Genomic DNA, 54,199 nt, shown 5'->3' with positions numbered 1-54,199 from the left:
TCCATTTGGTGATGAATCACCAACATGTGATAACTTCGTACTCACAACGCCTAACCCTAAAAAAATCAAACCATTAAGTTGTTTAGAAGCTACATGACATTTTTTGACCACGACATTGATGACTATATTTTTTCATCTTTATATAATCAGAAAAATATAGGCATCTCCGAGTAAAAAAAATGTCTTGTATGGCTTCAATACAAAAACATTGAGCCACACTTCCCTCAAAAGATTACCCTAGCTATTTTATCAATTTTTTGAACTCTAATCACAAAATAGGACTTTCCCATTAAACAAAATCGATGCCTCAAAATACATTTTGAGACATCCCATTCTTTAAACCAATCTACTTATTTCTTTTTTTAATTTTTTCACAATTCTTTTTTCTAATCTAGAAATATATGATTGAGATATACTTAAAATATCTGCAACTTCTTTTTGAGTTTTCGTAACTCCTCCATTTAATCCAAACCTAAGTTCCATGATTCTTTGCTCTCTAGATGAAAGTTTTTTTACTGCGTCATATAATAACTGTCTATCAACTTCTTCTTCTAAATATTTAAATATTACATCTCTATCAGTTCCTAATATATCAGATAATAATAACTCATTCCCATCCCAATCTGTATTTAATGGCTCATCTAACGATAGTTCTGCTTTAATTCTACTATTACGTCTTAGAAACATTAAAATTTCATTTTCAATACATTTTGAAGCATATGTAGCTAATTTAATTTGCTTATCAGGTTTAAAAGTATTAACAGCTTTTATTAACCCAATAGTACCAATAGAAATTAAATCTTCAACACCAACACCTGTATTTTCAAACTTTCTAGCTATATATACAACTAATCTTAAATTCCTTTCTATTAGTATAGATCTAACTGAAATATCATTTTTAAGTTTAGATAGTAAATATAGCTCTTCTTTTTGATTTAAAGGTGGTGGTAATATTTCACTTCCACCGATGTAAAATAATTCATTTGTATCTAATCTAAACAGTTTTTTAATCTTTATGAAATTCAATACAAACCAAAACCTAGTTTTCATCAAAATATTATCCAAAATATCTCCCCCAACCTATTTCAATACTTCTGGATGCAATAGTGCACAATAATCATCCTCTATTGATAAAACATTATTATAAATACCAATTATAGCTTCAGCACAAATTTCATCTTCTGCATGAATAACAAGCAAATCAGGTTTAAATCCAATTAATAATCCATTGTTTTTTCCTAATGATTTAAAAGGAATAAGCCTAAATTTAACTTTATCAGTAGACTTTTGCATTACGCTAGACAATAGCTCCAAATTATCGTTTGTATAAGCACTAAAAACCCCTTGAATATCTAAAGGAAGCAATTCTTTAATAGCTGAAAATTCAACAATTATAACAGGAGTATTTGTTATTGGATCTTTTAGTGAGTTGCCTGTATCAAGTAACGCTATAACATCTTTTTGCATACCATTTAATATTATACTAACTACAATATATTCTCTCTTTCTCCTCTTAGATATATACGACCATACTATCCAAAACAATAAACAAGACAATAAAATAGCTAAAGGCAAAATTATAATTATAGAATCTTTTATGTAAAAAATTCCATTTCCTATATATACCTTATCCTCTGTTAAGTAAAATAAAGCTAGTGAAGCACCTGCAAATGCAAAAGTTATTATATAAAATAAAGCTATCAATTTTATGAATTTTAAAAACTTTTCTGGATTAAAAGCTACTATAATCATAAGAATAGATATGCAAATTTTCATAATGAAAGTAGCAAATATCCTAAGTTTAGGAAAGAAAACAACAAGTGTATACACTGCACCAATAAGTGCTGATACTATCAACCTGGATTTTCTAACTTTTGATTTAGTCAAAACCTTCAATAAATATAAAATCATAAGATTTATTAAGAAGTTTTCTGCTATTAAATATTCAGCATAGATATACAAATTAAAACCTCCCTTTGAACATAAATATTACATCTATGCAAATAAATCTTATCCCTGATTATTTTTATAACTTTTTTCTATAAATAATCTGGGCTTATATTAAAACAATATTCAGTTGTCCTCCTTTTATGAATATTATACGCTAAATAATTTCAAAATTATGTCATAAACTGAAGTCGAAATGGTTTATCGCACTTCAAAGTTTCGATTATTTCTACACTTATTGATGCTTTTATTTTAATTAATATCTAAAAATATAAAATTAGATATTATATGCATAAAGTTTGTGAACAGTAAATAATACGATATTTTCCTTCAAAAATAATAAAAACTCCTACTCAATTTATCTGTAGGAGTAAATGATACACTCTATATTAAATTTAAGGTTCTATACTAATAATGATAAAATAATGGAATTTTTTCCAATTTTTTTCCAATAAGTAAGCACTTAACATAAAATCAAAGAATTAATTTTATGATTAAAACCATCTAAACAAATATTATCACATTATTCATAGAAAATTAAACAGTCTACTTCAACCTTCTGAATTATAAGATGTCCATTATATTCTCGATATACCAAACTCGGTATACCCTCAATTCACTGGAGTCTTCTAATTCAAAATTATATTAGTAATAGGGAATTATTATTCATTCTTTTTTCTTATAAGAAATGTTGGAATATCCAAATCATCAACATCTACCTTTTTTTCTTCTGAAACTGCAACATTTTCTCTTGCTTCTTTTGTTTCTTTTATTATATCATTAGTAGGACGTAGATTTGGAATTTCAGAGTTATTATTACTATCAAATCCTGTTGCAATAACTGTTATCTTTATTTCATCTTTTAGATTTTCATCAACAACTGCACCAAAAATAATATTTGCATCTGGGTCAACCGATTCCTTTATAATATCAGCTGCCTCATTTACTTCAAATATACCTAAATTTAAACCACCGGTTATATTTAACAAAACTCCTTTTGCACCATTTATTGATGTCTCAAGTAATGGACTATGGATAGCTTGTTTAGCTGCTTCAGTAGCTCTATTTTCACCACTAAATTTACCAACACCCATATGAGCCAACCCTTGATTTAACATAATAGTTTTAACATCAGCAAAATCTAAGTTTACTAAACCTGGCACAGCTATCAAGTCTGATATACCCTGTATACCTTGTCTTAATACATCATCTGCAATTTTAAATGCATCCATTAATGTTGTTTTCTTATCTGCAACTTGAAAAAGCCTATCATTTGGTATAGTAACTAATGTATCAACTCTGTCTTTAAGCTCTTTAATACCTTTCTCAGCATGAATCATTCTCTTTTTACCTTCAAACATAAACGGCTTTGTTATTACACCTACTGTTAAAACACCTAGTTCTTTAGCTATTTCAGCTATTATAGGAGCAGCACCAGTACCTGTTCCTCCTCCCATTCCTGCTGTAATAAAAATCATGTCAGAATCTTTCAATGCTTCATGTATCTCATTTCTGCTTTCTTCAGCAGCTTTTCTCCCTATTTCAGGATTTGCTCCTGCACCTAAACCTCTTGTGAGCTTTTCTCCTATTTGAATTTTTATCTCTGCTTTAGAAGAATGCAATGCTTGCTTGTCTGTATTGATAGCGACAAATTCTATTCCTTTTACTTCAGCATCTATCATTCTATTTACGGCATTATTTCCTCCACCGCCTACCCCAACTACTTTTATTCGTGCAAACTGTTCCATATCTACATCAAACTCAAACATTATATACCCTCCTTAATGAAACTTCAATAACAACTACATCATTTTATATATAAACCAATTAAATTTCATGCTTCATTTCTATATTTATATTCTATATACTTACTCATTTTCCTTCTATTTTACGATAGAGTAATTCATAAATTTTTAAATTTTATCTAATACCTTTCTTATTTATCAAGCATCTTCTAATAATGGCAAAATTTTGGAACAATCTACTTCCAAAAGCAAATATTGCTGCATAGTACAACGGTAATCCTAGTCGATCACCTATATATGCTAATAATGCTGCTAATATAGCATTTCCAAAAAAACCAGATACAAAAATCTCTATATCAAATTTTTGGTCAAACATTGCTCTGATTCCGCCAAATACAGAATCTAGACAAGCTAATATTGCTACAGAAATATAAGTAGAATAGCTTGCAGAATAAGTAATTGGTAAAAATTTACCAATCAAAACTCCTAGTAGTATACCAATAATTGCATAAATCATATTATTAATCATCACCTTCTTTTATAGGTTTTGCATATATAAAGTCAATATCTTCATAAAACCTAGGTATAAATATATTGTCACTTATTTTTGTATCTATATTAATATATTTTTTTAGTAAATCACCATTCGTACCAGGTGCATTTATAGCTGCGTATAATTGTTTAGGATTTCCAATCACATTTATAACAAAAGGATTTGAAACAGACCTTTTGTTTATCCATATAACAGGACCACCACAGTGTATTTCAGAAGTTGATAAAACCCTTTGCCCTTTAATACTTATAGCTTCTGCTCCAGCTGCCTTTAAGTCATTAATAATATTTAATATATCTGAATCATGTACTACATAATTACTTATATCTTCATCTTTATCATGCCTAGTACCATCAGATATTCTTATCATTATTCCTGAACCCCTCAAATTTGTCATTCCTGCTACATTTTTAACATTTCCTATTTCTTCTTTTAAAATTTTAACAACATTACCATCATTAACAGCATCTTGAACCCTTAAAAGTTCTTTTTGTTTTTCAGATATGAGATTTCTTAAGTTAGCAATTTCATCATTTGTACTAATTATACTATCTTGAATTTCTTGTACTGCATTCAACGAAACAAAGTAATATTTAAAACCATCATGTCTATACTGAGTTATTAAAAACGAACCTATCAACAACCCAGCAAAAAATAAAATAATCTTATAATAATTATTCCTTTTCATAAACTTCTCCATTCTATTAATTGCCATTAACAGGTTTAGCATACCTGAAATTCATTATTTTTTTATATCCCTGAATAGTTATTAAATCACTTTGTTTTAAATCTACTTTTAATTCGTTTCTCTTTAGTTGATCAATTATACCTCCTTTAAAAACAAGTGCCGATTCCAATTTATCAGGTGGTCCTATAGCTTTTATTTCTATAGGAGCCCCAATCGATACTCCATTAATATTTAGGTGATTACCTACTGGTAAAATTTCAGTATAATTTGTATATCTTAATCCGTTTATTGAAATCGCCTCTGCTTCCGCAGTATTTAAAAAACTTATTATAGTCATTATTGTATCATAATTATAGACAAAATAGCTTGTATTATCACCAATTAGGACTTCTATATCAGGGTCATCTATAATAAGTTCAATTCCTGGTCCTTCAACATTCTCATATCCTGCTATCATTTTGTATTTTTGTTTTTCTTTGGTTAATTCTTCAACATATACATTTTCTTTTGAGGCACTATCTTCATATTTTTTTATTTTTTCATTGAGATCATCTAATTGTTTAGTAAGTTCTTCTTTATCAGTCTGCAGCTTTTGATATTCTATAGTATACTCTTTAGCTCTATTACTTATCAATTGTCCTTTTCCAACAACTCTATTGACTGTTTTAAATTGCAAAGACATTATTAAGCCTAAAAAAACACACACTATACCAAGCGCAAGCTTATTTTTTGCATTGTTCATATTCTCCTCCTAATTACCCACTGGTACAAAAACAGGATTTTTACCTTTATTAAAACATATTTTCCCTTTATTTATACCCTTCAATTTTAAATCCTCTAATATACTCTTTATGAAAGCTAATTTATGTTCAATTTCTTTAAGATTTCCAAATTCAATATTTATTCCATTTTTTAATGTAATAACTAATTCATCTTCCTTATCTTTTTTTATTATACTTATTTGATTTAGTATTGAAGCTTTACTACATCTATCAATAAAATTTAAAATCTCGCTTGTGGAAATTTCATCTTCTAATTTAAGATTATTTCCAATTATAATATTGTTAATACTAAAGCCATTTAATTCTGAAATATCTAGATTGTTTTTTTCAGATAATACGTTTAAAATAATTCCTTCTTCATCTACATATACAAAAGTATTCATAGCCTTAACAATAAAAGCTTCTTTTCTTTCAACAATATCTATTACAATCTTATCAGGTAATTTTCTAAAGACACGTACCTCTTTTACATATGGATGCATCTTAATATTCTCTATAACTGCACTCTTATTAAGCTTAAATATATTAATACCCTTTTCTATACCTGAGGCAAGTATAACTTTTTCTGTTTCAATTTGCTCATTACCTTTTACTATTACCTCATTAATATTAAATATACTTGTCCTAAATATGAAATAGACACAAGTTGCTACTAGAACCAAGAAAACTAAAAACATAAATCTTCTTTTTCTTTTTCTAATTTTTTTATTTACCGCCTTAGATGCCATTTATATCCTCCACCAATTTTTATATTATACAGCTTGACCCACTCTTTTTGAAAAAAAGACTAAAGCAGTATATTCCGCTATAGAACTTTTTTTATTATATTTATACTTTTTTTATAATAGCACCTAAATTTCTAAGATTTTCATCAAGCTTCTCATAGCCTCTTTCGGTATGAAAAATATTATCTATTTCTGTAGTACCCTCAGCTGCTAAACCTGCAAGTACCAAGCTTGCTCCTCCCCTTAGATCCTTAGCTGTAACTTTAGCACCTGTTAGCTTTTTTACTCCCTTTATAACAGCAACTCTATCTATTGTTGTTATATTGGCACCCATTCTAGTTAGTTCTGGTACATGCTTAAATCTGTTCTCAAAAACTGTTTCAGATATAAGGCTTGTGCCATTTGAAATGGTCAATAAAGCCATCATTTGTGCTTGCATATCAGTTGGATATCCAGGGTATGGAGAGGTTTTTATTGATTCTATTGCTTGAATTTCTTTTGGACCAACAATTTTTAGTGCTGTACAGTTACTATATATTTTGCAGCCTGCTTCTCTTAATTTTGATATTATAGACTGTATATGCTCAGTTTCTATATTTTTTAGCACTATTTCCCCATTTGTTATAGCTGCCGCAGTCATATAAGTGCCCGCAACTATTCTATCAGGAATTATAGTATACTCAACACTCTTCAATTCATTGACTCCTTCTATTTTTATTACACTTGTTCCAGCACCATAAATTTTACCGCCAGCCTTATTAAGATAATTTTGTAAATCTACTATTTCTGGTTCTTTTGCTGCATTTCTAATTACTGTAATCCCTTCTGCTTTTACACCAGCTAACATAATATTCTCTGTTGCACCAACACTAGGATAATCAAGCAATATATCATTACCTTTTAATTTACTTGCTTTACATTCGATAAATCCATAAGATTCTTTAATTTCAACTCCTAGCTGTTTTAATGCTTTCAGATGCAAGTCTATAGGTCTAGGTCCAATTTCACAACCACCAGGATAAGATATCTTCACCTGTCCACACCTGCTTAACATTGCACCCATTAAAATTATTGATGACCTCATTTCTCTGACTAAATCCTCAGGAATGTTAATAGTGTCTACAGTTTTTGAATTTATAGTTACAATATCACCAACTCTACTTATTTTGCATCCAATCATGGTTAGTATTTTCATCATTATTTTAAAATCATTAATAAATGGAACATTCATAATAGTGCTAAAACCATTATTAATAATAGTAGCAGCTAGGATTGGAAGAACAGAATTTTTTGCTCCACTAATTGAAATTTCACCTACTAATCTTCTTCCACCTTCTACTATATATCGAGTCATTATCACACCTCCAGAATATGCAAAGCTATGTAAACAATATATAATTATTGTATGCATATTGAATAAAGGTGTTACTATTTGCTTTATAAATGCTTTAGTATTAAATTGTATATCTCATCAATTGAATCTTTTTTTCCCAGTTTTTTTGAAGCCTCTGACATTTCTTTTAATCTAACCTCATCCTTCAACAAAGCATCTATCTTTTTATACAAAACTTCTCCTGTAAGTTCTTTTTCTAATAATACAACACTAGCTTTTTTTTGCTCCAAAGCTCTTGCATTATACTCTTGGTGATTCTCTGTAGTATAACCTTTAGGTATAAGTAATGTTGGGGCACCTACTGCTGTAACTTCGGCAATAGTTATTGCTCCAGAACTAGTTATTACTAAATCAGCTAAAGACGTTGCTTCTGGCATATCAAATAAATACGGCATAATTCTAATTGATTTATTTATATTATTTATTCCTTCGTCTTTCAATAGTTTAATAAAATTATCATAATGCCTTTTTCCAGTTACATGAATTAACTGAATATCTGAATGTTTATTAAATCGTTTTATAACATAAACCATTGCTTGATTTAAACTTTTTTGTCCCCCACTGCCACCAATACTCAAAACAAATTTTTTATTAGGGTTTATATTAAGTTTTTTATATGCTTTTTCCTTATCTATATCGAAAAAACTTTCTCTAACTGGATTTCCTGTAACAACTATTTTCTCTTTGTTTTTGAAAAATTTACTGCTTTCCTCAAAACTACAAGCAATGCTTTTAACAAATCTAGATAAAATTCTATTTGTTACACCAGGAAAAGCATTCTGTTCATGTATTACTGTTGGTATTTTTTTTAAAGCAGCTGTCATCACTATTGGTCCGCAAACATATCCACCTGTACCAATAACTATATCTGGTTTAAAATTATTTACGATTTTTCTAGCATCGTTCATACCAACAAACAACTTATTAATAGTTTTGATAGTACCTAATGATAACTTCCTTCTAAAACCTTCAACTCTTATAGTCTTAAATTTGAACCCTTCTCGTGGTATTATATCAGCTTCCATACCATGCTCTGTACCTACATATAATAAATCTATATCATTTATCTCTTTTTTCATCTTTTTAGCAATGGCTAAAGCAGGATATATGTGTCCACCTGTCCCTCCACCTGTAATTAATACTCGCATTTTTTCAACTCCTATTTATATTATCATATCTGGATATGTTAAGTAAAATGCCTGCTGCAGACATAAATACTAATATAGATGTTCCTCCTTCACTAACAAGTGGAAGAGGTATTCCTGTTGGAGGCATAGAAGATGTTACAACTGCAATATGAACTAATGATTGTACTGTAAATAATCCTACAATACCAGCAGATAATAAACATCCAAACATATCCTTACTACTAAGCGATATTCTAATTCCTCTCCATATAATTATTAATATTAATATAATAATTAAAACACATCCTATAAAACCTAATTCTTCGCCTATAATAGAAAATATAAAATCATTATATGGTTCAGGAATATAGAAGAACTTCTGTCTACTTTGCCCAAGTCCTAATCCAAATAAACCTCCAGAACCCAAAGCATACAATGACTGTACTGCTTGCCATCCAATGCCTGATTTATATGCAAAAGGATTCAAAAATGAAGTAACTCTATCTACTCTAAAACCTTCAGCAAGAATAGCACCAGCAATACCCGCAATTCCAAAAATCCCCAATGTAAATAATTGAGAAAGTTTCATTCCTGCTAAAAATAGTATAATAACCAATGCCATACCTAAGACAACACTAGTACTTAAGTCTTTCTGTATAATTATTGATCCACAGGCAATCCCAATAATAAGTAGTGCAGGTATTACACCACCAGTAAAATCTTTAATTATATCCTTCTTTTTAGATAGAAACGCACAAAGAAAAATAATTGATCCTAGCTTCATGGCTTCAGATGGCATAAAAGTAGTAAAACCTAAAGTAATCCATCTTCTTCCTCCTTTTAGTACTAAACCCATAGGTGTAAATAGCAATCCGGTTAAAACTAAACAACTTAAAAAAATCACTTTAGATAATTTGTTTAATAGTTTATAATTTAAATTCATAAAAAATATCATTGCTACTAATCCTACAGTACTATGTAGTAATTGTTTTTTTAAAAAATGATAAGGATCATTAAATTTTCCATAAGCATCTGGATAACTTGAACTAAAAACCATAACAATACCAATGAATACTAAAAATATAACAGCTATCATTAGTGTAAAATCACTAGCCTTCCTTTTGGCCATCCTCAAGCCTCCTTAAATCTTCAACACATTTTTTGAAATGTGTGCCTCTTATTTCGAAATTGTCATACATATCCCAACTAGCACATGCTGGAGACAACAAAACATTAGAACCTTCTCTACTTAATGTATAAGCAGTATTAACTGCTTCACACATATCCCTTACTTTATATATATTATCAAAACCTAAATTTATTGCAGTATTTTGTATTTGTTTTGCAGTTTCACCTAATAATATTAGTGCTTCTACTTTTCCATCAAACGCTTTAATAAAAGCTTCAAAATCAGAACCCTTATCATAACCCCCTGCAATAAGAATTATAGGCTTATTTAAAGCTTCCAAAGCGCTAATAGATGAATCAGGATTTGTTCCTTTTGAATCATTATAATATTTTGCTCCATTTATACATGCAACTTCTTCGAATCTATGTTCAATCCCTTTAAATTCCCTTAAAGTCTCTGCAATAATCTCAAAGTCTACACCTATTGCCCAAGCTACACAAATTGCAGCTAATGAATTTTCAAGATTATGCTTACCAATCATTCGAATGTCTTTATATTTCATAACTCTTTGATAGTTTCCATTCATATTAATTACAATATATTCTCCATCAATATATACACCTTCATCAAGTTTTTCTGTAGAACTAAAAAATATAATATTAGATTTTATTTCTTCTTTAGCTTTATTAAGAATAGCATCATTATAATTTAAAACTGTATAGTCATCTGAATCTTGATTTTTATATATCTTCTTTTTTGCCTTTACATAATTGTCAAAACTTTTATGCCAATTAATATGATCAGGAGTAATATTAGTCAATACACTTACTTTTGGCTTAAAGCTTTTAGTATTTTCAAGTTGAAAACTACTTGCTTCTATGACAAAAATATCATCATCATTTGAGTTAACAATTTCCCACAATATGCCCACTCCAATATTTCCTGTTACATGCACATTCATATTATTATTCTTTAATATTTTTCCAAGCAAAGCCGTAGTCGTTGTTTTTCCATTTGTACCACTTATTGCTATAAATTTATTATTGCAAAGTCTATAAGCAAGCTCTATATCGGTAACTACTTCTATGCCTTTTTCATAAGCTTTTTTTAATACCTCTACATCTAATGGAACTCCTGGACTTTTTACAATCAAATCTATATCCTCTAGCTCTATATCCATTCCACCTAGTTTGTAACATATTTCATAATCTTTTAATTCATCTATATATTTTGTTAACTGATCTTTAGTTTTATTGTCACATACTACTACTTTTGCTTTTAAACTACTTAATGCTTTAGCACTTGAAACACCTGTTATCCCCAAACCTAAAACAAGTACTGTTTTATTTTTCAACACCATAATCACCTCTACTTAGCTATTAAATTAAATATCCTAACCCATAGACACCAATAATACACAAAATTGCTGTCACAGACCAAAAAACAACTACAACTTTAATCTCTGACCAACCCTTTAATTCATAATGATGATGTAAGGGACTCATCCTAAATACTCTTTTACCTGTTGTTTTAAAAGAAATAACTTGTATAATTACAGATAATGCTTCTGCAAAATATATACCTCCAACTATTGGTAAAATAAGCGATAAATTAAGTATAACTGCTATTCCTGCAACAGCTCCACCTAAAGAAAGACTTCCTAAATCACCCATAAATACTTTTGCTGGATACCCGTTATATCTTAAAAATCCTAAACATGCACCCGTCAATGCTGAAGCAAAAATTGCTAAACTATAATAACCTAATTTTAAAGATATTAAGCTAAAGAACGACATAACAATTAATGTGACTCCAGAGGCCAAACCATCTAAGCCATCTGTAAGATTAACACTATTAACAGTTCCTACTACAACAAATACAATAAATGGTACATATAACGGTCCTAAATCGATCAGATAATTGTCTGTAAAAGGTATAAATATTTTTGTACCTATTATAGAATTATGTGATTGATAAATAGCTAACGCTACAGCAATAAGTATTTGCCCTAAAAGTTTTTGATAAGCTTTTAAGCCTAAATTTCTTTTTAAAACTACCTTTATAAAATCATCAATAAAACCCAAAAAACCATTTGCTAATGTAAATATTAATACTACCATTAAATCTTTGTTATGTATTCCGGAAGATAATGTCGTAGCAATCAAAGCTATAAGGATCATTATTCCACCCATAGTAGGTGTCCCACTTTTTGCAAGATGCCTCTTTGGTCCTTCCTCTCTGATACTCTGTCCAACCTTTAATCGTCTTAAAAGTGGTATAATCAAAGGTCCTAATATTAGCATTATAGCAAAAGATATAATTACTGTTCTTATTATATCTTTGTATTCTATCATAGTTTAATCTCCTCTCATGTTAAATATGTCTAATAATACTTTTCTGATTTTTTATTAAATATGTCAATTCTATATTATCATATATATTATATATATAAATCCCAATTTTTTAAATAATTATAATAAAGAAAATATTAATTCAGGGTAAATAATTCTATAAAAAATCGCAACATCTAAAGTTTGTTTTGAACATAAAATATTCTAAATGCAAGATGTAACATTTCTTTATCTATTTTTATAATATATACCTTTGCATGTAATTATTGACATTATCATTGATTTTTAAAAGGCAACTTTATCAATACAATCACAAAGCTGCCGACATATTAAATTCTATATACAAACAAATTCATTATAACATAAATACATATAAAATTTAATCATTATGTTTTTTATTAACATATAATTCAATCATATATCCCTTCTTAACTGTAGTACCTGGTAATGGATATTGATCCAAAACCAAATCATCTTTTTGTACATCATAAGCATCAGTACTATAATCAAGACCTTTTGTTCCTAGTGTTTTACCAGCTTCTGTGATAGACTTGTTCCTAACATCCGGAACAACAACGTTATTTTTATTAACTTCTTCTCTTTCTTTTTCATTATACTCAGGTTTAATATCAAGATATTTTAAAGTATCCTCTACAATAGCACCCGCTACAGGTGCAGCTATTTGACCTCCATAATAAATACCATTTGTTGGTTCGTCAATAATTACCAAGACACATATTTGAGGATCATATGAAGGAGCAATAGCCATAAATGATGCTATATATTTACCAGAAGCGTATCTTCCATCTATTACTTTTTGCGCTGTTCCAGTTTTACCTCCTACATGATACCCTTTAACATATGCTTTCTTACCAGTACCATTAGAAACAACACTTTCTAATATTTCTAGCATTGTTTCAGAGGTTTCTTTAGATAAAACTTTTCTAACAACTTCTGTTTTATTTTCTTTTATAACATTCCCTTCATCATCAACCATTTGCTTTACTATCCTTGGCTTCATAAGATTACCGCCATTAGCTACAGCACTAACAGCTGTTACAAGCTGTATAGGAGTAACAGCAATACCCTGACCAAAAGAAATAGTAGCCAAATTAACTTCTTTAATATTTTTGGCACTAGATGGTGCTATACCATATTGCTCACCTGTCAGCTCTATTCCTGTTTTTTTGCCAAAACCAAATGCTTTTAAATAATCATACATTTTCTCAGCACCAACTCTAAGGCCAACCTCTACAAAAACTTCATTGCACGAATTTTGAGCACCTTCGACAAAATTTTGACTACCATGCGGGTTGTAATATCTCCAACATTTTATTGGTTTATAGCTTTTAACCTGTCTGACATAACCATCACAATAGAATTTACTATCCTTATTTACAACGTTCTCTTCTAACCCAGCAGCAGCTGTAATTATTTTAAAAGTAGAACCCGGTTCATAGTTATCATTTATAGGAAAATTTCTCCAAGAATCGAAGATTTGTTGACTTTTTTCACTCCACGGTTTTTCATTCCAAATCTTCTGCTCTTCATCAGATAAAATTTCCCACGGTCTATCCGGATTGTATAATAAAGTATTTTTATCATTTGGATTATAATCAGGTTTAGTAGCCATAGCTAATATATCACCTGTTTTAGGTTGCATAACAATAATTGATGCATGTTTTGCTTTGTTTTTTACCAAAGCTTCATATGCAGCTTTTTCAGCGAAATGTTGAATAGTTTCGTCAACCGTTAATACTAAATTTTTGCCATTTTGGGCTTCAAATAATCTTTCATTTCCATATGGTAATTCTTTTTGTCTAGCATCAACAGTTTTAATCCATCTACCAGCAATTCCTTCTAGTTGTTCGTTATATGTTCTTTCAATACCATATTGACCCTTATTATCTCTATCTGTATGACCTATTATATGACAAGCAATTTCTCCATATGGATAAAATCTCTTATTATCATCAACTATTTCAATTCCCTTCAATAATTCTTTTCTTAGTGCATTAGATATTTCTTTATCTACCCATCTTTTTATTTCAACCAAACTTTGTTTTTTAGTTATTAAGCTATAAACCTTATTTTCATCCATTTCTAATATTTCTGATAATTTTTTAGCAGTTTTCTTTGGATTTTCTACATCAGCAGGTCTACACCAAATAGTGTCAACACTCATATTTGTAGCCATAATTTTACCATTTCTATCGTAAATAATTCCTCTTTTAGGTCTTACAGGTATATCTCTAGTCCACTGTTCCAAGGCTTCTTTTCGAAGCTTATCTCCTTTAATTATCTGTATTTGCCCTAATCGAGCTATTAGTAATAAAAATAACAGCATGATTCCAATTAACATTATAAGAATTCGTTTTTTTGTAGTAACATTAGGCATATTCAAATTGTATACCCCCTTTTAATTTCGATTAATACTTCGCTCCAAATTATTCATAAAGTAAATCATATAATAATACGAATAATATGGTACAAAATATAATTCTAAACAGCAAATTTCAATGAAATATCATCATTGAAATTTTAGAATTAATTTATATTTTGTCATTATAGCTAATATATAACAGCTACTAGTACTTTTATTGCTCCAATAAGAGGATTATCACCTTGTTATTTTACCAACCCTATTAATTTGTTTAAAGTAGATTTGAAAAAAGTTGTTTTCCCAACTTGTAATTCATTCTTTACCCCATTGTTAATATTATCTAAACTAACATATATTATTTGATCCCGAGTTGGATAACTCATACCTAATTGACTTATAGCCGCTTCTTCTATCCAATCTGATTGCTTTATTTTATCAATTTTAATTTCTAATAAACTCTTCTCTTCAAATAACTCTTCTTTGCTTTTATTTAAGCTTAACAATTCGTACTTTAATTGAGACACATATGCATTTAGCAATAAAATTCCTAAACATACACCTAAAACTACAACTGATAATGCAACAAGTTTAACTTTACTTTTAGTAGCTATTGTAGTATTTTTTTCTTTATGTTTTGTTTTTTTTCTAAATCTAGGTTCTTCAATATTTATGTCATATTCTTGTATTTGTTTTTTTGCTACTAACAATTTATTCAACCCCCGTATCTTTTAGAACTTTAAACTTTTTCGCCAACTCTTAATTTTGCACTTCTTGATCTAACGTTATAGTTGATTTCTTCTTTGCTAGGTGTTAGTGGTTTTTTTGTTATAATTTTAAGTTCTCTTTTTTTATCACACCTACATATTGGAAGTTCTTTAGGACATATACAATCCTTATATAAATATTTAAAAGTTTCTTTTACTATTCTGTCTTCCAAAGAATGAAAAGTAATTATACACAATCTACCACCCTCATTTAAACAACTACACATATCAATGATAGCTTGTTTTAATATTTCTAGTTCTTTGTTAACTTCTATTCTTATAGCTTGAAAAGTTTTTCTACCAGGATGTGGACCTTCCATTCTAACTTTTTTTGGAATGGCTTTTTTTATAACTTCAACTAATTCTAATGTAGTATTAATCTCTTTATTTACTCTTTCATTTACTATGAATTCAGCTATTCTATTTGCCCATCGTTCCTCTCCATATTCTTTAATGATTCTAGTTAAATCTGCTTTAGAATATTCATTTACAACATTCCAAGCTGACAAAGGACTATTTTCATTCATTCTCATATCTAATTTAGCATCTTGGTGGAATGAAAAACCTCTATCTCCATCATCTAATTGAAATGAAGATACTCCCAAATCAAGTAAAATACCATCCACTTTTAATATACCTAAATTATTTAATATGCTTTTAATATTTCTAAAATTATCATGAACAAATTCCACTTTACCCTCATAATCTTTAAGTCTTTCTTTTGCTCTTTTTAATGCATATTTATCTTGATCTATTCCTATAAGTTTCCCGTTATCAAGCTTTGATACTATCTCTTTAGAATGTCCAGCTCCACCTAAAGTACCATCAACGTATATTCCATCACTCTTTATATTCAAATTTTCAATACATTCATCTAACAAAACAGATACATGCTTTAATTCCATGTTATTCACCTCATCTGACTTCTATTATAATATTATCTACATATATTATTATCCCAGTTTCTATATTCCTAATTCAGCCATTTTTTCTGCTATACTTTCATAACTTAAATCATCATCATTATTATATGCATACCAAAGTTGTTTATCCCATACTTCAACTCTATTAGAAACTCCAATAACAACGGATTCTTTTTCAAGCTTTGCATGCTGCCGTAAGTTTGATGGTACCAAAATCCTACCCTGCTTATCTAGTTCACATTCACAAGCTCCTGAGAAAAAAAATCTTACGAACGCTCTTGCATCTTTTCTAGTGAGTGGTAGTGTTTTTAATTTTTGAACTAATATATCCCATTCACACTGAGGATAAATGAAAAGACAATTATCTAGACCCTTAGTTATAATAAAGCTCTCACCAAGATCATCTCTAAATTTTGAAGGTATTATAAGTCTGCCTTTTTTATCTATAGTATGTAGGTATTCACCAATAAACATCATTACACCCCATCTTGAGGGATTACCCTCCACTCCACACCACTTTTCTCCACTTATTATGTATTTCTATATAAAATTTAAAATTCCTGCAATAGAAATAAATTATTACACAAAAAAAAGACAGTTTTTACCCGTCTTTTTTTGACCAATCAATTATTTATTATTTTAACCCAGATTATTCATAGAAAATTATGAACAGTGAACTAAAATCTATGAGTTTATGTGTGTCGATTACTCCTATGAAAGAGCGCAATTGGAGATTCATTAAAATATATACCTTTTGATTATAAGATATGCATTATAAATGGTGGGCGTACCAACTCGGTATACCTTAGAGGGTTATCCAAATGTACCTCAGACTACATCTGAATAAGCAATTCACACTAAATTAAATTTTAGGTTCTCTACTCATAATTTAGAATTATACAACACACTATTCAAAGTTATATAAATAATCAGAATTTAATTATATTTTTTATAATAATATTCTTTATAATACTGAGTAATTAGCTTGTCCAAGCTCGTACTAATATAATACGTTTTTGAATACTGATCCTGTTGAACAATTGATTTATTTAATTTATCCTTCAATTGTATTATCTTTTGATTTAGCATTTCGAACTCATTATAACTCATATTACCACCTCTCTTACACACAACATGATTACATTTTATTCAAATATTACCAAAGTGTCAACGGGTTTAAATTGTCGAATATCAGAATTAATTATAAAGTATAAGGTATTAATTTATAAAAAAAGAATACACATTACTTATTAATGTGTATTTCACTATTACTGTTTAATTCAAAATTTGTAGATGAAATTTTTAAAAATAGTTAATAAATAAAACTGTTTACATTGTACTCTCTAAAAAATCACTATTCTTTTGAAAATATAGTTATTATTAAACATTTTTAACATTCTTTTTTTTCTTAATAACTAAAATTATTATCGAAACTAATATAATACACAGACTAATTAATTGAGCAACTCTAATATTTCCAAGCATCAAACTATCTATTCGTAATCCTTCTATAAAAAATCTAGCAAATGAATATAATATCAAGTACAATAAAAACACTTCACCCTTAGTGTCAGATTTATTCTTTCTATACCAAATTAAAAATATAAAGACCGCAAAATTCCAAATAGATTCATATAAAAACGTTGGATGAACTTTCTGTCCATTTACAAGTATTCCCCAAGGTAAATCCGTAGGAGTTCCATAAGCTTCTTTATTTATGTAATTCCCCCATCTTCCAATAGCTTGACCTAATATTATACTAGGAGCAGTAATGTCAGTTATTTGCCAAAAGCTTATCTTTTTTATTTTGCAAAATATAACAGCAGTTACTACAGCTCCAATTATAGCACCATGTATAGCTAATCCTCCACCTCTGGTATTTACTATTTTCATTAAATTCCCTCTGTATTCATCCCATTGAAAGATAACATAGTATAATCTTGCCCCTATTACAGCAATAGGAATTGCAAAGATAAGTAAATCTATGAGGGTTTCTTCATTGAAACCTATTCTTCTACATTCCTTAATAGCTAAAATTGTTCCTAAAACTAATCCTGATGATATCAAAATACCATACCATCTTACAGCTATTCCAAACACCTCAAAAGCTACTGGATCCATTAATAAAACCTCCAAACTAGTAATTTAAAAAATGACTATTCTTGTATATATCATAAAAAAACAGTCTTAAGGGACTGTCTCAACATTTTCGAGTAGTCCCTCCTTAGTTATTTTTGTCCTCAAAAATTTACCATTTTGAGCACCCTATAAACAACATTATAGGTTATCGAATACATCTAAGTCAACTACTTATAAAGGATTAATAACTGATAATGTATAATTCTTAGTATTTAAATGCTCATTTAATCTTGAAATAATATCATCATAATCAATATTTTCAAGTATATCTATATAATCAAATAATATAAAATTATTAAAAAAGTAAGATATAAAATTATTTGCTATATATTCAACAGAATTGAAATCCATTATATGGTATCCTATGAATTTCATTTTCGTTCTTTCAAAATCTGCTTTATCTATTGCTTCACTACTTGTTTCATTTATATATTTGATTATTCTATCTGCTAATTCTTTAGGATTTTTAGATTCACCAGATATTAATGAATGACCATAATCCTTTTGTCCAACATATTGAAAACTAAATGGTCCATTTATAAGTTCTAAATCAAATATATCTTGATAAAATTTAGAACTTTTAGAAAATAAAATATCTAACAATATTGTTGTACATATTTCTTTCTTAACTAATTTTTCACCTTCATAACCTATATCAGTATCTTTAAACCCAAGCGTAAATAATGGTTTAGCCACACTTAGTTTTTGCTCAATATAATCTACCTTAACATCTTTAGGCTCATTTGGATAATCCTTTTTAGTTCCTTCATCTAAAATTTTGATATCCTTATTCATACTATCTTCAATTTGTTTTATTGCTTTATCAAAATCTATATCTCCTACTAAAAAAATAACCATATTTCTTGGGTGATAAAAAGTATTATAACATTTATATAAAACTTCTTTATCAATTTTATTTATACTTTTTACGGTACCAGCAATATCTGTTTTAACTGGATGGTTGTAATATAATCCATTTAAACAATTAAAAAATACTCTCCAATTAGCATTATCTTCGTACATTTTGATTTCTTGCTCAATAATTCCTTTTTCTTTGTTTACATTTTCATCTGTAAAATATGGATTTTGAACAAACTTTACCAATAAATCAAGATTTTCAAAAAACTTATCTGTACAAGAAAATAAATATGCAGTTTGGTTAAAATTTGTATATGCATTCAGATATGATCCAAGTTTAGAAAACTTGTTAAAAATGTTGCCTTCTTCTTCTTCAAATAATTTGTGTTCCAAAAAGTGAGCTACTCCTGGAGGTGCATTTATAAACTCATTTTCATTCATAGGAACAAATCTATTATCATTAGAGCCATAATTAGTCGCAAAAATACCATATTTAATTGTATAATGTGGTTTTGGAACATAAAATACGTTTAATCCGTTTTTAAATTGATATGAATATAATTCTTCATTTAGTCTAGCATTCTCTATTTTTTTCAAACTCAATTTCAAGCCTCCTCTTTAGCATTAGATTTTATAGCGTATATTGTATCTAGTTGAATGTTTTTAAATGACTGTGTTATTTGTTCTTTTGTTATAGAATTGATATCAGCTATAATATCATTTATTGTACGATTACTTTTAGTTAACGCCTGACTAAAGAAAAATTCTGATATTGAATAAGGATCATCATACATAGATCTTATTGAGGTTATCATGGAATTTTTAGCAATATTGATATCATGGTCATTAAAATTACCATTTTGTATATGTTCAACTTCTTTATTACTAATATCGATAACACTATCTATTTTATCAGATTCAACACCTGCATTGATAATCATAAGTGATTTGAATTTATATCCTCTCGAATATACATAATACGCTAAACTTTCCTTCTCTCTTACATTTAAAAACAACTTAGATTCTGGTCCACTTCCAAGAATGTTATTACCTAGTAAAAATGCATCATATAGTTTATCTTCATATGGGAGATTTATCCTATATCCCATAGAAAGTTTTGCCTGAACAATATCCATATTGTCTATTACTTTTGTTACTTCTTTAATATCTTTTTTTATTGTTTCCCTTGATATACTAACAGGGTTTTCTACATTAAATTTAAATTCTTCACGTATTTCTTTTTCTATTTCTTTTTTATTGATATCTCCAACAACAAAAATTTCAATTAAGCTAGTTTTAAGTACATTTTGATAATGAAGATAAAGAGATTTACTTGTAATGTCTTTTAAGTCTTCTATGTATCCTAATTTGTAAATACTATAAGGCTCATCTTTACACATTTTCTCTATACATTTTTCAATAGCATAAATTTTTTTATCATTAATCAGATTTTGAATTTTATTAGAAAGTCTTATTTTTTCTTGTTTTACATATTTACTTACAAAACCGTCTTCTTCCATCAACGGATTGTTAATAACTTCATTTAACATTTTGAGCATGTCACTTAACATTTCTTTATTATCTACATATTTAGAGTCAGGACCTTCTATAGAAAATCTCATAATCTGCTTCTCTCCTGCTTTAGAAACCCCTATGCTTATATTACTACCATACATTCCTTCAAGTTTTTTCTCTATTTCTAATAATGTATTATAATTCTTGGTACCTCTTTTTAAAATTATAGGGAATAAAGCATTTTGTGTAACTTCATTCTTATCAAGAGGTCTTATAAAATATATATTAATAAGATTAGATTTAAATTTATTAGTCTTTATAATATTTAAATAAACGCCCTCACTTATTCTTATTCTTTCTCTTTTCAAAGCCAAATTAAAACCTCCATTTCATTTGTCATAAATATAGTATAAATCAAATAAAAATTTTGTCAAAATTTAAGGAATTTATTGTTAATTTGTTTTATAAGAAATCCGGTTATATTTTTTAACCGGATTTCTTTTTATAATTATCTCATTTTATTTCTAATTGTATTCATTATGCTATCCATATCTGTTTTCAAATCAGACATTACATTACCATCTCTAACTTTTTGAGATACATCTCCTATTTTGCCATACAAATCCGTATCAGAAGTTACCATAACTTGAGAAATATTTGGATTTGCATTTTTTACAGCTTCTTCAATTTTAGCCCTTACATCATCTGGTACTGTTCCATTTGCTTGACCTTTACAATTTACACCAACTACGCATTCATTATCATCTGTTACAACACAAACTGCATTATTAACTTCAGGTACATTTACAACATTATTAGCAATTGTTTCTTCAAGTCTGCTACCTTGAATAGTATCTTTGTTGGTGTAATTACCTCCAATGTTAGTACCAGTCTTATTACCAACATTATTGTTAATATTTCCTACATCATCATTAGTGTTATTACCCTCATTGTTACCATTATTGTTACCGTTATTTTCTGTAGGATTATTATTGTTTTCTGTATTATCATCAGTCTCATTCTGACAACCAATAGCAAATGTTGCTAAAAGCATAAACATTAAAGTAAATAAAGCTACTCTTTTAAAAGATATTTTCAAAACTTTCACCTCCTAAATAATATTGTTTCAAATATATTTCTTTTTATTTATTTTTCCTCTAAATTAAATATAATATTATTAAAAATCAAAGTAATATTTATATGAATTTAATAATCCTTTTCGTTTTTGTATTATTTTCCAGGGAAATATTTATTTCGTTTTGTATATTTTGTCTTTTTTAAAAAACAAAAAAAAGCAGTCCTCGCTGCTTTTGATAAATATTAATATTTCACTCTTTCACCATTTATCATATATATAATTCTTTCACAAATATTTGTTATATGATCACCTATTCTTTCTAAATATCTACCAATAAATAATAGCTCAGTAGTTTGTTTTATTATTCTTTTATCATTGCTTAACATATCTAACAACTCAACATATATATAATTATATAATCTATCCATTTCATCGTCCATTAATGCAGTTTCAACAGCTTGTTCTTTACTTTCTTTTATATAGCTATCCAAACAACCTCTTATCATTTTTATTGCTATATTTCCCATTTTAGGTATATCAACTAAAGGCTTTATAAATTCATCACTACCTATTTCCTTAATAATTTTAGCGATATTTACTCCATAATCACCAATTCGTTCTAAATCTGTTATGATTTTTAATGCTGTGCTTATGCATCTTAAATCCTTTGCTCTTGGTTGTTGTAATGCAATTAGATTTAAGCATTTATTTTCAATGTTCATTTCCATAACATCCACTTGATCATCTAACGATATGACTTCATCTGCAAGTTTTATATCCTTGTTTATCAATGCTGTCAAAGATTTAGAAATAATATCCTCCACCATATTGCCCATATCCATTATTAGAGTTCTTAATTCTTCTATCTGATTATCAAACTTTTCTCTCATAATATTCACCTCCCTTTAACCAAATCTACCAGATATATAGTCTTCAGTTCTCTTATCAACAGGATTAGAAAATATTTGATGAGTCGATCCATACTCCATCAAATTACCCATAAGGAAAAATGCAGTATTGTCCGAAATTCTTCCAGCTTGCTGCATAGAATGAGTAACTATTATTATTGTATAATCATTCTTTAATTCGCCTACTAAATCTTCTATTTTTGCAGTAGCTATCGGATCCAACGCTGATGTAGGTTCATCCATTAGCAAAACTTCCGGCTCAACTGCTAAAGCTCTTGCTATGCATAACCTTTGCTGCTGGCCACCTGAAAGACTTAATGCATTTTTTTTCAACCTGTCTTTTACCTCATTAAACAAAGCTGCTGCTTCTAAACTTTTATAAACAATTTCATCAAGTTTTTTCTTTTTCTTTATTCCATGAGCTCTCGGTCCATAAGCAATATTGTCATATATACTCATTGGAAAAGGATTCGGTTTTTGAAAGACCATACCTACCTTTTTCCTAAGCTGTATAACATCTATTTTTTTGTATATATCTACATTATCTAGTGTTACCTTGCCTTTTATTTTTACTCCTTCAACTAAATCATTCATTCTATTAAGTGTCTTTAGAAATGTTGATTTACCACAACCAGATGGACCAATTAAAGCAGTAATCTTTTTTTCTGGTATATTTATATTAATATTATTAAGTGCTTGAAATTCACCATAAAATAAATCTAAGTCTTTTACTATTATCTTATCAGACATCATCTACACCTCCATTTTAGATTTATTTAATCTTTTTGCTATCTTATTTGTTACCAAGTTTATAAATAAAACAATTATTATCAATATAGTAGCTGTTGCGTAAGCCTTTTCAAATGATATTCCCTCTTTAGCTAATAAATATAAATGCACTGACAATGTTCTTCCAGAATCCATTATACTTGATGGTATTCTTGCTACTGTTCCTGCTGTTAAATATACTGCTGCTGTCTCACCAATAATCCTTCCTATACTTAAAATAACAGCTGTCAAAATACCTGGCATTGCACTAGGAAGTATAACCAACATAACTGTTCTGAGTTTACTAGCCCCTAAACCTAAGCTTCCTTCTCTGTATGAATCAGGAACAGATTTTAATGCTTCTTCAGTTGTTCTAATTATTGTAGGTAAAACCATTATGCTTAAAGTAACAGTACCTGCCAAAATAGACCAACCAAAACCTAAAATAACTACAAACAGAATCATTCCAAAAAGTCCAAATATGATAGAAGGTATTGATGCTAAACATTCCGTAGCAAACCTTATTAATCTAACAAATTTGCCTTTCTTTGCATACTCAACCAAATAAATAGCTGACAAAATTCCTATAGGCGCTGAAACAATAATAGTAAGAAATATTATATATAATGTTATTAAAATCTGAGATAACAGCTCCTTTATATTTATTTCTGTAATTCCATTTATTACAACATATCCAATAATCCAAATTAAAATACCAACAGTTACAGCAGCACTTAACCATATTAATGCTTTCATTATCTTTTCATTTAATTGTCTTTTATCCAAGTTAAACACCCGCCTTATTTGTTACCTTATTCAATACTAAATTTAAAATCATAATAAATACTAACAAAACAACACCTGTAGCAAACAACATCTCTTGATGCAATCCATAAGCATATCCCATTTCTATTGCTATGTTTGCTGTCATTGTTCTAACTCTATCCGTAAGAGCATGGGGTATCATAGGTGTATTTCCTGACACAAGAATAACAGCCATTGTTTCTCCTACTGCTCTACCTATACCAAGTACTATTGAAGTAAAAATTCCAGATTTAGCAGCTGGTATTAGAACTTTAAAAATAGTCTGTATATGTGAACTTCCTAAGGCAAGAGAGCCTTCTTTATACTCCTTTGGAAGTGAGCGCAAAGCATTTTCAGATATATTAATTATTGTTGGTAATATCATTATGCCTAAAATAATAATAGTTGCTAACAAACTATTACCTGCTCCTCCTATGTGTTTATGAATTAAAGGTACTATAACAAGAAGACCAAAAAAACCATATATAACAGATGGTATACCAGCTAATAGCTCAACAGCAGGTTTTACTATTTTAGCAATAGACTTAGGAGCTATTTCAGCCAAGAATACTGCAGTTAAAACTCCAATAGGTACACTTATAATTGTAGCTCCTAAAGTAGCATAAACAGACGCTATAAGCATTGGCTTAATACCGTATATATCAGCTTCAGGAATCCACTCTGAACCAGTCAAAAAGTCTCTGACACCCACTTTTAGAATTGCAGGTCCTCCCTTAAGAAATATAAAAAACAATATTGTAAAAACACTTACAATTGAAATACAAGCGCTAATAAAAAAAATCTTTTCAACTATTTTTTCTGTAAATCTCTTAATATTTAACTCAACCTTTTTATTATTATCATAAATAAATGTAGGTTCTAATTTAACTTCTGCTGTTTTCATTTATACCTCCTAGAAAAATTTATTGTATGGCATGAGGGGGAACATGCCATACATATTTATTAATCCCAGATTATTCATAGAAAATTAAATACTATATTGCATTCTTCTGATTATAACAAGGTGCAAGATGTCCCTCACCTCTATAGGTAGCGGTATCGATTATATTTAACAGGCGGTGCGCAATCTTGTACCTTGTTGAAACGGTGTGTTGCAATTACTACGTAATTGCCTTCGTTGTTATAAGAAATCCATTAAATTCTCGACATACCAACTCGGTATGCCTTCGAAATCACTGAAATCTTCTAATTCAGAACTATACAGCATATTATCGGGAGTTATATGAATAATCAGGGTTATTTAATTGGTATCAATTTTTCACCAACTATTTTTTGACCCTCATCACTTAAAACAAAATCTAAATATTCTTTCCCGCCTTCACTAATATCTCCTTTTGTAACAAATAGGAATGGTCTTGATATCTTATATTTATTATCTAAAATGTTTTGAACACTTGCTTCTACTCCATTTATTTTAAGGTCTTTAATGGAATCATTTAAATATGAAAGTGATAAATACCCTATAGCATTTTCTTTCTTAGAAATGTTAGCCATTACCGCACCATTACTATCAGCTATAAGAGCATCTTTTGTAACTATACTAATTTTTTTGCCATCACTATTTTTTTCATAAAGCTTTAATATATCTTCAAATGCACCTCTAGTACCAGAGCCTGATTCTCTACTTACAACTAAGATTTCTTCATCTTTGCCGCCAATTTCTTCCCAATTTTTTATTTCACCACTAAAAATTTTCTTAGCAGTTTCTAAATCTATATCAGTAATACTGTTATTAGGATGAATTGCAATAACTATACCATCATAAGCAATAACATGTTCTGTAAGATTCCATTCTTTTTCACCTGGCTTTAAACTTCTTGAAGCCATACCGATATCAGCTGTGCCATCATTTGCAGCTTTTACACCAGGAGTAGACCCTACACCTTGTACATCTACTTTTATATTTTCATTCTTTTTTGCAAATTCTTCAGCCAGTTTAGTAGCTATTGGTGTAACAGATGTCGATCCTACAACATTAACCGTCGAAGTCTTAGCATCACTATCAGAAGATTTGTCTTGATTACATCCTATTAAGGTAGTTAATGTAATTACTAAAATTAATGCTATTACTATTTTTTTCAAATATAACATCTCCTTTAATCGTAATTTGATTACAGCTAAATTATAACAACCATTTATGTTAATTTTGTTGTGTGAATGTTAACTGTATGTTAAGTATAAGTTAATAGATAAGATAAAGGATTAACTTCATTACAACATACATGAAAAATTTCATCATTGACTACTTGATATACTTTAGAGATTAAGAAAAAAGAAGGTTGATTAATACGAAACTTCTACTTAGTTCCTTTCTTGAAGTAAGCATGTGCACCAAATATATTAGCTTAAAATAACTTGTCATAGTTGATATAATTGGCAGTATAATGTATAATTTAGTCTAGTGTTGGTTATTGATTATAATTGAAAGGAAGATATAAATGAAATTAGGAATAGTAGGACTGCCAAATGTCGGCAAAAGTACTTTATTTAACGCAATAACATCAGCTGGTGCGGAATCTGCAAACTATCCATTTTGTACAATAGAACCAAATGTAGGAGTTGTTTCTGTACCTGATGAAAGATTAGATGTATTAGAAAAAATGTACTCATCTCACAAAAAAGTACCTACAGCTATAGAATTTTTTGATATAGCAGGTTTAGTTAGAGGAGCTAGTAAAGGTGAAGGTTTAGGAAATAAATTCTTATCCCACATTAGAGAAGTTGAAGCTATAGTTCATGTTGTGCGTTGTTTTGAAGATGAAAACATAACACACGTTGAAGGCAATATAGATCCGATTCGTGATATTGAAATAATTGATTTAGAATTGATACTAGCTGATCTTGACATGGTTACAAAGAGAATATCAAGAGTTGAAAAACAAGCAAAATCAGATAAAGTATTATTAAAAGAATTAGAGTATTTAAAAAAAGCTTTAGAAGCTTTAGAAAATAGTAAACCAGTAAGAAGTGTAGAATTTACAGAGGAAGAAATAAAATACAACAAAATATATAACTTCTTGACAAATAAACCTGTACTTTATGCAGCAAATATATCAGAAGAAGATATAGTCAATGAAAAAGAGAATAATCACTTAACTTCATTATTAGAATATGCAAAAAAAGAAGGTTCAGAAGTTATCACAATTTGTGGTAAAGTAGAAGCAGAAATATCAGAACTTGACCAAGAAGAAAAAGAAATGTTCTTAGAAGAGCTTGGCTTAAAAGAATCAGGTTTAGATAAATTGATAAAATCAAGCTATAAGCTTTTAGGCTTAATCTCTTTCTTGACAGCGGGAGAAAAAGAAGTAAGAGCATGGACAATCAAAGAAGGCTGGAAAGCACCACAAGCAGCAGGAAGAATACACACAGACTTTGAAAAAGGCTTTATAAAAGCAGCAATTATCACATATGAAGACTTGGTAGAATGTGGTTCTCTTGCAGTAGCAAAAGATAAAGGATTACTTAGACTTGAGGGTAAGGATTACGTAATGAAAGATGGAGATGTTGTTGAGTTTAGGTTCAATGTGTAAATGTAATCAGCCATTCTACTTTGATGGCTATAAATCTATGTTTTGGCGACATTTTATATGTGATTAACAAAAATACAAATACAACCGCTATTATTATACTAAATAATAGCGGCTTTTTTCTTTTTGTACTAAATAAAAATATGTACGATAATTAATTAATAAATTCTGTAATTTCATTAGCATTACCACCTATTCTAGCTATTCTATTTATAATCTGTTTTCTTTGTGGATGATTATGTTCAGTCATATAAAAACTCCTTTTCAATTCTATGATTCATGCTTTATTTCTTTCCATTTACCTTTCATAAATCTACTAATCAATATTACAAAATATCTTAATAATAAAAAAAACTGCTATAAACAGTTTATAACTGTAATGTAGCAGCTTTTTAATAAAGAAACAATTAACTTAAAAACTATCGTTTGAATGTAATACAACCATTCATTAACGAATTTTACTATAATAATTAAGTCCTTTTGGTGCAACATTAGAGAAAACAGATAACCCAGCTTTAACCCTTTCACCAGTTGTCATCTTTTCTCCTGTCACAATATTCTTTCCTTCAACCACTTCGGTTGCATTTATATATGGACCATATGGTGATAAATCAATAATTGTACGAAATGTATGTAACCATTGATCTATCCAAGCATTTACTGCTATTTCCATAAAATCATCATAATTTCTACATAACCCTAATGGATCAATGTAACAAATTGGATTATCATTGACATAAATATATCTATTAAGCGAAAGTCCTTCATCTATGCTTCCTGCTAACACATCACGATTTATAAATCTTCTTAAATCTGGATTGTAGTAACGTGCTCTCATATAATATAACTCATTATCATCAGTTATAACGCCATACTTACCATTATATAAAAACGGATTATAATCGTCACTATCTTGTGTTATTATTTTTCCATAAGGCAAATAGCTATAACATTGTACAACTTTTCCAGTTTCATCTGTTAATGCTACCGTACTACCTCTTCGATCATAATGATAAGTTTTGTATTCACCCTCTACATTTTCTTGACCAAGTAAACCTAATCCATATACATAATAATTAATTACATTTCCATTATCATCAGTTTCCATTAAAACCTGACTGTAATAAGAATGTGGATTTACAACATAGTATATCGTTTCACCTGTTTTTTGGTTAACAAGCGATGTTCGAATATTTTCTGCATTATAGCCATACGATATATCACCTGTGCTGGTCAATCTATTCTGTGAATCGTATTCAAACTGCTGCATCTGTCCTTGTAATGGCCCTGATATCATATTACCATCAGCATCATAAATAATTTCTTGATTTCCCCAAGCTTCTAATTTATTATCTGCTGTATAAGTCATTATCTTTTCTTGAGTTTTTACTGCACCATTTTCAGTGAGCATGTTTTTTACAGAAGTAATATTACCTCCTATATCATAGTTATATTGTATTTCATTAATTACAGATGATAAAGAAGTATCACTTTGAATATTTAAATTGCTTGCCTTAGTTAATCGTTCCAATTCATCATATGAATACTGTATATTTCCTTCTTTTATCACATTATTGACAGCATCATACTCATTTACATATTCATTAATAGTTTCACCATTTGCAGCAATATTTTTCAATGTTATCAGTTGACCATTAATATTATATGATCTACTCTCGCTAGAACCATCAGAATGAGTAGTCTTAACTAGACGATTATTTTCATCATATTCATATTCTGTTTTTCTAGCATTCCAATCAGTCACACTAATCATATTACCTACAGCATCATAGGTATAGTTAACTTTTTTTCCATCTGGGTAAATAAGCTGTATCAAATTTCCAACCGCATCATACTTGTAAGAAATTGTATATCCACTTTCATCTGTATACTTCACGACACGGTTAAGCTCATCATATTGTCTTTGCAATTTTTGTTGCATTTCATTTGTAACAATAAGCAGATTTCCATTATTATCATAAGTGTAATTAATTTCATGTTCCGTATCAACATGCTTAATAAGACGACCAGTTTCATTATAAGTATATGTTGTTGATTGCTTGCGGGCATTTTGTTTATTAGTAAGTAATCCACGTAAGTCATAGTCATACTCTATAACTCCACCACCTTGAATGTTTTCACTAATTAAATGTCCAGCATCATCATAGCTAAAAGTTGTTTTATTCCCATTTGCATCCGTATATCCAGTAAGTTGTCCATTTGCATCATACGATTGCTTGCTTTCACTACCCAACGCATCTAAAACACTAATAAGCTGCTGTCTAGTATCATACTGTAGATTCATTACTTGATCTAATGGATTAGTTATACTATTTACTTGATCAATTGCATCATAGGACTTTGTAACCTTGTTACCAAGAGCATCTTCAAGCTCGATAGCTCTATTCAAATTATCATAAGAAGTTTTTGCAACTATATTTCCCTTCCCATCAATTTGTGCAATCACATTTCCTACTTCATCATATTGTATTTGTGATGTATTACCATTAGCATCCACAATACCTACTTGTCTGCCTAATTCATCATACAAGTAAGTTGTTTCATTCCCTTTGGCATCAATTAATTTTATAAGATTACTTTCAGCATCATATTCATAATTTGTCACATTTTCAATAGCGTCTGTTACCTTAATTAAGTCCCCATTACCATTATATTCGTAGTTTGTTGTATTACCTAAAGCATCTGTTTTACTTAAAATATCACCATACATATCATAAGTATAAGTTGTTGTATTTCCTAATGAATCTACTACTTTAGTTAGATTACCTAGAGCATCATAAGACATGGATGTTTCTTCGATTGATGATGCTTCTTTGACTAATTGTCCTATAGCATCATAGCTGTATTTAATTATATCCCCATTAGGGTCAGTTTCAGATTTTACTAATCCATTAACTACTTCATATTGAGTTGTATGACCATTAGCATCAGTGTATGATTGCACATAACCATGCTCATCATAGCTATAATTTTCTGTTGTATCATCAGAATAAGTCACTCTAGTCAAGTTATCTAGTTCATTATATTCATATGTTGTTGTCTGATTTAATGCATCAGTAACTGATAATAAATTATTATGTTCATCATAAACCATATTTGTTTCAAAGCCACCATTATTTATTACTTTCACTCTATTACCGAATTGGTCATATTCATACTTTGTAATTTGATTTAAAGCATTTATTTCTTCAATCAAGTTTCCATACTGATCATACTTCATTTTAGTAGAGTTTTCTAGTTCATCTATTAGTTCAATTAACTTAAACTTATAGTTATGAATAAATTTTATAGTTTCACCATTTCGATTAGTAACAGTTGTAATTTGTTTGCCAGGCTTTGTTTTAGTATCATAGCTAAAGGTTGTAATATTGTTTTCATCAACAGCATCATTCTGAGAAATCACACGTCCCTGATCATCGTAAATATTCTCAAACAGCTTCACATCTTCTTCTATACCAGCCAGTATCCTTCCATTACTGTCATAGGTATATTGCATACTTTCTCCTCTTTCATTGATAATAGAAACAAGATTATTATTCTGATCATAACTAAACGATACAGTTCTGCCAATATTATCTGTGACATTGCTTAATAAATTATTACCATCATATTCAAACTGTATATATTGACCTGTTTCTTGTTCAGTAACCTTTGTAAGTTTATTGATGTTTTCATCATACGTATATTGAATAACTCTACCATGCTTATCTGTCTGTGTTGTTACTTTTCCACTTTCATCAAACTGATAAGTAGTTTTATCTTTACACTCTAGCTTAAAAGTTCCATCAGCATTTTCAATCAATTTATCATGGCATGTCACTTCATCTGGTGAAAAATACGTCCCGTCATTTTTCTTAATAAAGATATTTCTCTTATTAGTTGACCAATTAATAAAAACAGAATTTTCTTTATCCTTTGTCACGCATATTTCATGTTGATGATTCCATCCTTTGCCCATTGAACCTTCATTCAATAATAAAGAGTTATATCTAAGCTGTAAATTACGCTTAGTAGGTCCGTTTAAATTTAAATAATCTCTACTTACAATTAGTGCACCTGCTGCTGTATAAATAGGATCAGCATAAAGTGATCTTTTTTGGTAATTATATCCTATTCTTTTTACTACAGGTGGAACTGGTTTGTATTCTATATTAGTATGCATTGATTCAGGTAAATAAAAGCATGGTGCTGAATATTTTACTGGCTCACCATAAGTCATGCCTGCAACATTAACAACAGAAAAATGGACACAATTACTTTGAACACATACTATGGTAATAGAAATAACCGGTTTATCAAAATCTATTGAAGCAAGATCAAATTCGTAAGGCTCATGTCTGTAGTCTCTTAACCTTTTATATATATTTCCAATTTTTTTGAATTCTCCATCATATGAACTTACATAAATATCTGCATTTTCATATTCAATCAATCCACCTCTGATAAAAATATCTGGACCAGGCACATCTATTATTTCTCTATCGAAACTTACAGTAACAAAACTATCAGTAGGTAATGAAAGAAAACCTTCTTCATCATCTCCCAGAATAACATCTGTATCCACATAATCATAAGGAGGATCACCCCCTATAGAATGCTTATCTCCATAAAAATAATAATAGCTTTGATTTGTTCCACTATATTCATTATTTACTATACTAGATGAATAAATTTTATTTGGTTTTATCCACCATTTATCTCCACAATATCCATGTATTTCAAAATAATATGTTCCTTTCCTTTGGGGAGTAAATTCAAATTCCTGTAACTCTCCAAACACTCCATTGTCTTTAAGATAAAAATGCGAAACTTCATCTTCACTATCTTCATAATAAATATTACCATAAAGAGATTTAAGAAGTTGTAAATTACTCTGAAAAGTATAAGTATAATCCTCTTGTAATTCAAGCTTATACCATGCAATATTTGCCTTTGTAATTGATGCTTTAAAGTGTTGAGTATTGTCAAACAATATTGCCTTTTCCTTAGTCATTCCTTCTTTAACAGGAGTTATGCTCCAAGTATCTCCTGAATGACCATTTACCCTTATATAGTATACTCCACTCTCTTTTGGAGTCCACTCAAATATTTTATTTGAATCAAAGATTTCAAATTCAGGCAGCTTTATTATATTGCCATCTTTTAAACTTTCGTTGTGATATATTTCAAATTCAGCATTTCTCGAATGCATAAAGTGCAATTTATAGGTTTGATTGGCATTTACTTCTGTTTTGCACCAATAATTGTACTCATTTGTAAAAGTGCCATTGAAATCCTCATTGAAATCTATACAAGCTGCTGATGGAATTGTCGATCCTTGGTCAGCTAAATTAATATTCCATGTTGCTTCTGGCACTCCATCTATTTTAATATAACATTTTCCAGTTTTACCAGGTGTAAAATCAAATGTAGAATTCGGATCATATCTTCTATTATCTATCTCTATGTATCTACAATTTTCTATTCGTAGACTATATGTTTTACCAGCAATTAACTCGCTTTCATACCAAGAAAAACCCGCTTTTGTTATATTTCCAGAACTATTTTTTGTTAAATCTAAAGGAATAGCTAAATCTTTAGTCATCCCCTCTTTAAGAATAAGAAGTAGCCATGGTGATTCTACCACACCATCTATTCTAATATAATATTTTCCCACTTTATTTGGTGTAAAATGAAATTCTTTACCATTGTATCCATTTACTTCTAATTGCAATTGAAGTTCATTATTGTATATACACAACTTACAATTCTCATATGATTGAATGAAAAATAAGTCATATACAACATTTGGATCTAATTCAGCTTCATACCAAGTATAGCCTAAAGGTGTTATTTTGCCCGAGTAATCTTCTGTAAAATCAATAGGTATTGCCAATGATTCAGTCATTCCTTCTTGTACAGGAGTTAACATCCAATTTTCATTAGAGTTACCCCTTACTTCAATATAATATATACCTGTCATTTCTGGAGTTAAATCAAATACTATACTATTTGAATCTGTACTATATACCACCTCATTATAAATATTGTAAATATTGAGTTTGCTTATATTTCCATTGGTAAAGAGACTATATGTCTCACCTTGATTCAATGTAGTTTTGCACCATGTTTGATTAGCATCTGTGAACATTCCATTATAATCTTGTGCTATATCGATAGTAATTGCTAACGATTTTGTCATTCCTTCTTCCGCTGAAATCAACGTCCATTCATCCATAGAGTTACCAATCACTTCAATGTAATAAATATCTGTCTTTTCTGGTATTAAATCAAATGCTGTTTGACTTAAATTACTATATAGTTTCTTATCATCGCTACTATAGATGTTAAGTTGACATGTTCTACTATTATAATGTAAGCTGTATACCTCTCCTTGATTTAATGAAGTTTTGTACCATGACTGCCCAGCATCTGTAATTGTACCGCTATAATCTTGAGTTATATCAATAGGAATTGCTAAAGATTTAGTCATCCCCTCTGTTGCAACAGATAAACTCCACGCTTTATCATCTGAATAATTCACTACTTCAATATAATACACTCCTGTTGTTTGTGGAATAAAATCCAATGCTATGTTATTTGAATATTGAGAATACCCATATTCTTTAACTTGGCTACTAGAATATATAGAGATATAATTAAAATAAGTATTATGGAAATGTAGCTTATATATCTCATCTTTACTTAATGTAGTTTTATACCATGTCCTATTTGCATCAGTGATTGTTCCATCAAAATCCTTAGTTATATCTATAGGCAGTGCTAAAGACTGTGTCATTCCTTCTTCTGCTTGCCTCAAATTCCATTTTCCTCCAGAGTTACCTTCTGCTTTAATATAATATGTACCTGTAGTTTCTGGTTTGAAGTCAAATGCATCATTATCAGAACGACTGCTGTATTCTAGCTCCTCATCACCAGAATAAATGTATAAGTCAACATAATCTTGAGCCTCATAGTATAAACTGTAAGTTTTATCTGCACTCAATTCAGTACTATACCATGTATATTTTTGATCCGATATAATTCCATTACAATTCTCAATAGAGTCTAATGGCAAAGCATTATCTATTGTCTTTCCATCAGGTCCTGAATGTATGAAAAACCACCTTGAACCTATCTTTCCTGATATTTTAATATAATATATCCCTGTTTTTTTAGGTATAAATTCAAACTCTCTATCATTAGTGTACTCATTATATTCACATTCATTATCATCGCTATAAAATTCTATACCACCATAATTTTCATTTACATAATGTAGGTCATAAGCTTTACCTGCAATCAATTCAGTATTATACCATGTATAACCCTGTTCCATAATACTACCCTCATAAGCTTGGGTCAAATCAATGCGTATTGAGTTAGCTTTAGTTGCTCCAGCTGATGCAACTTTTAGTATCCATTTACTTCCTGGTTCTCCTTCTGCATATATGTAATATATCCCTGTTTTTTGTGGAGTAAAATCAAATGCTTTGTCATTATCATTAACACTTAATTCTTTTACGTTATCACTGTTATAAAAATCAAGTGTTACCCAATTATCATTTTCATAGCTAAAACTATATGTTTGATCTTTATTTAATGAAGTTGCATACCATGTACACTGTACATCTGTAATAGTACCTTCACAATCATTATTTAAATCAATTGGGAGTGCTTTACTTCTAGTCATTCCATCTTCTGGTGAAGTAAGCTTCCATTTACATCCTATTGGTCCATAAGCTTTTATATAATATTTAGTTGTTGAAGTAGTTATATTCGGAATTAAATCCGATGCCGAGTGTTTCGAATCAAGACCAAATTCAAAAACTAGTTCACTATTATAAAAACATATTCCATTTCTTTTTTCATATTTATTATCAACACTGTCACTACTTTGATAATACAGACTGTATATATCATCTGCACTCAACTCAGCACTATACCATGTATAGCCTTCATCACCAATTTCACCATCTATAGTATTACATATATCTATTGATAAACAACTACCAATCTGATTTTCTATATATTCTAAAGCAGTAGTGTGTATGATTTTCCATTCATCTCCTACTTGTCCATGAGCCTCTATATAATATATACCTGTATCTTTCGGAATAAACTCAAATTTTAGCTGTCTAGAATTTATATACAATTCACAATCTTCATCATCAAGACTATTAATAAAGCTAAGCCCTACACTATCACCACTATTAAATAAAAAACTGTATGTCTGGTCTGAACTTAATTCAGTTTTATACCAAGTGACATCAGTCTCATTTATAATTCCTTCAAAATCAGCTGTTATATCTATTTGAAAAGCTGTCTCTTTAGTCATTCCTTCTGTTGCTGGACCAATTTTCCAATTTTCACCCGATTCGCCAGTGAATTTTATGTAATACTTACCCGTTTTCTTAGGAATAAAATCAAATCCTTTTTCATATGCATCAAATTCACGATTTTTCTCATCATCATAAAATTCAATATTACCCCAATCATCATATTCATAATGTAAACTATAAATTTGTCCAGCAATAAAATCTGCTGTACACCATATATAACCATTCTCAATCAATGTCCCATTAGAACTCTCAGTTAAATCAATAGGTATTGCTGTTCCTTGAGTCATTCCTTCTGTTGCAGGACTAAGTTCCCAATTTGATCCTGCTTCTCCATTTATTTTTATATAGTATTTACCTGTTTTTTGAGGAATGAAATCAAATCCTTTCTCATATGCGTAAAACTCTTGATTATTATTACTATCAAAGAATTCAATATTACCCCAACTTGTATGCTCATAGTATAAGCTATATGTCTGTCCAGCATTAAAATCTGCTGTATACCATATATAATTATTTTCATTAAATGTTCCACTGGAATTCAACGTTAAATCAATAGGAGTTGCTGTTCCTTGAGTCATTCCTTCTGAAGCTGGACTTAGTTCCCAATCTGCTCTTGACTCTCCACAAATTTGTATATAATACTTGCCTGACATCTTGGGAATGAAATCAAATCTTTTCTCATATACGTTAAATTCTTGGTTATTAGTACTATCAAAAAATTTAATATTCCCCCAATTAGTAAATTCATAACAAAAACTATACGTTTGTCCAGCATTAAAATCTGCTGTACACCATATATACCTATTCTCAGTTAATTTCCCACTGGAGATTTGAGTTAAATCAATAGGAATTGCATTGTCTTGTGAAGTGCCTTGTTCTAAAGTTTCAGTAGCTTGTACTTCATTTGACATTGATACTAGTAAAACACTAAACAACATTATTATGCTAATAGATAGCAAAATCCATTTTTTCATAATCATCCCCCTTTTTATATTTTCACAAATAAATATAATATATTTGTGAAGTTTTTGGTAACCTTATTCATTATACTCTTTTTATCCCATTTATTCCACAAAACAATATAACAAACAATTATTTTATAGTTTTTTTGCACTCTTTATTTGACTTAAAACTACATAATAACCATTTAATTGCATGTAGGCATATCTTAGGTTGATCAATCAGTGAGAACAATTCACAGCGAAGATATGTATATGTTACAAAATTAATATGTTACATTTTCTTCTATAATACATGACGTATATTTTATATCTAACAAAAAAGTAATGACCTTTTTCAATATATTATTAATAGCATCATCTAATTCCTTTATTGTACAAACTGCTTGGAATATAGGTACAATTACTCTATAATCTTTTTCTAAATCTTATAACAAAAAATATTTCTCCAATGCCCATTCCTCCTGTAATTTTTGCAGTATATTAATAATATTGATTATTATTATCTATATTATTATGGCTTAGTTATTGCATTTTGTAAAATAAGAATTTTCAATTCTTATTTATTAATGTTTTGGGTTAGTATTTGTATTTCATCTCTCTAAATTAGGTTTAATGTAAAATAAAATTATAAGTTTATATATAAAAAAACCACTACAATCCTCTTCGCAATTGGAATGTAGCTATTTATTAATATATGTGTAAATAGTACAAGTTAAATATTCCTATAATATAAATTCTAATGCTTTCTCTACTTTGTCACTTAAATCTTTAGGATACCAATGTCCTATGCCTTTATTAATATAATATTCATAAGGAAAACCAACCTCTTTAAACACATTAACCATCTCTTCCTCATCAGGTACCGGCATATTATATTCCCCTTCCATTAATACACCCTTTGTACCTCTCTTTATAGCATACTGAACATTCTCTTTATTAAAAGATTCTGGTTTCTTAGATGGGCATATGGATATAAAGCCCTTTACGAGGAAATCGTTTGTCATTGTTATATCAATAGCGGTTATAGCTCCACCAGAAAATCCACCAATAATTATGCATTTTTTATCGATTGAATATTGATTTAGTATTAAGTCATACAAATCTCTAATTTCATTTCTAGCTTTAAGTGAATCTTTTAGCCATCCATAACCATTATGATATATAACCTGTGATGATTGAGCATACACAACAATAAAATCTTTTTTAAGAAAAGCATCAGGTTTCCAATACTGGCTATGTACCTTCATATTTTCTCCATCACCATGAAGGTTAAAAAATAATGGATATTGTTTATCTTTATTGTAATTTTCCGGAAGATGTACAGCATATTCAAGTTTTGATTTTTTTTCAGCTTGCTTTATCAATATATCATTCTTCTGTTTAAGATTTGTATATCTCATATCTTCTTTTAAAGGTTCAAAGCATTCCCAATATAATGGACAAGCATACCCTTGTTCAACCAAACATATTAATGTTTTGATAGATTCATCATACATATCACAATTGGTAGAAAAAATAGCTATATTAAAAAAAATAGTAAAATAGTTTTTCTCAAATTCCTTTTGAGGAAGAAGCTCTGATGCTCTTTTTAATAAATCCACTACTTCTCTATAATTTTCTTGTTCCAAAAGTAAATCACAATCTTTATCTAATGACTATAACTAGTGTATTTCATTGTTATTCCCCTTAATATTTTAATCTGGATTAGCGCTTACTAACTGACTAGGTCTTACCACGACGCACGTTAAATAGAATTTTTTGATTCAATTGGTTATGAAACCTATCTTAGTTAAATTTTTAGTTATCTCTTTCTTTAATATTGCATAAAACTCTGACATATTCTTGTCAGGGTTTTTTAATATTTTTGCAATGTCTTATTACATAATTTCTTTATTCTATTTATACATTCCTTAGGCTCAATTATCGTTACTTGATTCCAGTTTTCTATAGCTAATGAAACGAAATAATCAATATTGTTGGTATTAATACTTAATTCTATTTTATCTCCAAGATTTTTTGTTTGTCCATCAATGAAACTTTCATCATTTTTTACTATTTCATATAGTTTTTTATCCATTTCTAGTTTTATCTTAAATGCCTTTTCTTTATTTTTTAATTTATTTATATACTCATCTACAAAGCTTTGCTTGTAATCCTCATGAGATACTTCTATATCTTTTATCCTATCCAGTCTAAAACATCGCATTGCTTCCCTAATATGACAATAACCATCTAGATACCATCCCCCGCTGTCAAAGGATAAAAAATAGGGAGTAACTCTTCTTTTTATATATTCATCACTTTTAGGTGAATAATATATAATTACTAAATCTTTATAATCAATAAAACTCTCTATCAACTTATAAAAAAGATTTTCACAATAATTGCTAGGAACAATTCTATTCATTTCAAGCATAATTCGAGAAAGTAATTTTTTAAACCTTTGTTTCATGTCATCATCAAGTATATTGAGAAGCTTATATTTTAAAGATTCAAAAGAACCTTTCATATTTGGTACCCTTAAAACTTCCCCAGCTCTTAAACAAATAAGCAAATATAATATTTCATTTTGCTCTAAATTTAAACTAGGTATAAAATAACTTTCATCAATTTTATAACCTCCTTCAAAACCTTCAAAAGAAACAATAGGTACTTTTAGTTGAGATAAAGCGTCTATATCTCTGTAAATAGTCCTCTCACTTACTTCAAATACTTCTGCAAGTTCTTTAGCAGTCATCTTCTTATTTTCTCTAAGAGCATAGATAATACCAGATAAGCGTTCCAATTTTTTCATTGTTTCACCTTCTACTTCAATTTATTTCCCAAAATTACCTTTTATACACACCTCTGATTATACATTAATTAAATAAAACTTGACAACAGAACTTATGTTTGCTACCATCAATTTATATAATATATAGGAGGTATAAAGAATGGAAAGTATATATCAAATATGTCCAACTTTTAGAAACACTTATATTACACTAAAGCAGACATGTACGGATGACGCTGAAGATTTATTAGAATGCTACTCTGATAAAAAATCAGTTCCTTTTTTTAATTCTGACAATTGTAATGGAGATGATTTTTATTATACTTCTATTGAAAGAATGAAACAAGCAATTGAGTTTTGGAATTACTCATATAATAATCGTTTTTTTGTAAGATGGACCATTATTCTAAACAGCACTAATGTGATAATAGGAACTGTTGAGATGTTCCATAGAATAGCTAATGATGATTTTAATCATTATGGTGTCTTAAGGATAGATTTAAAGAGTGAATATGAAAATCAGAAAGTTATCGATTCTATATTGGAAATTACAAATAAGTCGTTTTATTATCTGTTTGATGTCAAATCTATACTTACAAAAGCTAAGCCAACAGCAAAAGAAAGAGTTATTTCGTTAAAGAAAAAAGGATATATCCCATTGACTAAGAAATTTATGATATATAATAATTATTTTGTAAAAACAATTATAGATTAAGTAATTCACCACCTATTACCCTCCCTTTGTAAGTTATATTGCAATTTAACTGCAAATACGATAATATATAATAGATTATTGATACATAAAAAATTAATCACTGACGTTAAACCCAGATTATTCATAGAAAATGATGAGCAGTGAACCCAAATCTTGATTTGGTGTGAATCGCTTACTCCTATGAAGGACCTGAATAGGAGATTCATTAATAAGTTTTTTCTGATTATAAGGTATCCATTAAATGGCGGGCGTACCAACTCGGTATGCCTTCGAATTCACTAAAACCTTCTAATTCAAAACTATACAGCATATTATCGGGAGTTATATGAATAATCAGGGTTAAATTATTTATCTAAGAAATCTTATGATTAATATTGATTTTAAATATAATATAATATATTGGAGGTTTTAAGCATGGATTTATCATTTTTTGTGAAATCTATTAAGTTAGACGAGGAAAAAAGAATTATAGTAACCGCTCAAGATACTGTAAAGGATCAATTGACAAATAAAGAATATAGACTCAAAGCAAAAGAAGCTTTAAAAACTCTTTTAAAAGATGATTTTAAAGAACTAGAAGTTTCAAAAACTTCTGCCAGAATAACTGTTGCAGAGGGGAAAGCAGAACAATGCAAAAAAATAATTGAGGACGAGCTAAATAAACTTATGCAGCTTGCAGCTCAGTTTATGAATAATATGTCTGATTTTCAAAAATAATTTTACTTGAAATAAAAACGTAATGTTAAATATTGGGATATAGATCTAAACCAAGGGTATACTCTACTTCCCTTGGTTATTTAATATCTTTCATTATGTGTTATTTTTGTAATATTGTTTTTTATCATGCTAAATTTCCTAGCAATTCATCAATTATTCTATCTAAAATATCTTTTTTAAATGTTTTTAAAACCAAATCACTCTGCTTGAAAATATTAGGTAAATCTTTTGAGTTTTTATCTCTACACGGTCTAAATCTCCTTAAAACTTCATCTTTAAAACCTTCAAAGGTGTATACTTTAAATCTTTCAATATTATATCTTTGAGCTGCTTCTTCGAGTATTTTTAAAACTATATCTTCATAGCTTGCATTATTGGGAATATCTAATATCACAGCAATCTTTGGAATTATATATTCAAATAACATTCTTTTATAAGGCATATCTTGAACTCCTAGTATTTCGCCTATTTTAATAACTTTAGCTTCATCTATGTTCTTAAAATAATCCAAAAAATAGTTTTCATCTCCCATAGGCTTAACATAATAATTAAAACCACTAAGGCTATTTATAGCTTTAAGAGTATCAAAATATCCAAGATTTATATTTCTCTGAATTCTATCTTGAGAAAAATCAAGTATTCTTCCTAGAGATTCCGAGGGCTTAATATGTATTACATTCATATCTTTTTTTATTAATTTAGGGTTTATATCTTTTTTATCTAACTTTACTACTATCAAATCCTTATAACCTTTTGATGCAAGTAAACTTATTGGAAGTTTGTTATAAAATCCACCGTCTAAAAAAAGCTTGCCTTCTAGTCTCTCTGTTTTGAAAATAGGTAAACTTGAGCTCGCTATCAAGTAATCTATGAGATGTCCCTTTGGAATAGCATCAATATATAATTCTAATGGTTTCATATCTGTAAGAGATATTGTAACTATACCAAAATCTTTATTTGAATTTCTGACTAAGTTTTCATCAATATTATCGATTAATAGTTTCCTTAATGGTGATATATCTACACCTCTGTCAATTAAAATATTTTTTAATTTCCCATATAGATAATTTAAATCACCTGATTCCAAATTTAATTTCTTTAGTTTTTCAATTTTCATATCATCTAAATCATAAAACTTAGAGTATGTTATGTTATTCCACAATTCGAATATTTTATCAAAGTCGTTTTGAACAATAAAAGCTCCATTTATTGATCCAATAGAGGTACCACAAACTCCGTTAATTTCTACACCTAATTCTCTCAAGGCTTTCCATACACCTATTTGAAAAGCTCCTCTGGTTCCTCCTCCTTCTAAAACTAAACCTTGCATTTTATCCCTCCTTATTAAATCTACTTCTCAGGGGTAATGATGTAAAGTAATGATATAATCTATATTTTATATTAATTATAGGTTTTTTTCAAATAAAAGAGTTGAAACTAATGCCTCATAAATATTTACAATCAATTATTTAATAACAAGATTATATCGTTGTGGCTGAGAAACTATTATATATATTTGTTGAATACTACATAATGAAGTATAATTAGCCTAGCACTAGCTAATGTACTAGTAAAATATTATAGCAAAAACAAAAATATTTTTATCATATCACTACTTTTTCTATTTTATTATATTATATATATTATGTGATTTTTAATATTATTTTTTAAATTGTCATTTATCTGTGTTATTTTTTATGCCTATTTACCTTGTTTTAAATAAAATAAAGCCCAATAAGCTTATTATGGCTTTCATGGACTTTATTTTTGTTATAATATTATTTATATTTAATTCACTATATTACCATCTTTATCAAGAATATTTCCATTTGCATCATAATAAATAGTCACCATAGTATCAATAGGTAGCTTAACTGTTCCATATACTTGTTCATATTTCCATTCTTCAACTGATTTTTTATATATAGTCATATTTTCATCTATCATTCCTAGTGCAACCAAGGAATCTTTTATCATTTCATCTACAAATACTGTTGTTCCATCCTCTAAATCTAAATACCAGCCTACAGGGCCATCATGAAAATGACCAGGAATAATTCCACCAGGATGTTCACCATTACATATGCTACATTCATTTATATAACGTTTACTTACAACATTAAAAGTTTTCATCGTATTTACTAGTTTTTTGACATCAATGATAGTTCTATAAGTTGCAAATTGAAACCCTACTCCCATTTCTGCCTTGGTGCAATTACTTGGAGCAGTAGATGCAGGGAAGCCAAAATTGTATCCAGATGAATACGATTTAGTAACTGATGTTCCAACACTTCTACTAACAGAAGTAGACTGAGACATAGAAACATTTGAACTAAATGGACCAGCAGAAATACCTAATGATGTACTTACTGTAGCTGTATTCGTTACTGAAGTATTAACAGACTCAGTTATGGATACACTACTTCCTAATGTTCCTTGAAAATTATCTGTTCGATATACTAAGCCAAAAGGCTTGTACTTAACAATAGGATCACTATCTGCAGGACCATGTAATAATTTACACTCTCTAACCCTCATATAGTAATCACCATTAGTATCATTGTACTTAACATAAGGTTCAGGCTCTGGTCCAACTATATATATCTGTTGACCCCCCGTACTGACAACTGAAAAACTATTAACTTGAGCACTCGATAATGTACTCATAAACATTAAAGTAATTATTATTGCAAAAACAAAAATAGTTTTTTTCATTTTTTTCCTCCTTTTGTAATATTTTTATTTTTATATTATACCTTTATTTGTTTATTTTGTCAATATTGTTATTTTTTATTTATTCTTGGGCAGCATCAACCTAAAAACAAAGCTCATTAAGCTTATTACTGCTTTTATGAGCTTTGTTCTTATTTAAAGTGTAATCTTGTTTAATATACTATGTAGTTACATATATTCTTGTTCCGTCTTTTTAATCTATAACAGCCAACACTATCATTTGGAATATCACTAGGTATTAAATAAAGTGTCAATTTTTAATTTTTCTTATACCTTATAACTTCTACAGGACAGATATCATGACATTTATAACACAGCAAACAATATCTTGGCATTATTTCTGCTTTTTCTTTAAAGTCAATAGCTTCAGCCGGACATATATTGTAGCATTTACGACAAGAAATACATCCTTTTTGAGAAACATTTAAACTCCTTTTGGTAAACTTCGCTGTAAAGCTTAGTAAAATTCCCCATGGACATAAATACCTATGCCAAGTATTTTCATTAACAAATATAGTAACTATAACACCTAAAGCAATAATAAATATTGGTAATGGAAATTTTTCCCCTCTTGTCATTGTATAAATTGTATATCCTAACGCACCTAAAAAAATAATTAATATTGTTGTTCTCAGACCCTTTAATTTAAAAAACTTAGGTATTTCTTTTTTCTGTGTTCCCAATGCCCGACCAATTAAATTTCCTACTCTAATCATAGTATAAATAGGACATATAAAACCACAATAATATCGACCAAAGAACGCTGCAAGACCAATTGATAAAAATAAAAAAGCCATCCATATCTGTGCTTTATTTGTAATCATTAAAGCAATAAAAATAACAAAAAAAATTATTTGACTAATAAACCTTTTGGTTTGCATATTTTCCCCTCCATAAAAAATATTGAAAGATAATTATTTCAGTATAATTAGCATTAACCTTTAATAGAACAATTTGATTTATTATAGTATCTCCACTCATTAATTTATATATTCAAACATGTATTATAGAGCCTTAAACTAGTAGATCGACTTATTTTTATAAATTATATTTTTTTTATTGAAAAACACCTATTGATAAAAAAAATATTATGTATAGTCATTTAATTTTAAATATACACTATTAAAAAACAAAGTCCAAATTAGGACTTTGCTATGAATATTTATTATTAAATTATGGTCTTATGAACATTTGAGTCCAATAAGTTTTACCACTTGAAGATTTGGCATACCCAACACCAATTTCTGTATAGTTTTTATTCAAGATGTTTGCTCTATGCCCTGATGAATTCATCCAACCATCTACAACTTCCCAAGCTGTCCTTTGACCCATTGCTATATTTTCACCCATAGCTGTATACTTCAATCCAAAATCAGAAATCATTTTAGCTGGTGAACCATAGGTTGGAGATGTATGACTAAAGTAATTTTTGTCTCTCATATCTGCGGACTTATATCTAGCGACTCTTGAAAGCTGCCAATTATATTTAAGAGGTGGAAGCCCATTTTTTTGTCTTTGTTGATTTGTTAAGTTTATTACTTCTCTTTCTATAGCCTTAATATCACTAAATAACGGTACATAAACTTTGTCTCCTGGGTATATGAGATTTGGATTTTTAAATTGCTTGTTAGCTGCAATTATTTCACTTAATCCTACCTGATATTTTACTGCTATTTTCCATAGAGAATCTCCTCTGACAACTGTATAAGTATCGTAATCACCGTTTGCTGGTTGAGCATAAGAACAATTACTAGAGAATATCAGTAAAAAGCAGAAAACTAAACAAAATGATAATATAAACTTATTTTTATTCAAAAAATAACCTCCCTTCATATTTTTATTTTCTCGTTATTTTATTAAAAAATAACAAGTTAAATATGTTGGAAGATTAAAAATGTGGCTAAATTTTTAATTTTTTACTCTTTATTATAAATATCTGCTGTCAATTAATGTAATTTTTTTATAATATGCAAAATTATTTGAATTCCCTGTTTGATTTTTGCTATAACATCATTTTATTAGAATTTAAATTTATTTGCTACTATAATCACACTTTTTTAAAAACATAATCTATAAAACCTTGTCTTATTTTTTCTCCTTCATAATATCTTTCAAGTATCCTTATTTCCTTATAAACTAGATCCATATCATCGAAATAATAGTCAGCTTCATTATGTTTATAATATGAATGAATTACAGGTACATCTTCCATTTGCTCATATTCATTATTACCTAAGCATGTACCTTCACCACATGCGGAATCATCTATAGACAATAAATTTAAGTACATTAAACCATCTTTTTTTAATACTCTTTTCATTTCTTTTATTGACTTGTGTATATCTTCTTTTCTCATATGGAATATAGCATTATATGAATATACATAGCTAAAGCATTCATCTGCAAATGGTAGTTCTCTCATATCACCTAACTCAATATTTAAATTTTGTCCTTGTTTATTAGCAAATTCTTGAGCTTTATATAATTGATCCTTGTCAAATTCTATCCCTCTCGTTGTATATCCTTCTTTTGCAAATAAGCTTAAAGGTGGATAATTACCTCCTGCTCCACAATCAAGTATTTCCTTCTTTAAATTTTGTCGGTTACAAAACCATAAAAATTTGTATAATGGTGCTTGTCCAATTATCATATTTCACCCTCCTAATCTATTAATTTTCAAAGCATTTCCTCCCACAAAAACTTCATGTATTTCATCATCTTTATAAACAAGCTCTACAGCTATCTCAGAAGGCATGTTCATACAGTAACCTTGTTCAAAAACAAGTTTATTACCTATTTTATCTTTCATATAATGCTTTAAATAACAAGCTAATGCACCATTAGCAGTACCAGTTGCAGATTCCTCATCTATTCCATATAGTGGCGCAAAGTTTCTACAGTGAGCAGTTGAAGCATTATACGATTGTAGGCAAAATGCGTGTATCCCTGTTACATCATACTTTTTACTTATTTCACCTATCTTTTCTAGATTTGGCTTTATGTTTAATAAAATATCTAAACTCTTAATAGGTAATATAATATCTTTTATTCCAGTCGATACGATTTGTATAGGTAATTCATCATGTAATACTTCATTTAAATTGGTAAAACAAGCTTTTAATTCTTCTCTATTAATAATCTCGTAAAATTTAGGCTTATTCTGCTGCATATAAACATTGTCTTTATATACTTTTAACTTTAAAACACCAGCCTTAGTCTCTTGAGTATAACAACCTTCATTGATAACGCCTAAATTTCTCAAAAGATTAAAAGTGGCTATAGTTGCATGACCACATAAATCAACTTCATTTACAGGTGTAAAAAAACGAACCTTAAAATCAGCCTTATTTGATTTCATTACAAAAGCAGTTTCAGAATATCCTACTTCCTTAGCTATCATTTTCATTTGACTATCACTAAACAAATCTGCATCTAAAACTACTCCCGCAGGATTGCCTCCATCTATAGTTTTTGCAAATGAACTCATTCTATATACTTTGTTTTTCATATAAACCCCTCACATATTAAAATTTATGATGTGTTAATTCTAAAAGAGTCATTTTGGATATTATTATATTCTCTGTCTATATTTTAATAAATATAAACATAAATAGCAAATAAATACGTTATTATATATAGATGTTTTTATTTAATTTATGTATTGACAAATTGACATTTTTGTTATATGTTGTTATTATTTATATATAATATATTTTATTGTAGTTTTATTATATATTTCCAGAATTTTTGTATTATATACATAACTAATCTAATTTTAAATTTAACTTATAACTATTCCTACAAACATAACAAAGTTATTTTTTATTTAATTAAATTTTTACTACCTTCATTAAATACTTTAATTAATATCTTAAAAAATATCTAATTCCAATAACGCTATAATAAAAAAAACATATGAAAAAATAATATAAAACAAATAGCAATTATCATTATTACTAGAAAGGAGAATGTTTAATGGTAAAACCTAAAATAAAAATGGGTACATTGCCACCAATGTACAGGGATGGTGATTTTAAAAATATAACATTTTGCATTACAGAAGATTGTAATCTAAAATGCAAATATTGTTATATGGTTCATAAAAACTCTTTTAAAAAGATGAGTTTTGAAACAGCAAAAAAGGCAGTTGATAAAATTCTGGAAATGAGTGTTGGCTTTGATAAAGATGCTGTAGTTTGGGAATTCATAGGAGGTGAACCTTTTTTAGAAATTGATTTAATAGATAAAATCTCTGATTATATTAAATTAAAAACATTTATGCTAGATCATCCTTGGTTTAATAATTATCGCTTTAGTTTTTCTACAAATGGATTACTGTATAATACACCTAAAGTTCAAAATTACATTAAAAAAAATCATCATCATTTATCAATGGGGATATCTGTTGACGGCAATAAAACTAAACATGATTTGCAAAGAGTTAAACCAAATGGTGAAGGATCATATGACGAAGTCATAAAAAATGTACCTTTATGGCAAAAACAATTTCCAAATGCTTCTACAAAAGCTACTTTTGCAAGTGATGATTTAATTCACCTAAAAGACAGTATTATAAGTCTATGGGAAAATGGCATAACATATGTAGCAGCTAATGTAGTTTTTGAAGATGTTTGGAAAGATGGTGACGATGAAATTTTTGAAAATCAGCTTAAAGATTTAGCGGATTATATTTTACAAAACGAACTTTGGAATAAATATTCAGTCAGGTTTTTTGATCCACAAAGAGGTTTTCCTCTTGAGGAAGGTGCCAAAAAAGCAAATTATTGCGGCGCAGGTAAGATGTTAGCTGTTGACTGTGAAGGTAATTTATTTCCTTGTTTACGATTCTTAGATTTTACTTTAAATGACAAGAAAGGTCTCTCCATTGGAAATATTGATACTGAAATTAATACGGATCTAGTAAGACCTTTTGAAGCACTGTCATTAGAAACACAAAGTAAAGAAGAATGTATTAACTGTGAAATCGCCTCAGGCTGTGCCTGGTGTACTGGTTATAATTATGATAATGCATGTACTAATACCATATATAATAGAGCTACTCATATATGTAAAATGCATAAAGCAAACGTTAGAGCAAATGAATATTTCTGGACAAACTTTACTAAAAAAACTGGAATAATTTCTCCTTGGCATGAAGAAGCAACCAAATATAAACAGCTAAACAAAAACATCAAAGAAAAAACTTTACAGATTCTACTTGAAAACAATGCGCCTTTTGAATGTTTATATCAAAATTTTAAAAATAATAATGTAAAAAATAAAAAAATGGATAAAGATATTGTAAATAAAGGTTTAGAATTTGCTAAAGCAAATGATTTTGATATAGAGTTTTTGGGAAAATCTGAATTTATAGATAGTACAAGCTGTAATAAAACAAATCAAACTAGCACTGACACTTATATAGTTCATAAAGATAAAATAAATAATTTGAGTATTGCAGTTAAGCAATTATTAACATATAACAAAAAAATATCAATTATTAAAACTGATATTGAAACTTGGTCTGATACGGACATTGAATTATATGAAAATGAATTAGATAAATTAGTTGATATTCTCGTAGAAAATTATATTAAAGATAATCAAGTTAAAATAAATATCTTGACTGAGCGTCTTTACTTAAATGAAATGAATAATTGTAATGCAGGCGTCAATAAATTCACACTAGCACCAAATGGAAAAATATATATATGCCCAGCGTTCTATTTCAATGATGAAGACAATTGTATAGGAAATGTTGATGAAGGTATCACTATGGAAAATCTCGATTTATTAGCTATAGACAGAGCTCCTATATGCAAAGAATGCGATGCTTACAGCTGCAGTAGATGTGTATATTTAAACAAGCTTCTTACTAATGAATACAATACGCCGTCTAAAATTCAATGTGTAATTAGCCACATAGAACGAAATGCATCCCGAAAACTTCAGATAGAATTAATAAAGAATGATATTGTTATTGGAACATCATTGATTAAAAAAATAGATTATTTAGATCCATTAGATAAAATTTTGAGTAAAAATAAATCTTATGTTATGAGCGAAAAAAAATATCAGGAGGTTAATAGTTTATGAAAAAAGAAAAAAAAGGAATTACAGTTGGCACCGTTACTGAAATAGAAAAAACGCAATTGTTAGACTATAGTGAAAAATTAAGTTCCCTTAAAGAACTTCTTCTCTTATTTAGAAATGATTTTGTTGAAAATAAAGATGATTTCAATATTGTTTACGAAAAATTTGTTATAGATTATACTAACACAAAAAAGGATATCCAAAATTGGTGGAATGAAAAGTCAAATAAATATTTATGGGAAGGAAAGGGAAGTAATGATCGTTTTTGGATGATAGATTTTAATACTAGAGAAATTATCTTATGCGATCGATAATTAATTATCATAATTAAAATAAAGTCTTGATAGTCATTATGTGATATCCAATAAGTAAGCAAAATAATGGGAGAAAAAACGTTTTGATTATCATTATAAATATAGTGTCTTAGGAATTTAAGAGTTCCTAAGAGTACTTATTTATCCAAAAAGGAGGTGAAATCATGACATTTTGTCCTAGTTGTGCAACTGAGTGTGAAGGTAATTGCTATGACTGGTGCGCACAATGCTGTAATACTACTTGTGCAGTACAATGTGCTAGAGGTCCTGGTGTATGTGCTGAAGATCTTGATTTTTAACAAATTAACTTCTTTAATACCTTTACTAAATATAGCAGCTAAATAATAAAAATTAAAGAAAAAGTTTTTGTTAGCACTCAAATTAAATGAGTGCTAATTTTTTATTGACAATTATTCACTATTGGGGTATTATATTGTTGAAAGTAATTGAATTGTACTATTACATATTTTTTAAGGAGTGAATTAAATGGCTGTTCAAAAAGGTAATTTATCTATTCATAGCGAAAACATATTTCCTATAATAAAAAAATGGCTTTATTCTGACCATGATATTTTTATAAGAGAACTTATTTCTAATTGTTGTGATGCTATTACAAAAGTTAAACGACTTAGCACACTTGGCGAAGCTGATTTAAAAGAAGATAAAGATTTTACTGTTAAAGTTATACTAGATAAAGAAAATAAGACTCTTAAATTTATAGACAATGGTATTGGTATGACTGATGAAGAGATTAAAAAATATATTAATCAGATAGCGTTCTCTGGAGCTGAAGATTTCTTTAATGCCTACAAAGATAAAGCTGAAAACGAGCAGATAATAGGACATTTTGGTCTTGGTTTTTACTCTACTTTCATGGTAGCTGATTCTGTAGAAATCAATTCATTATCTTATAAAGAAGGTGCTACTGCTGTAAAATGGTTCTGTGATGGTGGTACTGAATTTGAAATGGATGCAAGCGATAAAACAACTAGAGGTACAGAAATCACACTAAATATAGGCGAAGAAGGTACTGATTTCTTAGATGAATATAAGGTTAGATCAACTATAGAAAAATATTGTTCTTTTATGCCATTTCCAATATTCTTAGATGTAGCTAACAAAGAACCTAAAAAAGATGAAGATGGCAATATTATTATTGAAGAAGTTAAACCTTTAAATGATGTAACACCACTTTATACTAAACGTCCAAATGAATGTAGTGATGAAGATTACAAAGCTTTTTATCAAAAAACATTTAAAGACTTCAAAGAACCTTTATTCTGGATTCATCTAAACATGGATTATCCTTTTAATTTAAAAGGTATTTTATACTTCCCTAAGTTAAGTACACAATTTGATACTTTAGAAGGAGAAGTTAAACTTTATAATACTCAAGTTTTCATTGCAGACAATATTAAAGAAGTTATCCCTGAATTTTTGCTACTTCTTAAAGGGGTTATTGACTGCCCTGATTTGCCACTAAATGTTTCAAGAAGCTTCCTTCAAAATGATGGCTTTGTTAAGAAAACTTCAGATTATATCACTAAAAAAGTTGCTGATAAACTAGTAAGCTTATACAAAACTAAAAGAGAAGATTTTAAAAAATTCTGGGATGATATCAGTCCATTTGTTAAGTTTGGTATTATTAAAAATACTAAGTTTGCAGAAAAAGTAAAAGATATTGTACTATATAAAACAAACACTGGAAAACATTTAAGCATCAATGAATATTTAGCAAATCATGCTGGTAAACTTGAGAATGAAGTTTATTATATAACTGATACTACTCAACAATCTCAGTATATTAAATTACTTAGCGAACATGATGTTGAAGCCGTAGTATTAGATCACAACATTGATCAAGCTTTTATCTCTCACATAGAAAGCACCAACACAGATATTAAATTTAAAAGAGTAGACTCTGATCTATCTAGTCTTCTAACCGAAAAGGAAGAAAATGTAGATGAAGAAAAAAACAAGGCTGAAGTAGAGAAAATAAGTGATTTATTTAAAAAAGCATTAGATCTTGAAAAAATAAATGTTGAGCTTCAATCTCTTAAGAATGATGATGTTTCAAGTATGATTTTACTATCTGAATCAAATAGACGTATGCAAGACATGATGAAAATGTACAGTATGAATGGCATGGGCATGGGTATGGATGCAAATATGTTTCCTAATGAAGAGACATTAGTTTTAAACAAGAAACATCCTCTAGTACATTACACATTAGAACATCCAGAAGATGAGACAAGCTCTCTTATTGCAAAACAACTTTATGACTTAGCAATGATTAGTCACAAGCCGCTCTCTCCTGAAGCAATGTCTGAGTTTATAAAGAGAAGTAATGATATAATGAAGAAAATAATCTAAAAAATAGGGGTTACTCTTTTGAGTAACCCTTTTTGTTTGTTATAAAATAAGTAAATTTCAATAACGTAGAAATACCATTTTATTCAAACCCTACTACTAAAGAATCCCCTATCGGCTTATATCCTATCTTCATATAAATACTATTAGAGGTAGGATTTGATAAATCAGTATATAGTGCACAAAATTTATAATCTTGTAACAATTTTTTTGTTAATGAAGCAACACAAGTTGTTGCATAGCCTTTATTTCTGTATTCATCAGGTGTATATACATAGTTTACCACTATACCATTATTGGTTGCTTTTGCTTTTCCCGCCATAGAAACAATTTGACCGTCTTCCCAAACATATAATTTTTTCTTATCTATTAATTCTTTAACATGTCGCTTTGCCTCGTCAATAGTAGCCTCTCCCCCGCTATATAAAACAAAATCTTTAACCCACGTACTTAAAATGTTAATATCTGTAATTTTTGCAAGCCTCAAATTACCTGTTTGTAATTTAATATCGTTAACTTCTTCTATTTTATATATTCTTTGATTCATTTTTACTATAGATTTCATAATGTATCTTTTAATAAAGCTTTTAGCAAAAATATTAATTAAATTTGCTTCTCCTATAATACCATTAATATTAATATCATTTTCAATAAGGAAATTTATTGCTTCATCAATATAGTCAAGTTCTCCAACTAAAATCATTTTATCTTTTGTTTGGATCATAACAAATACAACATTATCATTATCTTTAATAGCTATAAAAATATGCTCAGGATTAGGAGCTTTTTTAATGCACTCTCCTAAAACACCTAATGATAAAATATTAAATGCTTCATTATCCCATAGATAATCTTTGACTAAGTTATAAAATACCATAGCATCATCATACCTTTTTGCAGTAACCATTATACTCACTCCCTTTGACTTTTACTAATTATAGCATATAGTCTATATATTGTCACTATACATTATTTTAATGGCCCTACACTAAACTTAAAATTACTTATCTACTTATATGGTATAATAACTTAATGCTAAGTTGTATAATTAA

The 54,199-nt window shown here is 28.8% G+C and carries 43 protein-coding genes; 7 read left to right on the top strand and 36 right to left on the bottom strand.

Annotated elements, in window-relative coordinates; all coding sequences use genetic code 11:
• Positions 1-336: 336 nt before the first annotated feature.
• The 26 genes from sigE to AYC61_RS11280 all read right to left on the bottom strand — a co-directional run bounded on the left by sigE (position 337) and on the right by AYC61_RS11280 (position 26,683).
• Positions 337-1,050, bottom strand: coding sequence for an RNA polymerase sporulation sigma factor SigE (gene sigE, locus AYC61_RS11400; RefSeq protein WP_066502104.1), 714 nt, complete (start codon positions 1,048-1,050; stop codon positions 337-339).
• Between the two features lie 30 nt (positions 1,051-1,080).
• A complete protein-coding gene (locus AYC61_RS11395) occupies positions 1,081-1,962 on the bottom strand; it encodes a sigma-E processing peptidase SpoIIGA (RefSeq protein ID WP_242866780.1) in 882 nt (293 codons plus the stop codon).
• A 647-nt stretch (positions 1,963-2,609) separates the two neighbouring features.
• Entirely contained in the window at positions 2,610-3,716 is a 1,107-nt protein-coding gene (gene ftsZ / locus AYC61_RS11390) for a cell division protein FtsZ (RefSeq protein ID WP_066502076.1), read from the bottom strand.
• Positions 3,717-3,867: 151 nt separating this feature from the next.
• Positions 3,868-4,206, bottom strand: coding sequence for a DUF1290 domain-containing protein (locus AYC61_RS11385; RefSeq protein WP_156456445.1), 339 nt, complete (start codon positions 4,204-4,206; stop codon positions 3,868-3,870).
• Positions 4,207-4,213: 7 nt separating this feature from the next.
• Positions 4,214-4,933 (bottom strand): DUF881 domain-containing protein, encoded by a 720-nt coding sequence (locus AYC61_RS11380; RefSeq protein ID WP_066502073.1) that lies wholly within the window; start codon positions 4,931-4,933, stop codon positions 4,214-4,216.
• Between the two features lie 16 nt (positions 4,934-4,949).
• Entirely contained in the window at positions 4,950-5,675 is a 726-nt protein-coding gene (locus tag AYC61_RS11375) for a DUF881 domain-containing protein (protein WP_066502071.1), read from the bottom strand.
• A gap of 9 nt (positions 5,676-5,684) precedes the next feature.
• Complete coding sequence (locus tag AYC61_RS11370; protein ID WP_066502069.1) at positions 5,685-6,443, bottom strand: cell division protein FtsQ/DivIB; 759 nt, start codon at positions 6,441-6,443, stop codon at positions 5,685-5,687.
• Positions 6,444-6,543: 100 nt separating this feature from the next.
• Positions 6,544-7,794, bottom strand: coding sequence for a UDP-N-acetylglucosamine 1-carboxyvinyltransferase (murA, locus tag AYC61_RS11365; RefSeq protein WP_066502066.1), 1,251 nt, complete (start codon positions 7,792-7,794; stop codon positions 6,544-6,546).
• A gap of 83 nt (positions 7,795-7,877) precedes the next feature.
• The gene (murG, locus tag AYC61_RS11360; RefSeq protein ID WP_066502060.1) at positions 7,878-8,981 is read right to left on the bottom strand and encodes an undecaprenyldiphospho-muramoylpentapeptide beta-N-acetylglucosaminyltransferase; all 1,104 of its coding nucleotides are present in this window, start codon (positions 8,979-8,981) and stop codon (positions 7,878-7,880) included.
• Positions 8,982-8,985: 4 nt separating this feature from the next.
• Entirely contained in the window at positions 8,986-10,089 is a 1,104-nt protein-coding gene (ftsW, locus tag AYC61_RS11355) for a putative lipid II flippase FtsW (protein WP_066502059.1), read from the bottom strand.
• Entirely contained in the window at positions 10,070-11,443 is a 1,374-nt protein-coding gene (gene murD / locus AYC61_RS11350) for a UDP-N-acetylmuramoyl-L-alanine--D-glutamate ligase (protein WP_275935239.1), read from the bottom strand. Before murD ends, ftsW begins: the two co-directional genes overlap by 20 nt.
• 25 nt (positions 11,444-11,468) lie before the next feature.
• Positions 11,469-12,443, bottom strand: a complete 975-nt coding sequence (gene mraY / locus AYC61_RS11345) for a phospho-N-acetylmuramoyl-pentapeptide-transferase (RefSeq protein ID WP_066502055.1) — start codon at positions 12,441-12,443, stop codon at positions 11,469-11,471.
• A 376-nt stretch (positions 12,444-12,819) separates the two neighbouring features.
• The gene (locus tag AYC61_RS11340; RefSeq protein WP_066502092.1) at positions 12,820-14,838 is read right to left on the bottom strand and encodes a stage V sporulation protein D; all 2,019 of its coding nucleotides are present in this window, start codon (positions 14,836-14,838) and stop codon (positions 12,820-12,822) included.
• Positions 14,839-15,068: 230 nt separating this feature from the next.
• Positions 15,069-15,530: an FtsB/FtsL family cell division protein gene (locus AYC61_RS11335; protein ID WP_066502052.1), complete on the bottom strand. Its 462-nt coding sequence runs from the start codon at positions 15,528-15,530 to the stop codon at positions 15,069-15,071.
• A 29-nt stretch (positions 15,531-15,559) separates the two neighbouring features.
• Positions 15,560-16,492, bottom strand: coding sequence for a 16S rRNA (cytosine(1402)-N(4))-methyltransferase RsmH (gene rsmH / locus AYC61_RS11330; protein WP_066502049.1), 933 nt, complete (start codon positions 16,490-16,492; stop codon positions 15,560-15,562).
• Between the two features lie 60 nt (positions 16,493-16,552).
• Positions 16,553-16,984 (bottom strand): division/cell wall cluster transcriptional repressor MraZ, encoded by a 432-nt coding sequence (mraZ, locus tag AYC61_RS11325; protein WP_066502039.1) that lies wholly within the window; start codon positions 16,982-16,984, stop codon positions 16,553-16,555.
• A gap of 462 nt (positions 16,985-17,446) precedes the next feature.
• Positions 17,447-17,620 (bottom strand): Spo0E family sporulation regulatory protein-aspartic acid phosphatase, encoded by a 174-nt coding sequence (locus AYC61_RS20705; RefSeq protein WP_082759925.1) that lies wholly within the window; start codon positions 17,618-17,620, stop codon positions 17,447-17,449.
• Positions 17,621-17,890: 270 nt separating this feature from the next.
• The gene (gene lgt, locus AYC61_RS11320; protein ID WP_066502031.1) at positions 17,891-18,631 is read right to left on the bottom strand and encodes a prolipoprotein diacylglyceryl transferase; all 741 of its coding nucleotides are present in this window, start codon (positions 18,629-18,631) and stop codon (positions 17,891-17,893) included.
• A 189-nt stretch (positions 18,632-18,820) separates the two neighbouring features.
• Complete coding sequence (gene yfmH / locus AYC61_RS11315) at positions 18,821-20,110, bottom strand: EF-P 5-aminopentanol modification-associated protein YfmH (RefSeq protein WP_202906831.1); 1,290 nt, start codon at positions 20,108-20,110, stop codon at positions 18,821-18,823.
• A gap of 2 nt (positions 20,111-20,112) precedes the next feature.
• Complete coding sequence (gene yfmF / locus AYC61_RS11310; RefSeq protein WP_066502029.1) at positions 20,113-21,396, bottom strand: EF-P 5-aminopentanol modification-associated protein YfmF; 1,284 nt, start codon at positions 21,394-21,396, stop codon at positions 20,113-20,115.
• A gap of 134 nt (positions 21,397-21,530) precedes the next feature.
• Positions 21,531-22,121: a YhcN/YlaJ family sporulation lipoprotein gene (locus AYC61_RS11305; RefSeq protein ID WP_066502028.1), complete on the bottom strand. Its 591-nt coding sequence runs from the start codon at positions 22,119-22,121 to the stop codon at positions 21,531-21,533.
• 221 nt (positions 22,122-22,342) lie between these two features.
• The gene (phoU, locus tag AYC61_RS11300; RefSeq protein WP_066502024.1) at positions 22,343-22,990 is read right to left on the bottom strand and encodes a phosphate signaling complex protein PhoU; all 648 of its coding nucleotides are present in this window, start codon (positions 22,988-22,990) and stop codon (positions 22,343-22,345) included.
• 15 nt (positions 22,991-23,005) lie between these two features.
• Positions 23,006-23,758, bottom strand: coding sequence for a phosphate ABC transporter ATP-binding protein PstB (gene pstB / locus AYC61_RS11295; protein WP_066502086.1), 753 nt, complete (start codon positions 23,756-23,758; stop codon positions 23,006-23,008).
• Between the two features lie 3 nt (positions 23,759-23,761).
• Complete coding sequence (gene pstA / locus AYC61_RS11290) at positions 23,762-24,532, bottom strand: phosphate ABC transporter permease PstA (protein ID WP_066502083.1); 771 nt, start codon at positions 24,530-24,532, stop codon at positions 23,762-23,764.
• Between the two features lie 31 nt (positions 24,533-24,563).
• Positions 24,564-25,484, bottom strand: coding sequence for a phosphate ABC transporter permease subunit PstC (pstC, locus tag AYC61_RS11285; protein ID WP_082759924.1), 921 nt, complete (start codon positions 25,482-25,484; stop codon positions 24,564-24,566).
• Positions 25,485-25,837: 353 nt separating this feature from the next.
• Entirely contained in the window at positions 25,838-26,683 is an 846-nt protein-coding gene (locus tag AYC61_RS11280; protein ID WP_066502021.1) for a phosphate ABC transporter substrate-binding protein PstS family protein, read from the bottom strand.
• Between the two features lie 356 nt (positions 26,684-27,039).
• Between AYC61_RS11280 and ychF the strand changes: the two genes are divergently transcribed.
• A complete protein-coding gene (gene ychF, locus AYC61_RS11275; protein ID WP_066502019.1) occupies positions 27,040-28,131 on the top strand; it encodes a redox-regulated ATPase YchF in 1,092 nt (363 codons plus the stop codon).
• Positions 28,132-28,576: 445 nt separating this feature from the next.
• Here ychF and AYC61_RS11270 read toward each other — a convergent pair whose 3' ends face one another.
• From AYC61_RS11270 to AYC61_RS11260, 3 genes are all read right to left on the bottom strand, one after another.
• Entirely contained in the window at positions 28,577-37,444 is an 8,868-nt protein-coding gene (locus AYC61_RS11270; RefSeq protein ID WP_066502016.1) for an RHS repeat-associated core domain-containing protein, read from the bottom strand.
• A gap of 710 nt (positions 37,445-38,154) precedes the next feature.
• Complete coding sequence (locus AYC61_RS11265; protein WP_066502013.1) at positions 38,155-39,060, bottom strand: alpha/beta hydrolase; 906 nt, start codon at positions 39,058-39,060, stop codon at positions 38,155-38,157.
• 227 nt (positions 39,061-39,287) lie between these two features.
• Positions 39,288-40,226, bottom strand: a complete 939-nt coding sequence (locus AYC61_RS11260) for a helix-turn-helix transcriptional regulator (RefSeq protein ID WP_066502006.1) — start codon at positions 40,224-40,226, stop codon at positions 39,288-39,290.
• Between the two features lie 139 nt (positions 40,227-40,365).
• Here AYC61_RS11260 and AYC61_RS11255 point away from each other — a divergent pair, with 139 nt between their 5' ends.
• On the top strand, positions 40,366-40,920 hold the full coding sequence (locus tag AYC61_RS11255) for a GNAT family N-acetyltransferase (RefSeq protein ID WP_066502003.1): 555 nt from the start codon (positions 40,366-40,368) through the stop codon (positions 40,918-40,920).
• A 414-nt stretch (positions 40,921-41,334) separates the two neighbouring features.
• A complete protein-coding gene (locus tag AYC61_RS11250; RefSeq protein ID WP_066502000.1) occupies positions 41,335-41,637 on the top strand; it encodes a hypothetical protein in 303 nt (100 codons plus the stop codon).
• 124 nt (positions 41,638-41,761) lie between these two features.
• Here the strand turns inward: AYC61_RS11250 and AYC61_RS11245 are convergent, their stop codons facing one another.
• The 6 genes from AYC61_RS11245 to AYC61_RS11220 all read right to left on the bottom strand — a co-directional run bounded on the left by AYC61_RS11245 (position 41,762) and on the right by AYC61_RS11220 (position 47,878).
• Entirely contained in the window at positions 41,762-42,967 is a 1,206-nt protein-coding gene (locus AYC61_RS11245) for a patatin-like phospholipase family protein (protein WP_066501997.1), read from the bottom strand.
• Positions 42,968-43,425: 458 nt separating this feature from the next.
• A complete protein-coding gene (locus tag AYC61_RS11240) occupies positions 43,426-44,352 on the bottom strand; it encodes a hypothetical protein (protein WP_066501994.1) in 927 nt (308 codons plus the stop codon).
• A 275-nt stretch (positions 44,353-44,627) separates the two neighbouring features.
• Positions 44,628-45,251, bottom strand: a complete 624-nt coding sequence (locus AYC61_RS11235; RefSeq protein WP_066501992.1) for a 4Fe-4S binding protein — start codon at positions 45,249-45,251, stop codon at positions 44,628-44,630.
• 292 nt (positions 45,252-45,543) lie between these two features.
• Entirely contained in the window at positions 45,544-46,185 is a 642-nt protein-coding gene (gene safA / locus AYC61_RS11230) for a SafA/ExsA family spore coat assembly protein (RefSeq protein WP_242866779.1), read from the bottom strand.
• A gap of 232 nt (positions 46,186-46,417) precedes the next feature.
• Positions 46,418-47,020 (bottom strand): class I SAM-dependent methyltransferase, encoded by a 603-nt coding sequence (locus AYC61_RS11225; protein WP_066501988.1) that lies wholly within the window; start codon positions 47,018-47,020, stop codon positions 46,418-46,420.
• A gap of 3 nt (positions 47,021-47,023) precedes the next feature.
• Complete coding sequence (locus tag AYC61_RS11220) at positions 47,024-47,878, bottom strand: PhzF family phenazine biosynthesis protein (protein ID WP_066501985.1); 855 nt, start codon at positions 47,876-47,878, stop codon at positions 47,024-47,026.
• A gap of 467 nt (positions 47,879-48,345) precedes the next feature.
• Between AYC61_RS11220 and AYC61_RS11215 the strand changes: the two genes are divergently transcribed.
• From AYC61_RS11215 to htpG, 4 genes are all read left to right on the top strand, one after another.
• Positions 48,346-50,466: a radical SAM peptide maturase, CXXX-repeat target family gene (locus AYC61_RS11215; RefSeq protein WP_066501982.1), complete on the top strand. Its 2,121-nt coding sequence runs from the start codon at positions 48,346-48,348 to the stop codon at positions 50,464-50,466.
• On the top strand, positions 50,463-50,777 hold the full coding sequence (locus AYC61_RS11210; protein ID WP_066501981.1) for a CXXX repeat peptide modification system protein: 315 nt from the start codon (positions 50,463-50,465) through the stop codon (positions 50,775-50,777). The genes AYC61_RS11215 and AYC61_RS11210 overlap by 4 nt, the downstream gene beginning before the upstream one ends.
• A 164-nt stretch (positions 50,778-50,941) precedes the next feature.
• Complete coding sequence (locus AYC61_RS22045) at positions 50,942-51,076, top strand: hypothetical protein (RefSeq protein WP_275935238.1); 135 nt, start codon at positions 50,942-50,944, stop codon at positions 51,074-51,076.
• Between the two features lie 187 nt (positions 51,077-51,263).
• A complete protein-coding gene (htpG, locus tag AYC61_RS11205) occupies positions 51,264-53,150 on the top strand; it encodes a molecular chaperone HtpG (protein WP_066501980.1) in 1,887 nt (628 codons plus the stop codon).
• Positions 53,151-53,229: 79 nt separating this feature from the next.
• On the opposite strand, the gene AYC61_RS11200 is transcribed toward htpG, so the two are convergent.
• Positions 53,230-54,054 (bottom strand): GNAT family N-acetyltransferase, encoded by an 825-nt coding sequence (locus AYC61_RS11200; RefSeq protein ID WP_066501978.1) that lies wholly within the window; start codon positions 54,052-54,054, stop codon positions 53,230-53,232.
• Positions 54,055-54,199 lie beyond the last annotated feature (145 nt).

The sequence above is a fragment of the Abyssisolibacter fermentans genome, from assembly GCF_001559865.1.
In the GTDB taxonomy this organism is placed as follows: domain Bacteria; phylum Bacillota; class Clostridia; order Tissierellales; family MCWD3; genus Abyssisolibacter; species Abyssisolibacter fermentans.
This window is presented reverse-complemented; position numbering and strand designations above follow the sequence as displayed.

Excerpts from the sequence above, each read along its gene's own strand:
- sigE (WP_066502104.1), bottom strand. The coding sequence starts at position 1,050 with ATGAAAACTAGGTTTTGGTTTGTATTGAATTTCATAAAGATTAAAAAA.
- ftsZ (WP_066502076.1), bottom strand. The coding sequence starts at position 3,716 with ATGTTTGAGTTTGATGTAGATATGGAACAGTTTGCACGAATAAAAGTA.
- AYC61_RS11380 (WP_066502073.1), bottom strand. The coding sequence starts at position 4,933 with ATGAAAAGGAATAATTATTATAAGATTATTTTATTTTTTGCTGGGTTG.
- AYC61_RS11375 (WP_066502071.1), bottom strand. The coding sequence starts at position 5,675 with ATGAACAATGCAAAAAATAAGCTTGCGCTTGGTATAGTGTGTGTTTTT.
- AYC61_RS11370 (WP_066502069.1), bottom strand. The coding sequence starts at position 6,443 with ATGGCATCTAAGGCGGTAAATAAAAAAATTAGAAAAAGAAAAAGAAGA.
- murA (WP_066502066.1), bottom strand. The coding sequence starts at position 7,794 with ATGACTCGATATATAGTAGAAGGTGGAAGAAGATTAGTAGGTGAAATT.
- murG (WP_066502060.1), bottom strand. The coding sequence starts at position 8,981 with ATGCGAGTATTAATTACAGGTGGAGGGACAGGTGGACACATATATCCT.
- ftsW (WP_066502059.1), bottom strand. The coding sequence starts at position 10,089 with ATGGCCAAAAGGAAGGCTAGTGATTTTACACTAATGATAGCTGTTATA.
- mraY (WP_066502055.1), bottom strand. The coding sequence starts at position 12,443 with ATGATAGAATACAAAGATATAATAAGAACAGTAATTATATCTTTTGCT.
- AYC61_RS11340 (WP_066502092.1), bottom strand. The coding sequence starts at position 14,838 with ATGCCTAATGTTACTACAAAAAAACGAATTCTTATAATGTTAATTGGA.
- rsmH (WP_066502049.1), bottom strand. The coding sequence starts at position 16,492 with ATGGAATTAAAGCATGTATCTGTTTTGTTAGATGAATGTATTGAAAAT.
- mraZ (WP_066502039.1), bottom strand. The coding sequence starts at position 16,984 with ATGTTTATTGGTGAATACCTACATACTATAGATAAAAAAGGCAGACTT.
- AYC61_RS20705 (WP_082759925.1), bottom strand. The coding sequence starts at position 17,620 with ATGAGTTATAATGAGTTCGAAATGCTAAATCAAAAGATAATACAATTG.
- lgt (WP_066502031.1), bottom strand. The coding sequence starts at position 18,631 with ATGGATCCAGTAGCTTTTGAGGTGTTTGGAATAGCTGTAAGATGGTAT.
- phoU (WP_066502024.1), bottom strand. The coding sequence starts at position 22,990 with ATGAGAGAAAAGTTTGATAATCAGATAGAAGAATTAAGAACTCTAATA.
- pstB (WP_066502086.1), bottom strand. The coding sequence starts at position 23,758 with ATGTCTGATAAGATAATAGTAAAAGACTTAGATTTATTTTATGGTGAA.
- pstA (WP_066502083.1), bottom strand. The coding sequence starts at position 24,532 with ATGAAAGCATTAATATGGTTAAGTGCTGCTGTAACTGTTGGTATTTTA.
- pstC (WP_082759924.1), bottom strand. The coding sequence starts at position 25,484 with ATGAAAACAGCAGAAGTTAAATTAGAACCTACATTTATTTATGATAAT.
- ychF (WP_066502019.1), top strand. The coding sequence starts at position 27,040 with ATGAAATTAGGAATAGTAGGACTGCCAAATGTCGGCAAAAGTACTTTA.
- AYC61_RS11270 (WP_066502016.1), bottom strand. The coding sequence starts at position 37,444 with ATGAAAAAATGGATTTTGCTATCTATTAGCATAATAATGTTGTTTAGT.
- AYC61_RS11260 (WP_066502006.1), bottom strand. The coding sequence starts at position 40,226 with ATGAAAAAATTGGAACGCTTATCTGGTATTATCTATGCTCTTAGAGAA.
- AYC61_RS11255 (WP_066502003.1), top strand. The coding sequence starts at position 40,366 with ATGGAAAGTATATATCAAATATGTCCAACTTTTAGAAACACTTATATT.
- AYC61_RS11250 (WP_066502000.1), top strand. The coding sequence starts at position 41,335 with ATGGATTTATCATTTTTTGTGAAATCTATTAAGTTAGACGAGGAAAAA.
- AYC61_RS11245 (WP_066501997.1), bottom strand. The coding sequence starts at position 42,967 with ATGCAAGGTTTAGTTTTAGAAGGAGGAGGAACCAGAGGAGCTTTTCAA.
- AYC61_RS11240 (WP_066501994.1), bottom strand. The coding sequence starts at position 44,352 with ATGAAAAAAACTATTTTTGTTTTTGCAATAATAATTACTTTAATGTTT.
- AYC61_RS11235 (WP_066501992.1), bottom strand. The coding sequence starts at position 45,251 with ATGCAAACCAAAAGGTTTATTAGTCAAATAATTTTTTTTGTTATTTTT.
- AYC61_RS11225 (WP_066501988.1), bottom strand. The coding sequence starts at position 47,020 with ATGATAATTGGACAAGCACCATTATACAAATTTTTATGGTTTTGTAAC.
- AYC61_RS11220 (WP_066501985.1), bottom strand. The coding sequence starts at position 47,878 with ATGAAAAACAAAGTATATAGAATGAGTTCATTTGCAAAAACTATAGAT.
- AYC61_RS11215 (WP_066501982.1), top strand. The coding sequence starts at position 48,346 with ATGGTAAAACCTAAAATAAAAATGGGTACATTGCCACCAATGTACAGG.
- AYC61_RS11210 (WP_066501981.1), top strand. The coding sequence starts at position 50,463 with ATGAAAAAAGAAAAAAAAGGAATTACAGTTGGCACCGTTACTGAAATA.
- AYC61_RS22045 (WP_275935238.1), top strand. The coding sequence starts at position 50,942 with ATGACATTTTGTCCTAGTTGTGCAACTGAGTGTGAAGGTAATTGCTAT.
- htpG (WP_066501980.1), top strand. The coding sequence starts at position 51,264 with ATGGCTGTTCAAAAAGGTAATTTATCTATTCATAGCGAAAACATATTT.
- AYC61_RS11200 (WP_066501978.1), bottom strand. The coding sequence starts at position 54,054 with ATGGTTACTGCAAAAAGGTATGATGATGCTATGGTATTTTATAACTTA.